Source organism: Streptomyces sp. 2A115 (genome assembly GCF_052245575.1).
Taxonomy (GTDB): domain Bacteria; phylum Actinomycetota; class Actinomycetes; order Streptomycetales; family Streptomycetaceae; genus Streptomyces.
In genome coordinates, this window is record NZ_JBQQCG010000011.1 from 1 (window position 1) to 56,937 (window position 56,937).

A 56,937-nucleotide genomic window follows, 5' to 3' on the forward strand; every position below is an offset into this window, starting at 1 on the left:
TCGGGGGGACGGCCCCCCGAAGCGGGGTCTGGGGGGGAGCCCCAGAAGGATGGGACGGTAGGGGCGGCGGGGGCGAAGAACTACTCGCCCGGCCACTCCGGCGTGCGCTTCTGGTTGAAGGCCGCGACTCCCTCCGCTCGGTCGCCGGAGAAGGCGACCGAGCGCCAGGCCGCGTCCTCGACCTCCAGGCCCGCGCGGAGGTCGAGGCCGTGGCCCAGGCGGAGGGCGCGTTTGGCGGCACGGAGGCCGACGGGGGAGTTCGCGGCGATCCGGGTGGCAAGGGCGAGTGCCTCGGCACGGTCCCGGCCCTCCGGGACCAGCTCGTCGACCAGGCCCAACTCCCTTGCCTCCGCGGCCTCCACGCGTCGCGCCGAGAAGATCAGTTCGGCGGCGCGGGCCGCACCGACCCGGCGCGGCAGCAGCTGCGTACCGCCGCCGCCGGGGATGACGCCGACGGACACCTCGGGCAGGCCCACCACGGCCGTACGGTCCGCCACGATCAGGTCGCAGGACAGGGCGAGCTCGAAGCCGCCGCCCAGCGCGAAGCCGTGCACGGCGGCGACGGTGGGCATCGGCAGCTCCAGAACGCCGGTGTACGCGGCGCGTGCGACCGGACGCTGGCGGACCAGCTCGGCGTCCGTGAGGGAGTTGCGCTCCTTGAGGTCGGCGCCGACGCAGAAGGCGCGCTCGTGGGTCGAGGTGAGCACGACCGCGCGTACGTCCTGGTCGCCGGCCAGCGTCTCGCAGGCGGCGGCGATCGAGCGGGCCATCTGCGTCGACACGGCGTTCATGGCCTTGGGCCGGTCGAGGGCGAGCTCCGCGACGTGAGCATGGCGCCGTACCGCTACGTACTCCCCGAACCGCTGTTCCGCGCCCTCCGCGCCCTGCTCCGGCATGACACCCTCCCGGTTAACGTGGGTTAACTTCCGTCGCCTCGATCATTCCAGCAGGGCACCTCCGGGGGAAGGTCCGCCCCCGGGTTGTCCCCGGTGCGCCACTGTTCGCCGCTTCGATGTCCCAAACCGCCGCAAACCTACCTAACCTGGAGTGATGGGCGGTGACGATGTGCGGCTGAGGGCCGTGGTGGCGCTGGCGCAGGGTATGGCCGCCGCGCACACCTCGCGGGAGTCGTGGGGGGCGGCTGCGGACGGCGCCTGCCGGGCGCTGTCCGGGAGCTTCGGGGCGCTGTCCGTGTGGGAGCGGGGGCGCGGGCGGCTGCGCGTGCTGGCGAACGTGGGCGAGCGGGCGGCGGACGAGGAGGAGTTCCCGGACGGCGAGGCGTACCCCGTGCACCAGTTCCCGGAGATCACCGAGTTCCTGCACGAGCGCTGGGTGGGCGGCGGTGGGCCCAGCGCCTGGGTCGAGACGGCGGAGGGGCCGGCCGGGGGGCGCCGCGCCGGGTACTGCCATCAGCGGGTCGCCGCGCTGCGCAGGCGCGGCCGCGGCTGCTGTGTGGTCGCGCCGATCGTGCTGCACGGCCGAGCGTGGGGCGAGCTGTACGTGGCCCGCGCGGCCGGAGCTCCCGTCTTCGACCGGGCCGACGCCGACTTCGCGACCGTCCTCGCCTCGGTCGTCGCGGCCGGGATCGCCCAGACCGAACGCCTGGAGGAGGCCCGCCGTCTCGCCTTCACCGACGCGCTCACCGGCCTCGCGAACCGCCGTGCCGTGGACATGCGCCTGGACGAGGCCATCGAGCGCCATCGCGCCCGGGGTGCGGTCGTGAGCCTCGTCGTGTGCGACCTGAACGGTCTCAAGTACGTCAACGACACCCAGGGTCACGCGGTCGGCGACCGGCTTCTGGAGCGGTTCGGTTCGGTGCTGTCCCTCTGCGGGGCGATGCTGCCCGGCGCGCTGGCCGCACGGCTCGGCGGTGACGAGTTCTGCCTGCTGGCCGTGGGGCCCCCGGCGGACGACGTGGTCCAGGTCGCCGACGAACTCTGCCGAAGGGCGGCGGAGTTGGAGCTGGGCGAGGGCGTCGCGTGCGGGGTGGCGTCGACGGAGGACCCGATCGGCGCCGTACGGTCGCCGCGCCGCCTGTTCCGCCTGGCGGACGCGGCGCAGTACCAGGCGAAGGCCGTGCGCTCCCCGAAGCCGGTGGTGGCGGGCCGGGAGGGCCCGGACGACCCGGTCGTCCGCCTCGCCGACCGGCCCCCGGCGGCTCCCTCGCCGACGGGTGAGCGGCGCCGCCTGCGTGGACACCGGCCGTAGCGCAACCGGTGCCTTGGAGGGCGGGGTCGGGGCGTAAGGAGTCCCTGCCGTGATCGGTCGTGACATTCCGAGATTCAGACCCTACGATCCTGAATATGGATATGCACACTGTGGTGGTGGGGACGACCGGTGTCACCGCGTCCGACGTTCTCGCCGTGGCGCGCGGCGGCGCCCGGGTCGAGCTCTCCGGCGAGGCGGTGGCGGCGCTCGCCGCGGCCAGGGAGATCGTGGACGCGCTGGCGGCCAAGCCGGAACCCGTGTACGGGGTCTCCACCGGATTCGGAGCCCTCGCGACCCGGCACATCAGCCCGGAACTACGCGCCCAGCTGCAGCGCAACATCGTCCGCTCGCACGCCGCCGGGATGGGCCCGCGCGTCGAGCGCGAAGTCGTCCGCGCCCTGATGTTCCTGCGCCTGAAGACCGTCTGCTCCGGCCGCACCGGCGTACGCCCGTCCGTCGCGCAGACCATGGCCGACATCCTGAACGCCGGCATCACCCCGGTCGTCCACGAGTTCGGCTCCCTCGGCTGCTCCGGCGACCTGGCACCGCTGTCCCACTGCGCCCTGACGCTGATGGGCGAGGGGGAGGCCGAAGGGCCCGACGGCACCGTCCGCCCCGCCGGGGAACTCCTCGCCGAGCACGGCATCACGCCCGTCGAACTGCGCGAGAAGGAGGGGCTGGCCCTCCTCAACGGCACCGACGGCATGCTCGGCATGCTGGTCATGGCCCTCGCCGACCTGGAGACGCTGTACAAGTCGGCAGACATCACGGCCGCCCTGTCCCTCGAAGCGCTCCTCGGGACGGACCGGGTCCTCGCCCCCGAACTGCACGCCATCCGCCCCCACCCGGGCCAGGGCGCCAGCGCCGCCAACATGCTCGCCGTACTGAAGGGCTCCGAACTCACCGGGCACCACCAGGACGACGCCCCGCGGGTCCAGGACGCGTACTCCGTGCGCTGCGCCCCCCAGGTCGCGGGCGCCGGGCGCGACACCATGACCCACGCCCGCCTGGTCGCCGACCGTGAGCTCGCCTCCGCCGTCGACAACCCCGTCGTCCTCCCCGACGGCCGCGTCGAGTCCAACGGCAACTTCCACGGCGCCCCGGTCGCGTACGTTCTCGACTTCCTCGCCATCGCCGCCGCCGATCTCGGCTCCATCGCCGAGCGCCGCACGGACCGCCTCCTCGACAAGAACCGCAGCCACGGCCTGCCGCCGTTCCTCGCGGACGACCCGGGCGTCGACTCGGGCCTGATGATCGCCCAGTACACGCAGGCGGCCCTGGTGAGCGAGATGAAGCGGCTCGCCGTCCCCGCCTCGGCCGACTCCATCCCGTCCTCCGCGATGCAGGAGGACCACGTTTCCATGGGCTGGTCGGCCGCCCGCAAGCTCCGTACGGCCGTCGACAACCTGACCCGCATCGTCGCCATCGAGCTGTACGCCGCCACGCGCGCCGTCGAGCTGCGGGCCGGTCTCACGCCGGCCCCGGCCTCGCAGGCCGCGATCGCCGCCGTCCGCGCCGCCGGAGTGGCGGGCCCCGGCCCGGACCGCTTCCTCTCCCCCGACCTGGCGGCCGCTGACGCCTTCGTGCGCGGCGGCCATCTGGTCGCGGCGGTCGAGCCCGTGACGGGCCCGCTGGCGTAAGGGTTTCAGGGGTCCGTTGGAGCGTGTGAGCGGGGGGCACGTCGGCTGACGGCGCCCCCGCCGGTATCTGTGCTAGGGTTCCTAACGAAACGTTTTTGGTACCCATTAACTTTGTGCGCCTGAAAGGAATCCTCTCTCAGGCGCGTTTTGTTTTTCCGGTCATTTCCGGATGGGAGCCACCTATCTTAGGGAATGACATGGCAACTGGCACCGTGAAGTGGTTCAACGCGGAAAAGGGCTTCGGCTTCATCGAGCAGGACGGCGGCGGCGCCGACGTCTTCGCCCACTACTCCAACATCGCCACCTCTGGCTTCCGTGAGCTCCAGGAAGGCCAGAAGGTCTCCTTCGACGTCACGCAGGGCCAGAAGGGCCCGCAGGCGGAGAACATCGTCCCCGCCTAATTCCGGGACGCGTAACACGCGAGCCGGGGCCCGCACCTTCGGGTGCGGGCCCCGGCTTGTGCTGTCCGTGTGTCCTTGAGCACGGGGAACCGTGAGGCCCAGGAAGGAATTCCAGATCCAGCATGACTCGATTTGAACGTCCTGAACGACCCGCCGGCAAACGACCGGCGAATTCTCGGGGATCCCGTGGCTCTCGTGGCACGCGCGGCGGAGCCCCGGCGGCTTCCGTCAACGGCGGCAGCAGGAACGTACGCAAGAAACCGACCCAACAGTCCACCGCGCCGCGCGAGTTCACCCTGCCGCAGACGCTGACGCCCGCGCTGCCCGCCGTCGAGTCCTTCGACGCGCTGGACATGCCGGCCGCGCTGGGCAAGACCCTCACCGCGCAGGGGGTCATCGAGCCGTTCCCGATCCAGGGCGCGACGCTCCCCAACTCCCTTGCCGGGCGCGACATTCTCGGCCGGGGCCGGACCGGCTCGGGCAAGACCCTCGCCTTCGGCCTCGCGCTGCTCGCCCGCACGGCCGGCCGTCGCGCCGAGCCCAAGGCGCCGCTCGCGCTCGTCCTGGTGCCCACGCGTGAACTCGCGCAGCAGGTGACCGACGCGCTCACGCCGTACGCCACAGCCGTGAACCTGCGCCTCGCGACCGTCGTCGGCGGGATGTCGATCGGCAAGCAGGCGGGCCTGCTGCGACGCGGTGCCGAGGTGCTCGTGGCCACGCCCGGGCGGCTCAAGGACCTCATAGACCGCGGCGACTGCACGCTCGCCCGGGTCGGGATCACCGTCCTCGACGAGGCCGACCAGATGGCCGACATGGGGTTCATGCCCCAGGTCACCGCGCTGCTCAACCAGGTCGAGCCGGACGGACAGCGGATGCTGTTCTCGGCGACGCTGGACAAGAACATCGACAAGCTCGTACGGATGTACCTCACGGACCCCGTCGTGCACTCCGTCGACCCCTCGGCGGGAGCGGTGACGACGATGGAGCACCACGTGCTGCACGTCGCCGACGAGACCGACAAGAAGGCCGTCGCGCTGCGGATCGCGGCCCGCGACGGGCGCGTCATCCTCTTCGTTGACACCAAGCGCTCGGCCGACCGCTTCGCCAAGCGCCTGCTGGCCAACGGCGTGCTCGCCTCGGCGCTGCACGGCGGCCGCTCGCAGCCGCAGCGCAACCGCACGCTCGACCAGTTCAAGACCGGCCAGGTCACCGCGCTCGTCGCCACGAACGTCGCGGCCCGCGGCATCCACGTCGACGACCTCGACCTCGTCGTGAACATCGACCCGCCGACCGACCACAAGGACTACCTCCACCGCGGCGGACGCACCGCGCGCGCGGGCGAGTCCGGCAGCGTCGTCACGCTCGTCCTGCCCGAGCAGAAGCGCGAGATGACCCGTCTGATGGCGGACGCGGGCATCAGCCCGAACACCGTCCGCATCAAGTCCAGCGACGAGGAACTCGTACGGATCACCGGCGCGCGGGAGCCGTCCGGTGTTCCGGTCGCCATTCCCGTACCCGAGCCGGTGGCTGCCCAGCCGAAGTCGCAGTCGCAGTCGCGGTCGCGACGGGGTGGCGGGCGTGGGGCGGCGGGTGCCGGGGCCGGTGCCAGGTCCGGTGGCGGCGCCGGCAGCGGAGGCACTCGCTCCGGTTCCGGTGCGGGCGCGCGCGGCCGTGGTGGCGCGGGTGCGCGCTCCGGCGGCACCGGCAACCGTGGCACGCGCGGAGGTCAGGGCGGCCAGGGTGGCCAGGGCGGCGGCCGCAGGGCGGCCTAGGAGACGCGACTCGGCGAACAGCGCGCTTCGGAAGGCGCCGAGGGGCATCCTTGGCGCCATGGTCCTTACCGGTCGGACCGGACAGGACAGGACCGCACGTCCGGCGAGGAGTTGTAGAAACTCTGGCCAGGGGAGAGGGCCCGGGGGAGAGCAAGTAGCGCTGATCGCCAAGTTCTGAGCGGTGTTACGGAGCGCGGTGCGCGCCGCACGCGCCCGGCCCACCTCCAGGAGGGACTCCGTGGCCTCGGTGCCGCCGCGTGGTGGCGACACCGCCGGCACCACCGTGTGGTGGCCGACCGTCAGCTGCGCGACGGTGTGCGCCCTGCTCGCGTCCGCCGCCCGGGTGCCGTCCTTCCCGCCGCGGCTGACACCGGTGACCTCATGCCCCCGGCCGCCGGCCTCGGCGGCTACCGGGCTGCTGAGCATCCCGGTGGCTCCGATCAGTACGATCCGTATGTCATGCCGGGAATGCTCAGTAGGCAGTCGTACGTTCCCGGCGCACCGAATACACCACGAACCCCGCTCCCATGCTCAGGAACAGCGTCCCGCCGACCACGTACGGGGTCGTGTCGAAGCTTCCCGTGTCTGCCAGTTCGGTCTGTTCGGTGGTCGCTGATGTTTCGGACGAGGTCTCGGACGAGCTCTCCGGCGAAGTCCCGGTCTTGGCCCGCAGGACCGTGGACGTCGATGTGTGTGCTCTGTCCTCCGCGGGCTTGTCCCCCGTCGCCTTGGCGGACGGGACGAACCACAGGGCACCCAGGAGGGTTCCCGCGGCGGTGGCGGTCAGCAGCGATCGACGAGCGGCGTACACGGAATATCTATCCCCTTGTGGCGCTGGTGAATTGGCCGTGTGAGCCGATGCTAATGAAAGGCGCGGGTCGTGGGAAAGTCACCGTGGCCATGGGCCGTACGCTCCGACGTATGAGCACTTCTGAGACATCACGTTTTGTGCGGTTGCGTGTCGAATTGGTCGTTGAGGTCGAGGACGAGAACGCCCTGACCAAGGCCGCGTTGGACCGGATCGCCGAGGATCCCGAGATTCCGAGCGGCGAGCGGGCGCACGCCGAGAGCGCAGTGACGGAAGACACTGCCGAGGCCCTCGCGTATCTGGTGGATCCGTTCGACCTGGTCAGCGAGGTGCCCGGAGTCGATCTCGCGCAGGCCTCGTGGAGCAGCGAGCAGATCGACTACGACCCCGATTCGCCGGATTGGGACCTCGACGAGGATGATGACGCCGGAGACGGGGGAGAAAAGACCGGCTGACGCCGCTTGGGACAATCGTGACCCCGGGTGGCAACCACCGCCCGGGTTCTGTCGTCTCAGGGGTGACAGTGACCGACACCCGCACCAGTCGTATCGATGAGGTCGATGGGACCCGGCGTGGAGCGACGTGGAGCGACGTGGTGTGCCCCACACCTGTGACGGGTGTGGAACGGGACGACCCGGTCGTAGCGTTTACAGGTGTTACGGGGACTCCCAGGGTTTGGGGATTCGGCAACGATGGAGAAGCGTGTGATGACGGACAGTAAGCGGCGCAGGGGCCTCACGGTCGCGTCCGCACTGCTCGGCGGGGTGCTGGTGCTCTCTGCGTGCAGCAGCGGGGGGGACGACGGCGCCAAGGGCGGCGAGGGTGGTGACGGCAGCAGCTCGCAGGCCAAGGTCGACGAGGCGGCCGCCAAGAAGACCTCCGAGGCCCTGATCAAGATCACGCCGAAGGACGGGTCCGACAACGCCTCCATCAACAACGACGCGGCCGTCACCGTGTCCAAGGGCACGCTGACCGACGTGACCATGAAGACGGCGTCCGGCACGGCCGTGGCCGGCCAGATATCCGCGGACAAGACGAGCTGGAAGCCCTCCGCCCAGCTCGAGCGCGCCACCACCTACAAGGTCGCCGTGACGGCCAAGGACTCCGACGGCCGCACGGCCCACGAGAACGCGTCGTTCACGACGGTCTCCCCGTCGAACAGCTTCATCGGCAACTTCACACCCGAGGACGGTTCCACCGTCGGCGTCGGCATGCCGGTGTCGATCAACTTCGACAAGGCGATCACCAACAAGGCCGACGTGCAGAAGGGGATCACCGTCTCCTCCACCAGCGGTCAGGAGGTCGTCGGCCACTGGTTCAACGCCAACCGGATCGACTTCCGCCCCGAGGACTACTGGCAGGGCGGCTCCACCGTCACCCTCAAGCTGAACCTCGACGGTGTCGAGGGCGCGAACGGCGTGTACGGCGTGCAGCAGAAGACGGTCACTTTCAAGATCGGCCGCAACCAGGTCTCGATCGTCGACGCCGAGACCAAGACCATGAAGGTCACCCAGGACGGCAAGACGATCAAGACCATCCCGATCTCCGCCGGCTCGCCCGAGAACAAGACGTATCAGGGCAAGATGGTGATGTCGGAGAAGTTCACGGAGACGCGCATGAACGGCGCGACCGTGGGCTTCACGGACGATGACGGCAAGGGCGAGTACGACATCAAGGACGTGCCGCACGCCATCCGCCTGTCGAGCTCCGGCACGTTCATCCACGGCAACTACTGGGGTGACGACTCCATCTTCGGCAGCGTCAACACCAGCCACGGATGCGTCGGTCTGAACGACACCAAGGGTGCCAACGACCCGGACACCGAGGGTGCCTGGTTCTACAACAACTCGATCATCGGTGACGTCGTGGACGTGCGGAACACCGGCGACAAGACCATCGCCCCGGACAACGGCCTCAACGGCTGGAACATGGACTGGGCCTCCTGGAAGGCCGGTTCGGAGGTCTGACCCGAACCCCATGTCCTCCTGAAGTCCCGAAGGCGGTTGCTCTGCGAGCAACCGCCTTCGGCGTTGTTGTCACAGGGTGGCGTTCACGGGATGGCGTCGTTCTCGCAGGGTTCTGCGGACGCGCACGACCTTCTCATCGTTCTCTTATGCCGCCCTTATGCCGCGATCACGCGCCGTCCCTACGTTTCGCCCATGTTCTTCACTTACCTCAGGCGCGAACTGCGCCGCCGCAGAAAAGCGGCGCTTGTCGTCGCCTCCGGACTCGCCCTCGGCATCGCGCTGGTCATCGTGGTCAGTTCCGTGTCGTCGGGCATGGAGAAGGCGCAGGGAAAGGTCCTCCAGTCGCTGTACGGGCTGGGTACGGACATGACGGTCACCAAGGCGGCCCCCGCGGAGTCGAGCACGGATGAACCCCCGCGCTTCCGGTTCGACGCCAGCGGCAGTGACTCGGACGAGGAGCAGAGCAGCGACCGCGTCATAGTGCAGGGCTTCCAGACACTGGCCGCGAGCACGGTCGCCAAGGTCGGCACGCAGAAGGGCGTTTCGGACACCGTCGGTGGACTCGGCCTCCAGGTCATCAAGGTCAGCGGCCAGTTCCAGCAGGGCGAGTTCCAGCAGGACCAGAACGGCGGCGACAACCAGCAGGAAGGCGGGCCCGGAGCCGAGCAGGCGCCACCGCAGGGCCGCGTCGAGGGCGGCGGCGCCGACTTCGACGTCAACAACTACTCCGTCTACGGGACCGACGTCACCAAGCCCGCCCTCGGCCCGCTGACCTCCTCGAAGATCACCAGCGGACGTACCTTCGAGTCCTCCGAGACCAATGCCGAGGTCGTGGTCGCCGACGCGTCGTACGCCAAGGAGAAGAAGCTCGCACTCGGCGACACCGTCACCGTCAAGGGCGTCAAGTTCAAGGTCATCGGCATCGCGACGCCCGACAGCGGCGACGCGGCGGCCAACCTCTACATCCCGCTCAAGCAGGCCCAGACACTCAGCGACTCCAAGGACAAGGTCACCACGATCTACGTCCAGGCGTCCGACTCGCAGCAGATCAGCGCCGTCAAGTCGACCATCCAGAAGAACATCTCGGGTACCACCGTCACCACCTCCGCCGACCTGGCCGACACGGTCTCCGGCTCCCTTTCGACCGCCTCCGACCTCGCCTCGAACGTGGGCAAGTGGCTGTCGATCGCGGTGCTCATAGCCGCGTTCCTGGTCGCCGGACTGCTCACCTCCTCGGCCGTCTCCCGCCGCGTACGGGAGTTCGGCACCCTCAAGGCGCTCGGCTGGAAGTCGGGACGTGTGACCCGGCAGGTCGTCGGCGAGGCCGTCGTCAACGGTCTCGTCGGCGGCGCCCTCGGCATCGCGCTCGGCCTCACGGGCGCGTACGTCGTCACCGCGATCAGCCCGACGCTCCAGGCCGAGGTCGGCTCCACGGGCGGGGGAGCGGGCGGCCCCGGCGGAGGCTTGGGCGGCCCCGGTCGACAGGCCGCCACCAAGGCGCTGGACGTGGCGCTGACCGCGCCCGTCGCCCTCAGCACGATCACCGTGGCGGTCGGCCTCGCCGTCGCCGGCGGCCTGATCGCGGGCGCCTTCGGCGGCTGGCGCGCGTCCAGGCTGCGGCCGGCGGACGCCCTGCGGCGAGTGGAGTAAGCCGCGCCCCTCCCAGAGGCGCGGGGAACTGCGCGATAGGCCACGAATGACCCGCAGATCACGAACGACCCGCAGCTTTCGGCGCCCCCGCGGAGCGACCCGCGCCAACCCCCTTACATATCCCAGGAGTTGCACCATGTACGAACTCAGAGGCGTCACCAAGCGCTACAAGCGGGGCAAGGAGACCGTCGACGCCCTCGACGGGGTCGACCTGACCATCGGGGACGGCGACCGCCTGGTCATCCAGGGCCCCACCGGCGGCGGCAAGTCCACGCTCCTCCAAATGCTCGGCGGACTCGACCGGCCGACGTCCGGCAGTGTCGACCTCGACGGCACCGATCTCGCGAAACTGTCCGAGAGCAAGCTCACCACCGTACGCAGCGAGAACATCGGCTTCGTCTTCCAGAGCTTCAACCTCATCCCCACGCTCACCGCCCAGGAGAACGTGGAGACCGCCCTCGTACCCCTGAAACTGAAGGTCAAGGAGCGGCGTGAACGGGCCGCGGCGGCGCTGGAGTCCGTGGGGCTCGCCGAGCGGCTCGCGCATCTGCCCGCCGAGCTGTCCGGCGGTCAGCAGCAGCGCGTCGCCATCGCCCGCGCGCTGGTGAAGCAGCCGAAGGTGCTGCTCGCCGACGAACCGACCGGAAACCTCGACGAGTCCATGCGCGACGAGATCATGGACGTACTCGAAGCCATGTGGAAGGAGCACGGCCTCACCTTCATCATGGTCACCCACGACTCGGCGATCGCGAAGAAGGCCCCCAGGCTCGCCACGATCCGCAAGGGAAAGATCACGGTCAAGGAGAACGCGAACGCGAACGCGAAGTGACCTGGCGCGCCGACGTGCCGACGTGCCGATCCGGCGGCCTCGGTTCGCTGAGCGCTGATACACGCGAATGGCCCGTCGGAAGTGCAGCTTCCGCGGGCCGTCCGTGTTTGTGTGGGGGCATGACCGCGCACACCGTTGAGTACATCCGGTACCGCATCCCCGAGCAGCAGTCGGCGGACTTCCTGGCCGCCTACACCCGGGCCGCCACCCAGCTCGCGGCGGCCCCGCAGTGCGTCGACTACGAACTGGCGCGCTGCGAGGAGGACTTCGAGCACTTCGTGCTTCGCATCACGTGGACCTCCACCGAGGACCACGTCGAGGGCTTCCGCAAGTCGGACCTGTTCGACGACTTCCTGGCCGAGATCCGTCCGTACGTCGGTTCCATCGAGGAGATGCGCCACTACAAGCCGACGACGGTACGGGGCACCGGGGCGTCCGTGCCCACGCTGTACGCGTGGGCGGGTGGCGCCGAGGCCTTCGCCCGGCTCACCGAGGTCTTCTACGACAAGGTGCTCAAGGACGACGTCCTCGCGCCGGTCTTCGCGGGCCTCGCGCCCGAGCACGCGTCCCATGTCGCGATGTGGCTCGGCGAGGTCTTCGGCGGGCCCGCGGCCTACTCCGAGACGCAGGGCGGGCACGGGCACATGGTCGCCAAGCACATCGGCAGGAACATCACGGAGACGCAGCGGCGCCGCTGGGTCAACCTCCTCCAGGACGCGGCGGACGAGGCCGGTCTGCCGACCGACGCCGAGTTCCGCTCCGCGTTCGTGGCGTATGCGGAGTGGGGGACGCGGTTGGCCGTGTACTTCTCCGGGCCGGATGCGGTGTCTCCCGCGGAGCAGCCGGTGCCGAAGTGGAACTGGGGGGCGGCCCCGCCGTATCAGCCGTAGGGCCGGGCTGTTCCGTAGGGCTGGGCCGGGCTTTTCGCCCCCCGGCGACAACCGCCTACTGCGCCGCCGAGCCCGCCCGGGTCGCATCCGTGCCCCAGCTCGCCAGGAGTCGTAGCGCCTCGGCCGACGGAGAACCCGGTTCCGCGTGATACGTGACCATCGACTGCTCCTCGTCGTCGACGAGCTTGAACGACTCGAAGGAGAGGGTCAGTTCACCGACCAGTGGGTGGTGAAGACGCTTGACGCCGTGGTTCTTCTCCTTGACGTCGTGCGTGGCCCACAGCCGCCGGAACTCCTCGCTCTTCACGGACAGCTCACCGACGAGGGCGGACAGGCGCGGATCGTCGGGATGGCAGCCCGCGTCCATGCGCAGGAAACTCACGATGTCGGACGCCTTCTGGTCCCATTCCACGAACAGCTCGCGGTACTCGGGCTTGAGGAACACCATCCGCGCCCAGTTCCGCTCCTGAGGCGGCACCTCCGACCAGTCACCGAAGACGGCCGCGGCCATCCGGTTCCAGATGAGGATCTCCGAACGCCGCCCCACGACGTACGCGGGCACGTTCTCGATGGTGTCGACCAGCTGCCGCAAGGCCACCCGCACCTGCTGCGGCCGAGCCGACGGCTTCTTCTTGTGCTGCTTCGGCTTCGCGAGATGCGTGAGATGCGCGTGCTCGGCGCCGGTCAGCCGCAGGGCGCGCGCGATCGCGTCGAGCACATCCGCCGACACGTTCCGCCCGTTGCCCTGCTCGAGGCGCGTGTAGTACGCCACGGACACCCCGGCCAGCTGCGCCAGCTCCTCGCGCCGCAGTCCGGGCACCCGGCGGTGCCGCCCGAAGTCCGGCAGCCCCACGTCCTCCGGCTTCAGCCGGGCACGACGGGTGCGCAAGAACTCGCTGAGCTCGGCTCGCCGGTCCAGCGGGTGCCCGCCTTCCTCCGAGGGATTCCGTCCCCTGGAGGTGTCCTGTTCCCCCGCGGGCTCCTGAGAGGGCTGTTCGTTCATTCGTCCAGTATTCACGGTCGTACGCACACGAGCCTGCCCTTGCCAGTAGTAGGACCAGCCGACGTACGCAGAAGCGTGACCTGGGTGACTGTTGCGCCGTAGGGCAAGCTGGACGCACACCCGGCCCGAAGGCAGGCCGGGCGCAGCACCATTCCCTAGGAGCACCCCGGCATGACCACTGTCGCCGCATACGCCGCCCCCGCCGCCAAGGCTCCGCTGGAGCGCACCACCATCGAGCGTCGCCCGGTCGGTGAGCACGACGTCCTCATCGACATCAAGTTCGCGGGCATCTGCCACTCCGACATCCACCAGGCCCGCGAGGGCTGGGGCAAGGCCATGTTCCCGATGGTCCCCGGCCACGAGATCGCCGGCATCGTCACCGAGGTCGGCTCCGGCGTCACCAAGTTCGCCGTCGGCGACCGCGTGGGCGTCGGCTGCATGGTCGACTCCTGCCGCGAGTGCGAGAACTGCAAGGCGGGCCTCGAGCAGTACTGCACCAAGGGCAACGTCGGCACGTACAACGCCCTCGACAAGAACGGCGAGCCCACCTACGGCGGCTACTCCACGCACATCGTCGTCGACGAGAACTACACCGTCCGCATACCCGAGGGCATCGCCCTCGACGAGGCCGCGCCGCTCCTCTGCGCCGGCATCACCACGTACTCCCCGCTCAAGCACTGGAACGCCGGCCCCGGCAAGAAGGTCGCCATCCTCGGCATGGGCGGCCTCGGCCACATGGGCGTCAAGATCGCGCACGCCCTCGGCGCGGAGGTCACGGTGCTCTCGCAGTCGCTCCGCAAGAAGGACGACGGGCTGAAGCTGGGCGCCTCGCACTACTACGCGACCAGCGACCCGAAGACCTTCGAGGAGCTGCGCGGCACGTTCGACCTGATCCTCTCCACGGTCTCGGCCCCGCTCGACCTGGACGCCTACCTGTCCCTCCTCAAGACGGACGGCGCCTTCGTGAACGTGGGCGCGCCCGAGGAGCCCGTCGCGCTCAACCTGTTCTCCGTCATCGGCGGCCGCAAGACCCTCGCCGGCTCCGGCATCGGCGGCATCCAGGAGACCCAGGAGATGCTGGACTTCTGCGCCGAGCACGGCTTCGGCTCCGAGATCGAGCTGATCAGCGCGTCCGAGATCAACGACGCGTACGAGCGGGTGCTGGCGAGTGACGTCCGCTACCGGTTCGTGATCGACACCGCGACGATCTAGCTCCGCTGGTTGGGCGGATTTCGTCCGCGGGTTCGTTGTGGCTGGGCGCGCCCACGCGGCGGAGCCGCATGTCGACACAGCCCCGCGCCCCTAGAGGGCGGGGCTAGCGCCCCCGTCCTCCCGGGGCCGCCAGGAGCCATAGCAAGTACGGGCCGCCCACCAAGGCCGTGAGTGCCCCCACGGGGATTTCCAGTGGGGGCATCAGCGTGCGGGCTGCGAGGTCCGCCGCGACCAGGATCACCGCTCCGGTCAAAGCCGAGGCGACCAGCGGGAGTTGAGGCGTGCGGGTGATGCGGCGGGCCAGCTGGGGCGCGGTGAGGGCGACGAAGCCGATCGGGCCCGCCGCGCCGGTGGCGGTCGCCGCGAGGACCACGCCCAGGACGGTCAGGCCGAGTTGTGTCCGGTGCACGCGGACGCCGAGCGCGGCGGCCGTGTCGGAGTCCAGACCGAGCGGCCGCAGGGCCCGGCTCGCCCAGGCCAGGGCGGGCAGGGAGAGGAGCAGGACCCAGCCGAGCGGGCCCGCCTGCTCCCAGCCGCGGCCGTTCAGGCTGCCGGTCAGCCACAGTTTGACCTGCTCGGCGGCGGCCAGCTCGCTCTCGGTGAGATAGAGCTGGACGACGGCGGAGAGGGCGACACCGATCCCGACCCCGGTCAGCACGAACCGGCTCGGCTGCATGCCGTGCCGCCAGGCCAGCACGTACACGAGCGCGGCGGCCGCGAGACCGCCGGTGACGGCGATCACCGGGAGCGCGCCGGGGGAGGCGATCGTCCCGGTGGCGAGGGCCAGTACCGTCGCGGCGGCCGCGCCATGCCCGACGCCGATGACGTCCGGGCTGGCGAGCGGGTTGCGCGTCACGGTCTGCACGAGCGCTCCGGAGAGCCCCAGCGCCGCCCCGACCATCGCGCCGAGCACGATCCGCGGGACGCGCAACTCGCCGACGATCAGGTCGTACGGGCCTCCGTGGCCGCGCAGGACCCGCCAGACCTCCCCCGGCGAGACGTACGCCTGCCCGACACACGCCGAGAGCACCATGACGCCCGCGAGGAGCAGGAGGAGGACGCCCGCGACCGCCGCCGAGCGCCGGTGCAGGAGAAGGGAGAGGGAGGGGGAGCGGCGCCGGAGCCGGAGCGCGAGCCGGAGTACGGAGAGTCCGGCCGAGCGGGGGTACGTCGGTGGGGGCGTAGTGGGCACAGGTGACACGGGTGACACAAGCGGCGTGGGTGACTTGGGGGATGTGGGTGACCCCGGTGGCCCAGGTGGCGCGGTCGGGGATGTCTCCGTCACGAGGCCGCCCCCTTCCGGCGCACGAGCACGACCAGGACCGGCACGCCGACGAGCGCGGTCATGACTCCGGCCGGGACCTCCGCCGGTGCCCGGACCACTCGCCCCGCAACGTCCGCCGCGAGCAGCAGGCCGGCGCCGAGGAGGGCGGAGAGCGGGAGGGCCCAGCGGTGGCCGCCCGACACCAGGCGGCGGGCCAGGTGCGGTACGGCGAGGCCGATGAAGGCGATCGGTCCGGCGGCGGCCACCGCGGCGGCGGTGAGGACGGTCGCGCCGAGTGCCGCACAGACCCGTACGAGCTGGACCTTGTGGCCCAGGGCGCGTGCGGTGTCGTCGCCGAGGGCGAGCGCGTCCAGGCCGCGTGCGCAGCCGAGCACCAGCAGCGCACCGGCGACGAGGAAGGGCAGCATCTGCCCGACCGTCCCCGCGTCGCGCCCGCTCAACGCGCCCACCTGCCAGAATCGGAACTGGTCGAGGGTCGCCGAACTCGACGTCAGCACCACGGTCGTGCCGCCCGCCACCATCGCGGACAGCGCGGTCCCGGCCAGGGCCAGCTTGACCGGCGAGGCCCCGCCCCGGCCGCGCGAGGCGACCGCGTACACCAGGCAGGCGGCGGCGACGGCACCCACGAAGGCGTACCAGACGTACCCGCCGAACCCGTTCGCCAGCCCGCCGGAGATGGCGAACACCACTCCGGCCGCGGCCCCCTGGCTCAACCCGAGGATCCCGGGATCGGCCAGCGGGTTGCGGCTGACGGCCTGCAACGCGGCTCCGGCGAGCCCGAGCGCGGCCCCCGCGGCGAGCCCGACCTCGGTCCGCGGCAGCCGCAGCGACCGTACGACCAGCGCGTCTCGTGAGCCGCCGCCGTCCAGCAGCGCGTCGAGCACGGCGGACAGGGGCACCTGGCGGGTGCCGACGGCGAGGCTGAGGGCGACGGCGGTGAGCGTGAGGAGGAGGGCGGCGGCCAACCAGGCGGTACGTACGGTTGCCGTACGTGCGCTGCTGGTACGTACCGCGGCAGTGCGTGCGCTGCTGCCGCCTACCGTCGTGCGCGCTGTCACGTACTTGGTTCGCTTGCCTGGTCGCCCACCTGCCTGCCTGCCTACTTGCCGAGTGACTCGGTGAGCTGCTTCACGACCAGGTCGGCCGCCGTGGGGCCCGCGTTGAGGTACCAGGGGTCGTCGTCGACCTTGACGGCGTGCTCGGCCTCGACCGCCTTCATCGACTTCCACAGTGGCCCGGCGAGCACGCTCCCGGCGTCGGTCTTGTCCTCCGCCCCCTGCACGGAGTAGAAGATCCAGTCCCCGTCCGCGGCATCGATGCTCTCCGCCCCGATGTCCTGCGAAATCGCCGTGAACCGCTGGGACTTGGGCCGCCCGAGCCCCATGTCGACGGCGATCGACCCGGTGAAGGAGGAGACACCGAACATCCGGGTCCGGTCGGGAGTGAACCGCACCATGGAGACGGCGGTGTTCTTCCCGTCGACGCCCTTCCCGTCGATCTCCTTGCCCGCCGCGGCGGCTTCCTCGGCGTGGTCGTCGAGAAGCCCCTGCGCCTGCTCGCCCTTGCCGACGGCGTCGCCGACGAGCAGCAGGTCACGCTTCCAGTTGATGCCGTTGCCCGCGCTGATCACGGTCGGGGCGATCTTCGACAGCTTGGGGTAGAGCTCGCCGAGCGAGTCGTTGGCGAGGATGAGGTCGGGCTTGGCGGTGGCGAGCGTCTCGAGGTTGGGCGCGGCCCGGGTGCCCGAGTCGGTCATCTCCGCGAGCCGCTTCTTGTACTGGGGGAAGGCGTCGCCGAGGTAGTCGGGTACGAGACCGGCGTTGTCGGCGCGGGTGGTGGCGGCCGGTACGACTCCGAGGGTGAGGAGGTCGTCGAGCTGCCCGGTGCTGAGCACGGCTATCCGCTTCGGCGCCGCTTCGATCTCCGTCCTGCCCTTGAAATGGCTGACGGTACGGGGGAACTCGCCGTCTGCGGACGTCGTACCCATGCCGTCGGCGAGGGCGCTGGGGGCGGCGGAGGGGCCTTCGGAGGCTCCGGCGACGGGGTTGCGGCCGCTCTTGCCGGCGCCGCCGTTGTTCTCACCGCTGCTGGAACTCTCCGACGACGAGCATCCGGCGACCAGACCGCCGACGACCGACATGGCCAGGACGGCCTTCAAGCCCAGTGCGCGCACAGTTTTGCTCCGTTGTTCAGATCGCTCGGATCACGCGGATCAGGCGGATCACTCATACCCCCTAGGCAAGGCTTACCTTACCTTGCGTGTTCGGGGCGGCTTGGCGGGCTGCCGACCTGCCGCATCCGCGCTTACTTTGGAAGGGGCAGGAATTGAGGCACGGAAAGGCCATTGAAGGTCACTCACGGTGAGCCAAGGAGGTCCGCACGATGACCGTCGAGCTGAACCACACGATCGTCGCCGCCCATGACAAGAAGGCATCGGCCCACTTCCTCGCCGACATCCTGGGCCTGGAGGTGAGCCCGCCGTTCGGCCCGTTCATCCCGGTCCAGATCCCCAACGGCGTGACCCTCGACTACATGGACACCTCCGGGCCCATCCCGCCGCAGCACTACGCCTTCCTGGTCTCGGAGTCCGACTTCGACGCGATCTTCGCCCGGGTCCGCGCAGCCGGGCTCACGTACTGGGCGGACCCGTACCACCGCCGCGTCAACGAGATCAACACGAACGACGGGGGTCGTGGCACGTACTTCGACGACCCGAACGGGCACAACTTGGAGATTCTTACGCGGCCTTATGGGAGTGGGGGCAGCGGTGGAGACGGAGACGGGGTGTAGGCACGGCCCGCACTCCCTCAGCTCGTATGCAGGGTGCCGAACCTCAGCTCGTGTGCAGGGTGCCGAACCTCAGCTCGTGTGCAGAGTGCCGAACGTGTACAGGACACCCTCGACGCGCCCACGCCCGCGCGGCCCCAAGCGGCCGAGGACCTTGATGTGGACCGTGGACGATCCGGGCTCCGCCGCGACCCCGGCGGTCGCCGAAGACCCGGGGGATGAGCTCAGCCGATGCGGGCGCAGAGGTCTTCGCTCGTGGCGTGCGCCATCGTCAGGGTCTTGAATCCGGTGGCGCTGATGTCCAGCGCGTACACGCCGTCGATGATGTAGAGGCCGCGGGTCAGGGCGCCTCCGTTCTCACCGAAGCCCACCAGTACGGGGCCGTGCACGGACCAGAACTGGGAACCGTCGGTGCGGTGGTCGACGATGGCCCGGCCACTGGCGTCCGCGTCGTAGTAGGCGCCGGTGTCGGTGTTCGTGATCCGTACGACCAGGTCGCCCTTGTACGCGACCCGCTTCGCGGAGCCGTCGGAGTTGGTGTCGAGCACACGCCGGACCACCTTGTCGATGATGGGTTCGCCATGGACCGGGAAGTCGCACCGGGAGCCGGAGGGGACGTCCCACGGCGTCGAGGGTGCCGGTTCCCAGCCCTTGCCTTCGTCCGCGACGGCATTGGCAGCGGCGCCGGCATTGGCACTGGCAGTGCCAGCGGCAGCGGTGTCCCTGTCCGCGGAGGCTGACGCGGAGGCGGATGAGGCGGGCACCGCGCCGAGGAGCACAGCGGCAAGTGCGGACAGAGCAACGACGGTTCGTCGCATGGTTTCTCCCTGCTGCGGTGAGGCTTGAAGACGATCCGGACCTCAGCCTCACCCCGGCCGCTGACCAGATTCTCACCGCGTCCACCGCGTCCACCGCGTCCACCGCATTCACCGCGTCCACCGCATCCACTGCGGCCGGGGAACGACCCGGCTAGGCTCGCGCCCGCCATGGAGTTCCAGTTACTCGGTCCCTTCGAGGCCCGCCACGAGGGCCGGCCCGTCCAGGTGGGCAGCCGTCGCCAGGAGCGATGCCTGCTGTCGATCCTCCTGCTGAACGCCGGCCAGGTCGTGACGACCGCACGCCTCATCGATCTCCTGTGGAACGGTGCCGCGCCCCCCTCGGCACGCGGCACCGTCCACACGTACATCGGCAGGCTGCGCGCCCGCCTCACACCGCACGGGCTGAACGTCGAGACCCGGCACGACGGCTATGCCGTCCATCCCGGCCCTCATGTGATCGACGCGCAGGAGTTCCTCACTCTGGTCCGACAGGCGGCCGCCGCGGGCGATCCAGGGGAGCGGGTACGCCGATACGACCAGGCGCTGGGGTTGTGGCGTGGCCCGCTGCTCGCCGACGTGGTCGACGACCAACTCCGCGACCGGCTCGGCGGCCGGCTGGGCGAGCTGCGTCTTTCCGCGCTGGAGCAGCGGGCCGAGGCCCAGCTCACCATGGGTCTGCACGAACGGGTCGTGGCAGACCTGACTCCACTGGCCCAGGAATTTCCGGGGCGTGAACGAATCGTCGTCGCCCAGATGATCGCCCTGTACCGCAGCGGCCGCCAGGCCGATGCCCTGCAGCTCTACCGGCACACACGTCAGACGCTGGTGACCGAGCTGGGCATTGAGCCGGGCACCGAACTGACGACGCTGCACGACCGGATCCTCCAGGGTGATCCCCGGCTGGACCGGCCACCCGCGCCCCTGTACGCCGTGCGGGTCGGAGAGGAGTGGCTGCCGTGGAGCACGAGTGGGCACCCGGCGCTGGAGTTCTGCAACACGTACGCGGGCTGGGGAGGCTCCGGACTGCCGGGCTCGGACTGGCTGCGGGGATACTCGACGCTCGCTGTGTGGGCCGGTTACCTGGACCTGGCGGAGGACCAACGGGTCGCCCGGCTGCTCCAGCAGGCGCGAGAGCACCCCGACGACGCCACCGCCGCCCTGGACGAGGCCCGCGAGTTCCGTACGAACCTGTACGCCTGCCTGACCGATCCGCACGACGCCCGCGCCTTCAAGGCGGTGGCAGACCTCGCGCAGGACGCCGCCAAGGTGTCCGTGTTCACCCGGGGCGAGGACGGCCTGGCGCACTGGCGCCTGTCTCCCGCCGCGGGCTTGCGACTACCCATACTCGCCACTGCCCGAAGCGCCGCGGAACTGCTCGCGGATCCGCGGCGCTTCACTGTCCGCACCTGCCCCAGCGAGGACTGCGGCTGGCTGTTCCTCGACCGGAGCGGCCAACGAAGATGGTGCAGCTTGGCGACCTGCGGCAGCAGACGACAGCAGTCCGTTTGCGCGTAGCGCCGCCGGCGTTGGGGCAGGGACGACCTGCCCACCCCGCCGGGCGGACGGTCGCGAGATCGCGTGTCAAAACCCGCGAGTGGCATCAGCTGTCAGTCTGCCGGGGATCGGAGATCGGACCGGGCCCCGGGGATGGGGGACCGGGCTGGGGAGCAGCCGCCTCGTGATCAGCCTTCGGCGGGTGCCACGCCGATCGGGCAGGAGACGCCCGTCCCCCCGATCCCGCAGTATCCCGCCGGATTCTTGTCGAGGTACTGCTGGTGATACCCCTCCGCCGGATAAAACGTCCGCCCCTCCGCGGGGAGTATCTCCGTGCTGATCGTGCCGTAGCGCGAGCCCGTCAGCACCTTCTGGTACGCGGCGCGGGACGCCTCGGCGGTGGCTGCCTGGGCGGGAGTGTGGGTGTAGATGGCCGAGCGGTACTGGGTGCCCACGTCGTTGCCCTGGCGGAAGCCCTGGGTGGGGTTGTGGGACTCCCAGAAGAGCTTCAGGAGCTGCTCGTACGAGATCACGGCGGGGTCGTAGACCACGCGGACCGCTTCGGTGTGTCCGGTCAGGCCCGAGCAGACCTCCTCGTATGCGGGGTGCTCGGTGAAGCCGCCCTGGTAGCCGACCAGTGTCGTGTAGACGCCCGCCGGGAGCTGCCAGAACTTGCGCTCGGCGCCCCAGAAGCAGCCCATGCCGAAATCGGCGATCTCCAGGCCCTCGGGGTAGGGGCCGAGGAGCGGGTTGCCGAGAACGGTGTGCCGCTCCGGGACCGAGAACGTCGGCTCGGGGCGGCCGCGCAGGGCCTGCTCGGCGGTGGGCAGCTGCGGCGTACGGCTGTGCAGGAACATGCGGTCTCCTCGGCGCTGGGGTCCGGTGACCAGAACGTTCGAGCCCCGGCCGGCATTCCGGACGCTGTTGGTTCCGGCATTCCGGGCGGGGCTCTCAGTGGGACATCAGTGGCACAGCGTCAGTGGGACAGCGTCGCGGGGCTCCCTCCGTTCGCCTCGTACCCCGCCACCGCCAGTGCCCGGTACACCGCGTAGTCCGCTGCCGGGTCCGGTGTCAGGGTCCACGGCAGGGCGCCCACATGGCCGTCGACATGGACGAGCTGGTTCATCGCCTCGGCCCAGCGCTCGCCGCGGACGAGGAAGAAGATCAGCAGGTGGCGGACGTGGGCCAGCATCGGGTCGTCGGGACGGGCCGCGTGGACCGCGAAGAGCGCGCCGTGGACCGCCTTGGTGACGACCTCGCTCTGGTAGAAGCTCTGGACGAGGTTGACCTCGGGGAGGTGCTCGAAGACCGCGAAGAGGGGCATCGCGGCCAGCAGGGACCCCTGGGGGGCCCGGGCTGCCGCCGCCTCCGCGAACGAGTACGCCATCTCCCGCGAGCCGTGCCACTTCTCGCACCAGTAGTGCAGCGCCGCCAGCTGCGCCCCCATGTGGGCGGGCGCGCGGTCCAGGATCTTCAGCCAGAGCTTCTCGAACTCCGGCTGGGAGTAGGCGAGTCCGCGGGCCACGGAGAGCTCGATGATGTACGGGATCGGGTCACCGGGAGAGAGCAGGGCGGCTTCGCCGCAGGCGGCCCGCGCCTCCTCCATGATGATCCGGAACTCGTCCGTCCCCGGCGTCGACGTACGCCACGCCTGCTGCACCAGGAACTCCGCGTGCACGGCGGCGCCGCCCGCGTCCTTGGGCTTCTCGGTCCGCCACACCCGCAGCCACTGCCCACCGGGGTTCTCGCTCACCCCGCCGGGCCGCTGCTGCAGCTCCAGCGACGCGGCGCCCGCGAAGGCCTGCACGCGCTGCCAGCGCCGCTCGCCTTCCACCTCGGTGCCGGCGAGGAGCTGGGACGCCGCCCGGTAGTCCTGGCCGCGCTGCACCAGGTCAAGGACCTCCAGAAGGTCCTGGTCGGGGCCGGGCATGCGGATGTCCAGCTCCTCCTGGCGCAGGAAGCCGTAGTTCGCCGGGTCGGCGGCGTCCGGGTCGCCGGGGGCGACCTGCTGGATACCACCGGCACGCCTGCGCATCATGATCGGCCCGATGACGAAGCCCAGCATGACCAGCGCCATCAGGACCCAGAGAATCTCCATACCCCAAGCGAACCAGACTGGTCCGACAATTGGCCAACCTGCTGTGGACAAACCCCGGGACGAAGGCCGTGACACTGCCCGGATCGAGGCCCGGATCGAGGCCCGGATCGAAGCCCGGGGCGAAGGCCGTGACACTGCCCGGACCGAAGCCCGGGACATGTGCCCACCGGCGTCCGCCGTCACCAGACCCCGCGAGCGCATTACCCTCGGTGCCCATGAGCGACAGGCACATCAGCCAGCACTTCGAAACCGTGGCGATCCACGCGGGCAACACCGCCGATCCCCTCACCGGCGCGGTCGTCCCGCCGATCTACCAGGTCTCGACCTACAAGCAGGACGGCGTCGGCGGACTGCGCGGCGGCTACGAATACAGCCGCAGCGCCAACCCCACCAGGACGGCCCTGGAGGAGAACCTCGCCGCCCTGGAGGGCGGTCGCCGTGGGCTCGCGTTCGCGTCGGGACTGGCGGCCGAGGACTGCCTGTTGCGTACGCTGCTCAGTCCGGGCGACCACGTGGTCATCCCCAATGACGCGTACGGCGGTACGTTCCGCCTCTTCGCGAAGGTCGTGTCGCGGTGGGGTGTCGAGTGGTCCGTCGCCGACACCAGCGACCTCGCGGCGGTACGGGCCGCCGTCACCCCGAAGACCAAGGCGGTCTGGGTGGAGACCCCCTCCAACCCCCTCCTGGGTATCAGCGACATCGCCGCGCTGTCGCAGGTCGCGCGTGAGGCCGGCGCCAAGCTGGTCGTCGACAACACCTTCGCCAGCCCGTACCTCCAGCAGCCGCTCTCGCTCGGCGCGGACGTCGTCGTCCACTCGCTGACCAAGTACATGGGCGGCCACTCGGACGTCGTCGGCGGCGCGCTCGTCGTCGGTGACCAGGCGCTCGGCGAGGAGCTGGCGTACCACCAGAACGCGATGGGCGCGGTCGCCGGGCCCATGGACTCCTGGCTGGTGCTGCGCGGCATCAAGACGCTCGCCGTCCGCATGGACCGGCACAGCGAGAACGCCACCAAGGTCGCCGAGATGCTCACCCGTCACGCGCGCGTGACGCGCGTCCTGTACCCGGGCCTCCCGGAGCACCCCGGCCACGAGGTCGCCGCCAAGCAGATGAAGGCGTTCGGCGGGATGGTCTCCTTCCAGGTGGAGGGCGGCGAGGAGGCGGCCGTCGAGGTCTGCAACCGCGCCAAGGTGTTCACGCTGGGCGAGTCCCTGGGCGGCGTCGAGTCCCTGATCGAGCACCCGGGGCGCATGACGCACGCGTCCGTGGCCGGTTCGGCGCTCGAGGTGCCCGCCGATCTCGTACGCCTCTCCGTAGGCATCGAAAACGTCGACGATCTCCTCCAGGACCTCGCACAGGCCCTGGGCTGAGCGCTCCACCGGAAGACTCCACCGGAAGAACGGTGATGCTGTATCGACGTGCGGCTCCGCCGCGGGCGCGGGCCTGTGGGGGCTGGTCCCGCCCTGCGGCGGAGCCGCACATGGCACAGCCCCGCGCCCGCTTACGGGGCGCGGTACCGCACCGAACTCGACCAAGGCCGCCCAGACGGCGAAAAGCTCTACCAGAGCCCTACCAGCCCGTGAGCGGTGGAGTCGTCTCCGACGGCGGCTCCACCCACGGTTGGGCGACCGACGCCCACACCACGAAGGCCACGAGCGCCGCGAGCAGCAGCAGCCACATCAGCCGCCGGGCCGCCCTCCTGCGGCGCAGCATCCGTCCGCCCCGCCGCACCACGTCCGTGTACAGATCGGGTGGTACGGGTGGCTGCGGTGTCTCCAGGATCCGGCGGACGTCCGCTTCCTTGCGGCTCATCCCGCTCATGACGGCGCCACCTTCACGATCGCCGGAGCGGGCTCCCGCGGCGGATGCAGCAGCGTCGCCGTGGCGCGGGCACAGATCGCCCGTACGCGCTCCGCGGGCAGCCCCAGCAGGGCCGCCGCCTGCTCCTCGGCCACGCCCTCGTACATGCGCAGGACGAGGATCAGCCTTTCCTGGGGAGTGAGCCGGTCCAGTACGCCGCCGGATTTCGGGCGGCCCCTGGGGTGCGCCCAGCCGAGGCCGCCGTACTGGTGCCAGGCTCCGCGCGCGAAGCGCACGGCCAGATGCTGCCGGGTCCGGTCGTACGGGTCCTCGCCGCGCAGGCGGTCCCAGGAGGCGTACGTGTGGGCGAGGGCCATCGTGAGCAGGCGTCGCGCGCGCGGGTTGTCGTCCGGGGGCTCCGCTGTGAGCAGTGTGGCGGCATGCAGCAGCCGCCCTGCCGCGCCCGCGACGAACGCCTCGAACTCCCGGGCCCGGCGGGCGCTGTGGGACGCCTGCCGCTCTCGCACCGCGCCTCCCGACTGGGGAAAACAGGGCCCCTGGGGGCGTACGGCGAGGACAGCCGCGTACCACAAGGCCCGGTCTCATCTGAGACCTGGCGTGGGCCCCTGGTCAAGAGGGCGGCATGACGCGGTGCCCGTCGGCCGCGGCGGCGGTGTGACGCGGTGTGGGGCGTTTGACGAGGCGCGGGGCGTTGACGAGGTGTGGTGCGGGGCGCTCAGGAGGACGCCGGTGCTTCCACGGGCGGTGACGCGGCCATCCGGGCGGAGAGGGCGACGTTGAAGCGCGTCAGGAGTGTGCAGAACGCCTCGCGCTCCTCGGGTGCCCAGTCCTCGGTCAGCTCAGCCATCAACTGGCGCCTGGAGGACCGTACTTCCTCCAGGCGGGAGAGCCCGCGTGGCGACAGCTGGAGCACCACGGCTCGTCCGTCCTCCGGGTGCGAGGTGCGCTTGACGAGCCCGGTGTCGACGAGGGGGGCCACCTGCCGGGTGACCGTCGAGGAGTCGATGCCCATGCTTGCGGCGAGTGCCTTGACGCCCATCGGCCCCTCCTTGTCGAGGCGGTTGAGCAGCAGGTACGCGGCTCGGTCCATGGAGTTGCGCACCTGGCCGACCCCGCCGAGCCGGGTCTGTTCGGCACGGCGGGCGAACACCGCCACCTCGTGCTGGAGCGCTTCGAGAAGACCGGTGTCACCGACGGTCGTCATGTCCATCGACATTTCAGGTGTTGTGGGCATGGCCGGGGGCTCTATTCATGCGTGGTGGCAGGGTTGGGGGACAGAGTACGCGGACGGGGGGCGGGCCGTACCGGCGCTGCGCAAACCAGTCTCGGACCTTGGTCACGGCCGGTGTGGCGCCGGGTGAGCTGCGAGACTGATGGTCATGAGCTACAGCACGGCTGACTCCTTGCCGCGGGTGACCCTCGACGACGTGCGCGGCGCGCAGAAGATGCTCACGGGTGTGGCGCGGATGACCGCCATGGAGGGCAGCAGACACCTGTCCGGGCTGGTGGGCGCGCCGGTTCACTTCAAGTGCGAGAACCTGCAGCGGACGGGTTCGTTCAAGCTGCGCGGCGCGTACGTGCGTATCGCGGGGCTGCTTCCCGAGGAGCGGGCCGCGGGTGTGGTCGCCGCGAGCGCCGGGAACCACGCGCAGGGCGTCGCCCTGGCCTCCACGCTGCTCGGCGTGCGCTCCACGGTGTTCATGCCCACCGGCGCCCCGCTGCCGAAGATCGCGGCGACGCGGCACTACGGTGCCGAGGTGCGCATGCACGGCACGGTGGTGGACGAGACGCTGGCCGCGGCGCAGGAGTACGCGGCCGAGACGGGCGCCGTGTTCATCCACCCCTTCGACCACCACGACATCATCGCCGGGCAGGGCACGGTCGGTCTGGAGATCCTGGAGCAGTGCCCCGAGGTGCGCACGATCGTCGTCGGGATCGGCGGGGGCGGTCTCGCCGCGGGGATAGCGGTCGCGGTGAAGGCGCTCCGGCCGGATGTACGGATCGTGGGGGTGCAGGCGGCGGGCGCGGCCGCGTATCCGCCCTCGCTGGCGGCCGGGCGCCCCTTGTCGATCGAGAACCCGGCGACGATGGCCGACGGAATCAAGGTCGGGCGGCCCGGTGACGTGCCGTTCGGGATCATCGGCGACCTGGTGGACGAGGTCCGTACGGTCTCCGAGGACGCGCTGTCCAGCGCGCTGCTGCTCTGTCTGGAGCGGGCCAAGCTGGTTGTCGAGCCGGCCGGTGCGAGCCCCGTCGCGGCGCTCCTGAGTGAGCCGAAGGCCTTCGAGGGGCCGGTCGTGGCGGTGCTGTCCGGCGGCAACGTGGACCCGCTGCTGATGCAGCGCATCCTGCGGCACGGTATGGCGGCGGGGGGCCGCTACCTGGCCGTCACGCTGCGGTTGACGGACCGGCCGGGCGCCCTGGCGACGCTTCTGGGGGTGTTGTCAGTGGTGGACGCTAACGTCCTCGATGTGAGCCACGTACGGACCGATCCACGGCTCGGGCTCACTGAAGTGGAGGTCGAACTGCACCTGGAGACGAAGGGGCCGGAGCACTGCGCCGAGGTCAACCTGGCGCTGCGGCAGGCGGGTTACACCGTCATCGACTGAGGTCAGGGCCCTTGTCGTCCGGGGCGGAAAAATCTGTTGAGAAACGCGATACATCGCGTTATGGTGTGTGTCTCGTCAGATGATTGCTGCTGGTCCGCACTGTTTCGTGCTGCTCACCGGCCGTGCAAACCCGGCAAAAGCTAGTCCCACTTCGTAGAATCCCCAACCGATTTTTGGGAGAACTCACATGCCAGGCGCCATCTATGCCGAAGGCCTGGTGAAGACCTTCGGCGATGTAAGGGCTCTGGACGGCGTCGATCTCGATGTCCCCGAGGGCACGGTCCTCGGCCTGCTCGGGCCCAACGGCGCGGGCAAGACCACCGCCGTCCGCTGCCTGACCACACTGCTCCGGCCCGACAGCGGCAAGCTGGTCGTCGCGGGCATCGACGTGCTCAAGCACCCGAACGAGGTGCGGCGCTCGATCGGTCTGTCCGGCCAGTTCGCAGCGGTCGACGAGTACCTGACGGGCCGTGAGAACCTGCACATGGTCGGCCAGCTCTACCAGATGCGGGCGAAGGAGGCGAAAGTGCGCGCGGTCGAGCTGCTCGAGCAGTTCAACCTCACGGACGCCGCCGACCGCCCCGCGAAGACGTACTCCGGCGGTATGCGCCGTCGGCTGGACCTCGCGGCGGCGCTCGTCGTCTCGCCGCCGGTCATGTTCATGGACGAGCCGACGACCGGTCTCGACCCGCGCAACCGCCAGCAGCTGTGGGAGGTCATCAAGACCCTGGTCTCCGGCGGTACGACGCTGCTGCTGACCACCCAGTACCTCGAAGAGGCCGACCACCTCGCGCACGACATCTGCGTCGTCGACCACGGCCGCGTCATAGCCCGGGGTACCGCGGACCAGCTCAAGGCGCAGACCGGCGGGGAACGCGTCGAGGTCGTCGTGCACGAGCGGGAGCACATGGTGACCGCGGCCGAGGTGCTGCGCGGCTTCGGCAAGGGCGAGACCACCGTCGAGGAGCACACCCGCAAGCTCACCGTGCCCGTCACCGGCGGCGCGAAGCTCCTCGCGGAGGTCATCCGTGAGCTGGACACCCGGGGCATCGAGATCGACGACATCGGCCTGCGCCGCCCCACCCTCGACGACGTCTTCCTGTCACTGACGGGACGCCTCGCGGAGGAGAAGGACGAAGAGAACGGCGCCGACGGCGTCGTCGAGGACGCAAAGCCGCACAAGCGCAAGAAGGAGGCCGCCAAGTGAGCGCCGTCACCGAAGCCGGGCGGAGAGTGGCCCCAGGTGGTTTCCTGGGCCAGTCCGTCCGGGACTCCCTGGTCGTCGCCAAGCGCAACCTGATCCGGATGACCCGCATCCCCGAGATGGTGATCTTCGGGCTCATCCAGCCGATCATGTTCGTGGTGATGTTCTCGTACGTGTTCGGCGGCTCCATGAACATCGGGGGCAGCACCGACTCGGGTACGTACCGGGAATTCCTGATGGCCGGAATCTTCGCGCAGACCGTCACCTTCGCCACCGCGGGCGCCGGAGCCGGCATCGCCGACGACATGCACAAGGGCCTCATCGACCGTTTCCGCTCCCTGCCGATGGCACGCGGCGCGGTCCTGACCGGGCGCACGCTCGCCGACCTGGTGCAGACGGCGCTCACGCTGTTCGTGCTGGCCGTCGTCGCCCTGCTGGTCGGCTGGCGTACGCACACCAGCGCGGGCGAGGTGCTCGGAGCCTTCGGGCTGCTGCTCCTGGCCGGGTACGCGTTCACCTGGATCGGTGCGCTGATCGGCCTGTCCGTGCGCACGCCCGAGGCGGCGACCTCCGGCGGACTGATCTGGCTGTTCCCGGTCACGTTCGTCTCGAACGCGTTCGTGGACTCCAGCAGGATGACCCCCTGGCTGCAGCACGTCGCCGACTGGAACCCCTTCAGCGCCACGGTGCAGGCCTGCCGCGAGCTCTTCGGCAACCCGGGAGTCTCACCGTCGGATGCCTGGCCCATGCAGCACCCGGTCTGGGCCTCACTGATCTACTCGGTCCTGATCATCGTCATATTCCGGACGCTGGCAGTGCGCAAGTACCGCTCGGCAACGGCCTGAGGCAGTCCCTGAGGCAGTCCCTGAAGCAGTCCCTGAAGCAGTCCTTGAGGCAGTCCCTGAGGCAGACATGGCGAAGCCCCCGGCGCGCGGTGAGCGCCGGGGGCGGCCGGCCAAGCAGGGCGCCCGTCGGACGGGTTCAGGCCGCGTACGGCTTGGCTTCGAGGACCTTCACGGAGGCGAGCTTGCCGTTCGGCAGCTCGTACTGGGCATCGTCGCCGATCTTCTTGCCGTTCACGCCGGAGCCCAGCGGGGACTGCGGCGAGTATGTCTCGATGTCCGAGCTCGCGTACTCGCGAGAGGCGAGCAGGAACGTCATCGTGTCGTCCTCGTCGCCGTCGAAGGCGATGGTCACGACCATGCCGGGCGCGACCGCACCGTCGGCCGTCGGGGCCTCGCCCACCTTGGCGTTCTCCAGGAGCTGGGTCAGCTGGCGCACACGGAGCTCCTGCTTGCCCTGCTCCTCCTTGGCCGCGTGGTACCCGCCGTTCTCACGGAGGTCGCCCTCCTCGCGCGCGGCCGCGATCTTGGCGGCGATCTCCGTGCGCGCGGGACCAGACAGGTACTCCAGCTCGGCCTTCAGCTGGTTGTACGCCTCCTGGGTCAGCCAGGTGACGTTCTCGCTGGTCTGGGTCACAGGTGCTCCTCGTAGGTACTGGGAATACAAAGCATCGCCCTACCCAGAAGAATGTTCCTTCACAGGTGGGCGAAACCACGAGCCTAACAATTCACGAGCTGAAGGGGGAGGACATAAGCCATCAGAAATACGTTAACGCAGGTCAGCGACCAGACGTCGAGGGTGACGCCCGCCACCGGCGGACGCGGGCTCAGTCGGCGTGGCAGCCGAGGAGTTCGGCGGTCGTGCCGCGGCTCGTCGTGCGGAGCGTGAGGACCTTGTCGATGCGGGTGGCGTCCTGGTCGAAGCGGAAGTCCCTGCGGCCCACCTCGGCGCCGTCCTCGGCCTGTGAGCGGATCGTGCAGTAGCCGCGCGCGCCCTCGTCCTTGCGCACTTCCAGGTGGACCTTCACCGCGGTGTCCGAGGGCTCGAAGGTGATGACCTCGGCGCTGATCTTGTTGCCGCCGACGTAGTAGTAAGCGAAATAGCCGACCAGTGCGATCAGGGCCACTCCCAGCACGGCACCGATGATCTTGAGTTTGCGGTCGGCGCGCTCGTCCGCGGAGCGGCCGTACCGGCCCTCGGGCAGCTGCACCGTACTCATGATCATCCTTTCCGTGGCGGGTGTGCCGGGCCGGGACCGGAATTTTTCGCCCGCCGGTTCGGTCACTATAGAAGCGCCGATCGCGCCGTCCGACACAGGGGCGCCGACTTACTGAGGATTGAGTCTTGACTGACCAGCTACGACTGATGGCCGTCCACGCCCACCCCGACGACGAGTCGTCGAAGGGCGCGGCCACCATGGCGAAGTACGTGTCCGAGGGGGTGGACGTGCTGGTGGTGACCTGCACGGGCGGGGAGCGCGGCTCCATCCTCAATCCAAAACTTCAGGGCGACAAGTACGTCGAGGAGCACATCCACGAGGTACGCAAGAAGGAGATGGACGAGGCCCGCGAGATCCTCGGCATCAAGCAGGAGTGGCTCGGCTTCGTGGACTCGGGCCTGCCCGAGGGTGACCCGCTGCCGCCCCTCCCCGAGGGTTGCTTCGGCCTGGAGGACGTCGACAAGGCGGCGGGCGAGCTGGTCCGCAAGATCCGCTCCTTCCGTCCCCAGGTGATCACCACCTACGACGAGAACGGCGGATACCCGCACCCCGACCACATCATGACCCACAAGATCTCGATGGTGGCGTTCGAGGGCGCGGCGGACACCGAGAAGTACCCGGAGTCCGAGTTCGGCCCGGCCTACCAGCCGCGGAAGCTCTACTACAACCAGGGCTTCAACCGCCCGCGCACCGAGGCGCTGCACGAGGCCCTGCTGTCGCGCGGCCTGGAGTCGCCGTACGGGGACTGGCTGAAGCGCTGGGACGAGTTCCAGCGCACCGAGCGCACGCTGACGACACACGTCCCGTGCGCCGACTTCTTCGAGATCCGCGACAAGGCCCTCATCGCCCACGCCACGCAGATCGACCCCGACGGCGGCTGGTTCACGGTCCCCATGGAGATCCAGAAGGAGGTCTGGCCCACGGAGGAGTACGAGCTGGCGAAGTCGCTCGTCGATACGTCCCTCCCCGAGGACGACCTCTTTGCGGGCATCCGAGACAATGCCTGACATGAGCGCAAGCGCAAGCCTGGCAATGACGCATCTCGTCCCCCTCGCCAAGGAGGTCGACGAGAACAAGGTCACCCCCGGTGTCCTCGGCTTCATCGTCTTCGCGGTGATGGCCCTGGCGGTGTGGGGCCTGATGAAGAGCATGAACCGGCACATGGGGAAGGTCGACTTCCAGGAGACTCCCGAGCAGGGTGCCTCCGACAAGGGGGCCGGTTCCGGTTCCGGGGGGAAGGCTTCGCCCGCGAAGGGCTGAGCCCGACGGCATGGTTTGACGGCACGGCACGGCACGGCACGGCTTGGCGGCGTGATGCCGTACGGCTCGACGGCTCGATCCCGTGACACCCCGGTGTCATGGGATCACCCCCGCCCAGCCGGAATCGCCGGGGACCCCCATGAGCGGGGAAACCCCATCGCCGCATGTGTCACAGCCCCGCGCCCCCTTACGGGGCGCGGTACCGCACCGAACTCAACCAAGGCCGCCTAGATCGCCACTCCCATGATCTCCCTGGCATGCCGATTGGGCACCATCCCAAGCCGCCACGCCTGCCAGCCCGCCTCCAGATCGGCCCCTCGCTCCAACAACAGCTGATACGCCTCGATGTAGTCGTCCAACTTCGCGTCCCGTACCCGATGGCTGGTGCGGGACAGCTGGCTCAGCTCCTCCTGGGCGACGGCCGTGCCCACCTCGATGCCGCCGGGTGAGGCATATGGCAGGAGCGTGCAGCGCAGGAAGCGGGCCCAGTCCTCGCCCCGGCGGTCGCCGTACGAGGCGAACAGGGACGCCGCCTCGTCGCACAGGGAGAGCGCCGGCTGCGTGCGGGCGTTGCCCGCGTCCACCACCGCCAGCTCCAGGCAGGTCCACGCCTCGCCGTGGGCGACGCCGATCCGCTGGAAGTCGGCGCGGGCGTCCACCAGGAGCTGGCGGGCGAAGCCCGAGTTCCGGAGCGAACCGGTCTGCGCGGCGCGTTGGTCGCGCGTGACGCGTGCCGAGTGGTGGCGGGCGCACGCCAAGCCGTACACGTCCCGTATCCGGGAGAACATCGTCCTCGACCGCTCCAGGTCACGGACCGACTGGTCCAGATTGCCCGTCTCCTCCAGGGCCTGGCCCAGGTAGTACACCGTCCACGCCTCGCCGCGCGCGTCCTCGTTGTCGCGGTGGCGGGAGGCCGCCTGGCGGAGGCCGTCCACGGCGGAGGACGGGTCGCCGTCGACCAGGCGGGCGCGGGCGAGCTGGGTGAGGGCCCAGGCCTCGCCCCGGGGGTCACGGGTGCGGCCGTACAGGTTGAGGGCCTCCCGGAGTTCGGACTCGGCTCGCGGCACGTCGCCCATGCGCAGGCCGAGTTGGCCGAGCTGGAAGTGGGCCCAGGCCTCGCCGTGCACGGACTCGCTCTGGCGGTGCAGGACGAGGGCGTTCGTCAGCAGGTCGAGCGCCTCACGCAGCCTCGCCCTGTCCCGTTCCACCGCAGCCAGCGCGTGCATCGTCCAGGCGCGGTCCGCCGCGAGCTCGGGGGAGGCCTGGAGATCCATGGCCTCCTGGAGCTTCGCCGCCGCGTCGACGAGGTTGCCCTGGTGGTGGAGGGTGATGCCCAGGGAGCAGAGCGCCCTCGCGGCGCCAGCGTCGTGGTGCGCCTCGAAGTAGAGGTCCACCACCGTGGCGAGTTGCGTACGCGCCTTGTCCAGCTCGCCGAGCTGGCGGGCCGCGATGCCCGTGCGCCACTGGACCGAGCGCACGAGCAGTCCCTGGTCGACGGCCTGCGTCAACTCGCTGATCTCGCCCAGGCGGTAGAGGTCGCCGCGCAGGAGGCAGTAGTCGCACAGGGCGCCGAGCAGATTCAGCACCGCCGCCTGGTTCACGCCCTCCGCGTGCCGCAGGGCCGCCGTGATGAAGCTCGACTCGTCGTCCAGCCAGCGCAGGGCCGCGTCCAGGGAGGTGAAGCCGTGCGGGCCGAACTGGTCGGCACGGGTGGACGTCTTGCCGTCGACCAGACGGATCACCGAGTCCGCCAGCTCGCCGTAGTTCACGATGAGACGTTCCTGCGCGGCCGTACGCTCGGACGGCTCCTCCTCGTCCAGCAGGCGGGCCTGCGCGAAGGCCCGTACGAGATCGTGCAGGCGGTAGCGGCTGCCGCGGACGTGGTCGATCAGGCCGGCGCGGGAGAGCGCCTCCAGGTGACGGGTCGCCTCCGGCTCGTCCGTCGCGAGCAGGGCGGCCGCCGCGGCCGCGCCCAGCGAGGCGCGGCCCGCCAGGGCCAGCCGCCGCAGCAGCCGCCTCGCCGTGCCCGACTGGTCCGAATAGCGCAGCCACAGCACCCGCTCCACCGGCTCGACCGGGCCGTACGCCGCCAGATCGGTGGCGAGTCGGCGGGGAGTGCGGGGGCCGAGGGAGGAGCCGGCGATGCGCAGCGCCAGCGGAAGGCCGCCGCACAACTCCCTTACGCGATCGGAGGATTCGGCGTCGTACGGGTCCGAGGGGTCCTGCGCGGCCGCGGTCAGGAGCTCCTCCGCGCCCGGTGCGGTGAGCGGCTCGACCGGGAGCTGGTGCACCCAGGCGGGGAGGTCGGCGGGCAGGTCGAGGGGTTTGCGGGCGGTGACCACGACGAGGCTGTCGGAGCGCTCGGGCACCAGGGTCCGTACCTGCTCCACATCGCTCGCGTCGTCCAGCACGATCGTCACCGGGAGGCCGGTCAGATGCTGGTGGTAGAGCTCGGCGAGCCGCCTGACCTGCTGGTCCTGCGAGGAGCGCTCGCGGAACAGGAGCTGCTCGCGGGGCGCTCCGAGCCGGTTGAGCAGGTGGAGCAGCGCGTCGCGGGTGGACAGCGGCGGCTCCTCCGGGCTGTCGCCGCGCAGGTCGACGACGCACGCGCCGCGGAACTGGTCCTTCAGCTCGTGCGCCGCGCGTATCGCGAGCGTGCTGCGGCCCGAGCCCGGCGCGCCGTGCAGGACGACCACCGTGGGCCTGGTCTCCGTGCTCGCGCGGGCCGAGTGCACCCACTGCGCGATCCGCAGCACCTCCTGCCGACGGCCCGCGAACGGCCCCATCGGCTCCGGTAGATGACCGAAGGACTGCTCCAGGACACTTCGCCTGCGGGCCGCCGCGCTCTTGTCCGTGCGCCGCAGCTGGGGTGCCCCCTTCTTCGCTCCGGTGGTCGCGGTCAGCACGCGCTGCTGGTCGAAGAACGGGCGGATGCCGCGCACCTCCAGCGCCGTCAGCCACGCCAGCCGCAGCTGCTCCGGGCCGCCCGGCTGGCCGAGGGCCCCGGCGTGGCGGCTCGCGGCCGGCAGGTGGGACGCCGTCACCTTCGCCACCGTGGTCGCGGCGCCCGCGACGCCGACGACCGCGCCGGCGCCCACCGCCGTGCCCGCGCCGGTGCCCAGCGCCAGGTCCGCGACGCAGGCCGCGACCGCGGCAACGGCCGCCACCAGCAAGGGAGTCCCGGCTCCATCGCGCGCGTACCGCTGGCCGAAGGTCAGCCGGCCCGCCTCCGCCTCGTCCAGCGCCTTGGTGTACGCCTCGTACTCTTCAGCGGCCGTCTGCGCCATGGCGTCCAGCGCGGCCCGTGCCCGCGACAGCAGCACGTTCCCGTCCGCGCGCCCGCCCGACCGCCGGACCTCCTCCTCCGCGGCCCGGGCCAACAGCCGCTCGGCCTCGGCCCGATGGCTGTCCCGCATATCGCGTCCCCCTCCGATGGCAACGGCTTTCCTGGTCGAGTGTCCTGCGGATGGGGTGGGAACGCGAGAGCGTAACTGGCATGTTCACGTCCACCACCGACCGCACCGAGCAGGCACGGACCCGTGATCCGTACCTGGATCCGTACCTGCTCGGACCCATCACCTACCCCCTGTACGGACCCGTGATCCGCGCCGCGTCCCGGTGATCCGCGCCGCCCTGCGGGTACTGCGGCAGGATGGACACCATGCCGAACCGACTGGCCCATGAGACGTCCCCCTACCTCCTCCAGCACGCCGACAACCCCGTCGACTGGTGGCCCTGGTCGGCCGAGGCCTTCGAGGAGGCGCGGAAGCGGGGCGTGCCCGTGCTGCTCAGCGTCGGCTACAGCAGCTGTCACTGGTGCCATGTCATGGCGCACGAGTCGTTCGAGGACGCGGAGACCGCCGCCTACCTCAACGCGCACTTCGTCAGCGTCAAGGTCGACCGCGAGGAGCGGCCCGACGTGGACGCCGTCTACATGGAGGCCGTGCAGGCGGCGACCGGGCAGGGCGGCTGGCCCATGACCGTCTTCCTCACCCCGGACGCCGAGCCCTTCTACTTCGGGACCTATTTCCCGCCCGCGCCCCGGCACGGCATGCCCTCCTTCCGGCAGGTCCTTGAGGGCGTGCGCGGCGCGTGGACCGACCGGCGGGACGAGGTCGCCGAGGTCGCCGGGAAGATCGTGCGGGATCTCGCCGGACGGGAGATCTCGTACGGGGACACGACCGTCCCCGGCGAGGAGGAGCTCGCGGGCGCCCTGCTCGGACTCACCCGGGAGTACGACGCCACGCGCGGCGGCTTCGGCGGGGCGCCCAAGTTCCCGCCGTCCATGGCCCTCGAGTTCCTGCTGCGGCATCACGCGCGGACCGGGTCCGAGGGCGCGCTGCAGATGGCCGCCGACACGTGCGAGCGGATGGCGCGCGGGGGGATCTACGACCAGCTCGGGGGCGGCTTCGCCCGCTACTCCGTGGACCGCGAGTGGGTCGTGCCCCACTTCGAGAAGATGCTGTACGACAACGCCCTGCTCTGCCGTGTGTACGCGCACCTGTGGCGGAGCACCGGCTCCGACCTCGCCCGCCGCGTCGCCCTGGAGACCGCCGACTTCATGGTCCGCGAACTCGGCACCGGCGAGGGCGGGTTCGCCTCCGCGCTCGACGCGGACAGTGACGACGGGACCGGGAAGCACGTCGAGGGCGCCTACTACGTGTGGACACCCCAGCAGCTCACCGAGATCCTCGGGGAGCAGGATGCCGAACTCGCCGCCCAGTACTTCGGAGTGACCGAGGAGGGCACCTTCGAGGAGGGTGCCTCCGTCCTCCAGCTCCCGCAGCAGGAGGGCGTGTTCGACGCCGCCCGAGTCTCCTCCGTACGCGAACGCCTCCTCGCGGCCCGGGCCGAGCGCCCTGCCCCGGGCCGTGACGACAAGGTCGTCGCCGCCTGGAACGGGCTCGCGATCGCCGCCCTGGCGGAGACCGGCGCGTACTTCGACCGTCCCGACCTGGTCGACGCCGCGCTCGGCGCCGCCGACCTCCTCGTTCGCCTCCACCTGGACGATCACGCTCGCCTGGCCCGTACCAGCAAGGACGGTCAAGTCGGCGCCAACGCGGGTGTGCTGGAGGACTACGCGGACGTTGCCGAGGGGTTCCTCGCGCTCGCCTCGGTGACCGGCGAGGGAGTATGGCTGGAATTCGCCGGATTCCTGCTCGATCACGTGCTCGTCCAGTTCGCTGACGAGGAGTCAGGAGTCCTGTTCGACACGGCCGCCGACGCCGAGAAGCTCATCCGCCGCCCCCAGGATCCGACCGACAGCGCGGCGCCCTCCGGCTGGACCGCGGCCGCCGGTGCCCTGCTGGGCTATGCGGCCCAGACCGGCGCCGAGCCCCATCGCACCGCCGCGGAACGGGCGTTGGGCGTCGTCAAGGCGCTCGGCCCGCGTGCCCCGCGCTTCATCGGCTGGGGTCTCGCCACCGCGGAGGCCCTGCTCGACGGTCCCCGTGAGGTGGCCGTGGTCGGACACCCGGACGACCCGGCGACCAGGGAGCTCCACCGCACCGCCCTCCTCGCCACCGCCCCCGGCGCGGTCGTGGCCGTGGGAGCGCCGGGAAGTGACGAACTCCCGTTGCTCGCCGACCGGCCGCTGGTGGACGATGAACCGACCGCGTATGTCTGCCGTAACTTCACTTGTGAAGCTCCGACGACCGAAGTCGACCGTCTCAAGGAGGCGTTGAGCGGCTGAGACGTCCGCGTTCTGGGAGTCATAGGGGTGAATTTCCCCGTATGTTCTGACACTGCCTACAAGTCCGTTGACCATTCTGAAACATGCCATTTATCAGAACAGTTTCCGGACTTCACAGTTCCCCCTTATTCTCTCCATCGGACGCGACAGGAGTGACCCACTGTCGCGACAGGGGGTTTTGGGGATCTGGGGGGATCTGTTGCTGACGTCTGTCTTCATCGCTGCCGTTTCGCTGGCCCTTTTCTGGATGGCGGCCTTCACCTTGTGGTGGCAGATGCACGCGTGGCGTACGCCCGAGGTGCTGGCCTCCACGCGGTTCACCAGTCCGGACGGGGGCGACCAGCTGTCCTTCTCGCTGCTCCTGCCGGCGAGACATGAACAGGCCGTTCTCGACCACACCATCCAGCGCCTGCTGGAGTCGAGCCACCAGGACTTCGAGATCATCGTGATCGTCGGGCACGACGACCCGGAGACCACCGAGGTGGCCTGCGAGGCCGCGGAGCGCGACCCGCGCGTCCGGGTCGTCGTCGACACCCACGAGAAGAAGAACAAGCCGAAGGCCATGAACACGGCGCTGCCGCACTGCCGCGGTGACGTCGTCGGAGTCTTCGACGCCGAGGACCAGGTCCACCCGGAGCTGCTCGCGCACGTCGACCACGCATTCCGGTCGACGGGCGCCGATGTCGTCCAGGGCGGCGTACAGCTCATCAACTTCCACTCCAGCTGGTACAGCCTGCGCAACTGCCTGGAGTACTTCTTCTGGTTCCGCTCCCGCCTCCACCTGCACGCGCAGAAGGGGTTCATACCCCTCGGCGGCAACACCGTCTTCGTCCGCACGGACGTGCTGAGGGCCGCCGACGGCTGGGACCCCAACTGCCTCGCCGAGGACTGCGACCTGGGCGTCCGGCTCTCCAGCATCGGCAAGAAGGTCGTCGTCGCGTACGACTCCGACATGGTGACCCGCGAGGAGACCCCGGGCTCCCTGATGTCGCTGCTCAAGCAGCGCACCCGGTGGAACCAGGGCTTCCTCCAGGTCTACCGGAAGAAGGACTGGAAGCAGCTGCCGGGCTTCGGGCAGCGGCTGCTGGCCCGCTACACGCTGATGACGCCGTACCTCCAGGCCATTTCGGGTGTGATCATCCCGCTCAACGTGGCCGTCGCGCTCTTCCTCGACGTACCGGTCGGCATCGCCTTCATCACCTTCCTGCCGGCCGTCACGGCGTTCGTCACCTTCGTCTTCGAGCTCGTCGGGCTGCACGACTTCGGCAAGCAGTACGGGCTCCGCGTTCGATTCGTCCACTACCTCAAGCTCATCGTCGGCGGCCCCTTCTACCAGGTGCTCCTCGCCGGTGCCGCCGTGCGTGCCGTGTGGCGCGAGCAACGGGGCCGAAACGACTGGGAGTTGACCAGTCACGTCGGCGCGCATCTCACCGATACCCAAGCCACCGAAGTCACCGAAGCCGCGGCCGTAGCGACTCGCGGGTCTCGAGAGGACGTTCCTGCGTGACCTCCACCCTTCCCGCGGTGACCACCCCAAAGGTCCCCGCGCAGCGGACTCCTGTCCCCAAAACCGGTCCGACTCCTCGAACGACCCCGTCTCGCGATCACGTGCGCACTTCGCGTGCCGACCTGATCCTGTGCGGCGTTCTCCTTGTGGTTGTCATGACCGTGCAAGGCTGGAACATCGCCGACTACCCCACGCTCAGCGACGACGAGGGCACCTACCTCGCCCAGGCCTGGGCCGTGCAGCAGGGCGAGGGGCTCGCCCACTACACGTACTGGTACGACCACCCGCCCCTCGGCTGGATACAAATAGCGTTGCTCACCTGGATACCGTCCCTGATCAGCCCCGAGTCGATGACGGTCGGCTCGATGCGGATCGCGATGCTGCTGATCAGCGCCATCAGCGCGGTCCTCGTCTACGTCCTGGCCCGCCGCCTCTGGCTGCCCCGCTGGGCGGCCGGGCTCGCGCTGGTGCTCTTCGGGCTCTCGCCGCTGTCGGTGGTCCTGCAGCGTGAGATCTTCCTCGACAACATCGCGGTGATGTGGACGCTGGTCGCGTTCGTCCTGGCCGCCTCGCCGAGTCGCCATCTCTGGCACCACTTCGGGGCGGGCGTCGCCGCCGCGGCGGCAGTCCTGACCAAAGAGACGATGATCTTCGTTCTGCCCGCCGTGCTGATCACCATGTGGCGGCACAGCCACAAGGACACCCGGAAGTTCGCGATCACCGGCGCCGTCACGGCCTGCGTGCTGATCGGCCTCTCGTATCCCCTCTTCGCCCTCCTCAAGGGCGAGTTCTTCCCGGGCGCCGACCACGTCTCGCTGTGGGACGGCCTCAAGTACCAGATGACCAGGCCCGGTTCGGGCTTCATCCTCGACCGGGGCTCGGGCTCGTACGGCGTCCTCCAGTCCTGGCTCTACTACGACCGCGTGCTGCCCCTCGGCGGCCTCGCCGGCGCGCTCCTGCTCCTGGTCACCTGGCGCTGGTCGGTGACCGCCCGGGCGCTCGCCGGACCCGCGTTCACCGTCGCCATCCTCGCGGTGGTCGCCCTGCGCCCCAACGGCTACCTGCCCGCGATGTACGTCATCCAGGCCCTGCCGTTCCTCGCACTGGTCCTCGCCGGAGGCGCCGCGAGCGTGGCGCACGGCGTGCTGCGCAGATGGCGCGACGGCGAGGAGAAGGAGTACGTCACCCGGGCCCGGTACACCTTCGCGGCGCTCCTCGTCGCGGCTTCGGCGGCATACGTCGTACCCCGCTGGTACGACGGCGCCCACACCGCCGTCACCACCGACGCCAACGCCCCCTACCGCGCCGCGTCCAAGTGGCTGGCCACCGAGGTCGACCGCCCCGAGGACGCGCGCGTCCTCGTCGACGACGCGCTCTGGCTCGACCTCGTACACGCCGGCTACCAGCCCGGGCTCGGCGTCATCTGGTTCTACAAGGCGGACCTCGACCCCGCGGTGACCAAGACGATGCCGGACGGCTGGAGGGACCTCGACTACGTCGTCGCCTCGCCGACAGTGCGGCGCGACGCGGTCGACCTGCCCAACGTCAAGCAGGCGATGGAGCATTCGACGCCGGTCGCGACCTTCGGCAAGGGCGAGGACCGGATCGAGATACGGCAGATCAAGGGCAGTACGGCGACCGCGACGGCGACCGGAGGCGACCGATGACGTACGAGTCCATCGTCCCGGGGGAGCTGAGCGACCCCGCGCTGCGCGCCACAGCCGTTCCTGAACCCGGTGCTGTCACCATCGTCGTCCCGACCTTCAACGAGTCCGCGAACATCCGTGAGTTGCTGCGCCGGATCACCGAGTCGGTGCCGGGGCGGCTGCCCTGCGAGGTCGTGTTCGTCGACGACTCCACCGACGACACCCCCGAGGTGATCCGTGAGGCCGCGCGGGACTGCCCGTTCCCGGTGACCGTGCTGCACCGCGAGACCCCGGTCGGCGGTCTCGGCGGAGCCGTCGTCGAGGGCATCCGGGCCGCGACCTCCGACTGGATCGTCGTCATGGACGGCGACCTCCAGCATCCGCCGTCCCTGGTACCGGAGTTGGTGGCGGCGGGCGAGCGCGCGCACGCCGGGCTCGTCGTCGCCTCCCGTTACATCAAGGGCGGCAGCCGCGCCGGACTCGCGGGCAGCTACCGCATCGCCGTCTCGCGCGGCGCGACCTGGCTGACGAAGGGCCTGTTCCCGCGCCGGCTGCGCGGCATCAGCGACCCGATGAGCGGCTTCTTCGCGATCCGCCGCAGTGTGGTCACCGCGGACGTACTGAAGCCGCTCGGCTACAAGATCCTCCTCGAAATGGCCGTACGCGCCCGCCCGCGCCAGGTAACCGAGGTGCCGTTCGTCTTCCAGGACCGGTTCGCCGGCGAGTCCAAGTCGACCGCGCAGGAGGGGATCCGCTTCCTGCGCCACCTCGCCGGGCTGCGCACCACGTCGCCCGTCGCGCGGATGGTGGTGTTCGGGCTGATCGGCGCGACCGGGTTCCTGCCGAACCTCGCCGCACTGTGGGCCCTGACCTCCGCCGGGATGCACTACCTGCCCGCCGAGATCGTCGCCAACCAGTTCGGGGTCGCCTGGAACTTCCTGCTCCTGGAGCACCTCTGCTTCCGGGACCGCCGCCAGCACCGGCACTGGTGGGACCGCGTCGGCCGGTTCGGGCTGATCGCCAACGCCGACCTGGTACTGCGTATACCGCTCATCGCGCTGTTCGTGGGGGAGTTCGGCATGACCGCGCTCGCCGCGACCGCGCTCGCCCTGGTGACCACCTTCGTCCTGCGCTTCGCGAGCACGGAGGCCCTGGTCTATCTGCCGCGGAAGGGAGGGCGCGCAGGACACACGACGGCCGTCGAGGCCGGCCGTCACACAGGGAGCCGCACAGCAAGGAGAACCAGCTGATGTTCAGAAGACCCGCCCTGATGTTCAGAAGACCCGCCCTGATGTTCAGAAGACCCACCGGACCCACTGGCCCAACAAGACTCAAACGTCCCACCCTCCCCAGACGCCACACCACCCTGCTGGCCGTCGGAGTTCTCACCTCGGGCCTGCTCCTCACCGCGCCGCAGCCCGCTTCCGCCGCCAACCTCGTGAAGAACCCCGGCTTCGAGACCGCCGGCACGGCCGACATGCCGTACTGCTGGGAGAAGTCCGGCTGGGGCGACAACGACTTCACCTTCTCCACCGTCGCCGACGCCCACTCCGGCTCCAAGGCCATGAAGGTCGAGCTGACCCGCCGCGCCGAGGGCGACCGCAAGGCGCTGATCACCGAGTCCGCCGAGTGCGCGCCGGTGGTCTCCGTCGGCAAGCAGTACGACCTCGGGCTCTGGTACAAGTCGACGACCCCGGACACCTCGCTCACCCTCTTCCGGCACGACGCGACCGCCGGCTGGCAGTACTGGACCGACCTCAAGACCCTGCCGATCAGCGCGGGTTGGTCGGAGGCGACGGTCCGTACGCCCGAGGTCCCGGCGGGCACCGACCGCATCAGCTGGGGTGTCTCCGTCTACGGCACCGGCTCCGTGACCACCGACGACTACACGATGGACGTCGTCGCCGACCCGGTCCCCGAGCCGGTCTGCACGGGCACGGCCGAGGAGTGCGCCAACGGCAGGTGGGACGTGCTGCCCACCGAGAATCCGGTCCGCTCCATGCACTCAGTCGTCCTCAACAACGGCAAGGTGCTGCTGATCGCGGGCTCCGGGAACAGCGAGGAGATGTTCAAGGCGGGCACGTTCACCTCGGCGGTCTACAACCCGGCGACTGGAACGTACAAGCAGATCCCCACGCCGAAGGACATGTTCTGCGCCGGCCATGTGCAGCTCCAGGACGGGCGCGTGCTCGTGATGAGCGGCAACAAGGGCTATCCGACCGCGGACGGCAAGATCGGCTACCAGGGCTACAAGGACTCGTACATCTTCGACCCGGTCACGGAGACGTACAGCAAGACGAACGACATGAACGACGGCCACTGGTACCCGTCGGCGACGATCCTCGGCAACGGTGACGTGATCTCCTTCGGCGGACTGAAGGAGGACTCCACGGGTTCCGTGACGGCCGAGCGCTGGTCGGACGCCGAACAGCAGTGGCTGCCGACGTGGAAGGTCAACCAGACCTGGTCGTACTGGGGCCTGTACCCGACGATGGTCCTGATGCAGGACGGGCGGCTCTTCTACACGGGCAGCCACACGTTCGGCAACAACATCCCCGGCACGGGCTCGGCGATCTACGACTACGACGCCAACACGATCACCCAGACGCCGGGACTGCAGAACAAGGACGAGCGCGACCAGTCGGCGAGCGTGCTGCTGCCCCCGGCCCAGGACCAGAAGGTCCTCACCATCGGCGGCGGCAACATCGACTCCAACCCGGACGGGAACCGCCTGACGGACATCATCGACCTCAAGGCGCCCAACCCCACGTACGTCGCCGGTCCACCGCTCCCGCAGGGCACGGTCGACCTGGGCAACGGCAAGATCCCGCAGACCGGCAACCAGGGCAAGATGTACGTCTCCGCCGTGCTGCTGCCCGACGGGAAGGTCCTGGAGACCGGCGGCGCCCTGCACAACCGCGCCAACCCGGTCTTCGAGTCGTCGATCTTCGACCCGACGACGGAGACCTTCGACCCGGTGGCCGCGGACCCGGAGGCGCGCGGCTACCACTCCTCCGCGTTCCTGCTGCCGGACGGCCGCGTGATGTCGACCGGCGACAACCCGGGCAACGGTTCCTGGAACCACAACGTGTCGATCTACACCCCGCCCTACCTCCTGAAGGGCGCCCGTCCGAAGATCACCTCCGTGATCGACAAGGAGTGGGTGTACGGAGACACGCAGCGCATCACGGTCGACCGTCCCATCGCGAAGGCCGAGCTGATCCGCCCGGCGGCGGTGACGCACTCGTCCGACCCGAACCAGCGCTTCGTGGACCTGCCCCTGTCCGTCGACGGCAACAACGTCGACCTGAACGTGACGAGCAACCCGAACGTCGCGCCGCCCGGCTGGTACATGCTCTTCGCCGTCGACGCGAACGGCGTCCCGTCGATCGCCGAGTGGGTCCACCTGGAGGGCCCGTCCGCCCTCGCAGCCACCGCCGCCGCCTCCGCTTCCGGGGACACGGCCTCGGCCCACGTCCACGACTTCGCGGACTCTCTGGAAGGCGCCGTCAAGCAGCCCGGCAAGAAGCGTGCTTCAGCCAAGGTCAGCCCGACGATCTCCGGCTGCGACCGCCACTACGGCTCCGCCAACGTCTGTGTCCCGACCAACTTCCCGGACGAGGTGAAGAACACGACGACCGCCCGCTGCACCTGGCTGAAGGCCAACGACTACGGCCCTCTGAAGGTGAACGGCAAGGATGATCCGCTGCGGCTGGACCGCAACGGGGATGGCAGGGCCTGTGGAAAGGGAGACGTGACGAGGCGCTGAGGACGGTGCTTCAAGCGCCGGTCACGGGTTTTGGCCCCGGTGCACAACAGTGCCCCTTCAGGGGCGCGGGGAACTGCGCGACAAGCCCCCACCGGACCCGCTGGTCACGACCCACCGAACTCCGCCAGGGCGCGCTCCACGATCGCTTCCAGCCGATCGTGGTGCGCGCCCCTCCAATACACCCGCCCACACTCCGCACACCGGGCAAAGACGTCGTACGACCGCTGCGTACCGCCTTCAAGCTGCTCGGCGACCTCCTCTTTGCTCGCCTCCGCGAGCAGCCCGTTGCACGCGGTGCACCGAGTCCACGGCCTCAGTTCAGGCCCGAACCGCCCGAGCACATCCCGGAGCTGATCATCGGGCCGCGTGCTGTAGACGAACGCTCCCGCCCAGAGCTCCCGCCGCCGCAACAGCCCCCGATCACGGCTGAGCATCACCCGCCGCTCGGCGGCCGACCGCGCGGCCAGCGCGGGATCGCCGATGTCCATGGACTCGTACGCGGCATCGACACCCAACAGCCGCAGCCGACGGGCAAGCGTGCCCAGATGAACGTCGAGCAGAAACCGCAGCGGAGCGCCCGGCACCCGCTGCGGCCGCTCGACGGCCCGCACCTCGACGGACTCGCCCGCCGCCGGGACATGCGACACGGGCACCTCCCGGCCGTCCACCACGAGCGCGCCGACCTCGGTCAGCGGCACGCCGAGGGACTCGACGACGTGACCGAGCGACGAGACACCGTCGGTGGCGACCGCGGTGGCGGCCGTACGCCGCCCCTGCGGGACGAACATCCGCAGCTCAGGGGCGAACTCGACGTGGATCTCCGGTCCGTTCACCGGGTCAGGATGCCATGACCGCAGCGCGGTGAGCCGGTGCTTCGGGGATGCCCCGGTGTCCCGGGCTCAGCGCTTCGGGAGGTCCCTGAAGGTGGCGAGGGTGCGGTCGACCAGGTCCAGTAGGTCGTCCTGGCAGTCGCGTTCGGCCCAGTAGATGGTCGCTTCCAGGAGCGCGCCCATCAGCCCCATCGCGTAGACCCGTACCTCCAGGTCGTTCTCGTCCCGCCCGGTGCGCTCCGCCATCGCCCGGCACATCAGGCGGCCCGTGACCGACATGCTCTCCATGGTCCGGGAGCGCACGGCCGGGACTCGCGCCATCAGCCCGATCCGCAGTTTCATCTCGCGCTCCGCGGACTCCGGATCGTCGGCGACCGCCATGGCCAGTCCCTGCTGGATCACCCACCGCAACGAGTCCAGCAGGCTCTCATCCGCAGGGCGTTCCCGCAGCAGGTCCTCGATCAGGGGGTCGTACTCGTCCGTCAGGACGATGTCCTCCTTGGTCGGGAAGTAGCGGAAGACAGTGCTGGGTGAGACCTCAGCGCGCTCCGCGATCTGCTCGACGGTCGTCGCGTCGTACCCCTGCTCCTCGATCAACGCGTAGGTGGCGTTCCTGATCGCGGTGCGAGTCTTGAGCTTCTTCCGCTCCCGCAGGCTCAGCCGGGCCTGCGGGGTGGCGGGGATACGCGCGGTGACCATGCCGCTCATTGTCGGTCATCGGCGCCGCACCAGAGCCGTGCTCGCCCTCGCGGCGACCATCAGGCCCGCCACGGCTGTTGAGTGACAGTGGCCGTTAAATGAGAGTAACTGTCAAAAGGTGGTCTGCGTCAATCCCTCGCGCGGTTCCAGGCATGCAAAGTGGCCGCGGCTTGGAAGCCACGGCCACTGGAAGCGGGAGGTCGGAAGGCCTACCCGTAGGCCACCATCGAGATCCCGACGTAGTGCGCGCAGAACGCCGCGAGCGTGAGGGAGTGGAAGACCTCGTGGAAGCCGAACCACCGCGGTGACGGGTTGGGGCGCTTGATTCCGTAGATCACGCCGCCCGCGCTGTAGAGGAGCCCGCCCACGACCACGAGGACCAGGACGGCGATGCCGCCGGCCCGCATGAAGTCCGGCAGGAAGAAGACGGCCGCCCAGCCCATCGCGATGTAGCAGGGGGTGTAGAGCCAGCGCGGGGCGCCGATCCAGAAGACGCGGAAGATGATGCCCGCGGCCGCCGCGCCCCAGATGCTCCACAGCAGCCACTGCCCCTTGGCGTCCGGCAGCAGCAGCATGGTCAGCGGCGTGTACGTGCCCGCGATGATGAGGAAGATGTTCGCGTGGTCGAGTCTGCGCAGGATGCCGTCCATGCGCGGGCTCCAGTTGCCCCGGTGGTAGATCCCGCTGGTGCCGAACAGCAGGCAGGCCGTGAGGACGAAGATCCCGCAGGCCACCCGGGCGCGAGTCGAGTCGGCGAGCGCGGTCAGGACGAGGCCGGAGATGAGAACGGCCGGGAACATCCCGGCGTGCAGCCAGCCACGGAGCTTCGGCTTGACCGGATGCGGCAGGGAGAGCGCTTCGGGCACACGGCCGACGGCCGGCGAGTCCGTGGGCGCGTCGGGGACGGACGCAGTCATGGCCAGCATCGTACCTACGGAACCGTAAGTTACATATCAATCCGCCCGGATGAAGGACACCGAGTGGCCAGGGTCTCACGCGGGGATGGCGGCGAAGAGGCCGAGGTGAGCGGTGGTGGGCGAGAAATAGTCATGGCAAGGGGCCGGTATTAAGTGGCGATGGTCACGCCCGCTCAGGTGTGAGGTCCTCTGGACATATGCGCGGACTCGTCGGATGATCAAATGAGTGCGGTCGGCACCGGATGAGCGCCAGGAAGATCGATATGTGCCAGAAAGATCGATCCCGTGAAGCATCCGGGCCGCGGCCCCCAAGGGGCATAGACAACTAAAACCCCTCATCTAGGAGCAATCGTGGCGCGCGACATCGCGGCTCCCTCCCCCGTTACCGTCCCCACCAACCATCAGGAACTGATCTCGTGGGTCAACGAGATCGTCGAACTGACGCAGCCGGACAATGTGGTCTGGTGTGACGGCTCAGAGGCGGAATACGAGCGACTGAGCGAGGAGCTCGTCCGCAAGGGCACCTTCAAGAAGCTCGACCCGATCAAGCGCCCCAACTCGTACTACGCGGCCTCCGACCCGACCGATGTCGCCCGGGTCGAGGACCGCACCTTCATCTGCTCCGAGAAGGAGGAGGACGCGGGCCCGACCAACCACTGGAAGGCCCCCGCCGAGATGCGGGAGATCTTCCAGGGCACGGACGGGCAGGGCGGTGTCTTCCGCGGCTCGATGAAGGGCCGGACGATGTACGTCGTCCCGTTCTGCATGGGCCCCCTCGGCTCGGACCTCTCCGCGATAGGCGTCGAGATCACCGACTCCGCGTACGTCGCCGTGTCCATGCGCACCATGACCCGCATGGGTCAGCCGGTGCTGGACGAGCTCGGCACCGACGGCTTCTTCGTGCGTGCTGTGCACACGCTCGGGGCGCCGCTGGCCGAGGGCGAGGCCGACGTGCCGTGGCCCTGCAACTCCACGAAGTACATCTCCCACTTCCCGGAGACCCGCGAGATCTGGTCGTACGGCTCCGGCTACGGCGGCAACGCGCTGCTCGGCAAGAAGTGCTACGCCCTGCGCATCGCGTCCGTCATGGCGCGCGACGAGGGCTGGCTGGCCGAGCACATGCTGATCCTCAAGCTCACGCCGCCGCAGGGCGAGTCGAAGTACGTCGTCGCAGCCTTCCCGAGCGCCTGCGGCAAGACCAACCTCGCCATGCTGGAGCCGACCGTCCGCGGCTGGACCGTCGAGACGATCGGCGACGACATCGCGTGGATGCGGTTCGGCGAGGACGGCCAGCTGTACGCGATCAACCCCGAGGCCGGTTTCTTCGGCGTCGCACCCGGCACCGGCGAGCACACGAACTCCAACGCCATCAAGACGCTGTGGGGCAACTCGGTCTTCACGAACGTCGCCCTGACCGACGACGGTGACGTCTGGTGGGAGGGCCTCACCGAGGAGACCCCGGCCCACCTCACCGACTGGCGAGGCAACGACTGGACCCCGGACTCCGAGACCCCGGCGGCCCACCCCAACTCCCGCTTCACCGTCCCCGCCTCCCAGTGCCCGATCATCGCGCCCGAGTGGGAGGACCCGAAGGGCGTGCCGATCTCGGCGATCCTCTTCGGCGGCCGCCGCGCCACGGCGGTCCCCCTGGTGACGGAGTCCTTCGACTGGAACCACGGCGTGTTCCTCGGCGCGAACGTGGCGTCGGAGAAGACCGCCGCCGCCGAGGGCAAGGTCGGCGAGCTGCGCCGCGACCCGTTCGCCATGCTGCCGTTCTGCGGCTACAACATGGGCGACTACATGGGCCACTGGGTCGACGTCGCCAAGGACAAGGACCCGGCGAAGCTCCCGAAGATCTACTACGTCAACTGGTTCCGCAAGAACGACGAGGGCAAGTTCGTCTGGCCCGGCTTCGGCGAGAACAGCCGCGTCCTGAAGTGGATCGTGGACCGCCTCGACGGCAAGGCCGAGGGCGTCGAGACGCCGATCGGCATCCTGCCGACCAAGGAGGCCTTCGACACCGAGGGGCTCAAACTGTCCGAGTCCGACCTGGACCTCCTGCTCACCGTCGACAAGGAGGTGTGGCGCGAGGAGGCGTCCCTCGTCCCCGAGCACCTCAACACCTTCGGCGAGCACACACCGAAGGAGCTGTGGGACGAGTACCGCGCGCTGGTGCAGCGCCTGGGCTGACGCTTGTCCCGTCCCCTGGGACTCAGCCCCCGACCCCGTAGGGGTGTGTTGCGGGTGCGGGTGGGTTGTGGCTGGTCGCGCGGTTCCCGGCGCCCCTTGGGGGCGGGGAACCGCCGGCGAGACGGTTATGCGCGGTCCTCCAGGTAGCGGGTGTGTGACTCCTGGCGGCGGGCCTCCACCTCCCGGAGGCTCGTCGTCAAGGACTCTGCCTCCTTGTGCAGCACGGTGAGCTGCCGCTCCAGATGCCGCTCCGGCGGCTCGGTGCCCGGCGTCAGCCGGGTCCACCACCGGGTCCGTACGAACGTGTCGACGGCCTCCGGGATGTCCTGCCGTACGGCCCGGGACAGCGCGTGCACGCCCTCCGGGTCGCGGGCGAGTACCTCGGCGACCCAGCCGGGGTCGAGCAGGGCGGCCAGGAGTTCGGTCAGTTCGGTGAGCCGGCCGGCCGCGGCCGGTGGCAGTTCGACGTCGGTCAGATAGACGCGCAGTTTCCCGAAGTCGTCCCGCAGTTCGTCCAGCTGGGCGGACGGGTCGGGGAAGTCCGGCAGTGGCGGACGCTCCGGCGGGGCGATCAGGGCGCCCGCGCCGTACAGTCCCGCGACGACGATGGGCCAGTACGCGCCCGCCAGGCCCGTGAAGGTCAGACCGAGGCCCGCGATGCCGAGCGCGCTCCCGGTGAGGTTCTTGCGGGACTCCAGGTAGCCCATGAACTTATTGGTAGCCACGGATCTCCTCGAAGGCGCCGTCGAGCGAGCCCTTCTGGGCGTCGAACAGGCGGCCGCCGGTCAGGTCGGCGATGTGTTCCAGCTCGCCGCGGTCGGAGTCGCCGAAGAGGATCGGGAAGACGGGGATCTCCTGCTGCCCGCGCGGCAGTCGGTCGTAGAAGTCTTCGAACTCCGCCGGGCTCGCGCCCGCCGTGTTCTCCCCGTCCGTCATCAGCACGATCGACGTGAACGTGTCGTCGTCGGCCCCGAGACGCTCGTACGCCTTCTCCAGCGAGGTGTAGATCGCCGTGTCGCCGGCCGCGGCGAGCGCCTTCGTGTCGCGGCGGATCGCGTCGAGGCCCGCCCGCGGGTCCTCGGGCCGCACCACATGCGTCCGTACGCTCTTGACCGCCGAGCCGAACGGCATCAGCGTGACCTCCTCGCGGTCCCGGAAGTCGCCGGTCAGATCGGTGAGCGCCGTCTTCAGCCGCTGCAGGCGGTCGCCCTCCATGGAGCCCGAGGTGTCGAGGACGTACACCGTCCGGGAGGGGCGGCGCAGCTTGTTCTCGTACGCGTCCAGTAGTCCGTCGGCGACGGACTTGGCGCCGGGGAACGGGAGTTCACGGCGACGGCTCGTGTCGAGGCCCGTCGCGGGCGGTACGGAGGCGACCACCGGACGGCGCAAAGTGTCGTCCGTGATCCGCCGCTGGACCTCCGGGGAGCGCAGGGCATCGGTGAGGCGGCGGACCGTCTCGCGGGTGCCCTGGTCGGTGGAGGAGAGGGAGGAGAGCGGGTAGTCGGCGGTGACCACGCCGTCGCGGGGGCGGATCACGGTGATGTCCTTCATGCCGAGCATGACGGACTCGTAGTTGAGCATGGCGTCGACGGTGCCGCGGCGGACGTACGCGCTCGTCAGCCAGCCCGAGGAGCCGGACGTCACCTGCTGCCCCTTGAAGAACTCCTTCAGCCGGGGTGTCGCCTGCTGGACGTCCGCGTCCGTGAGCGCGGACTGGGCGTCGGAGAGGCCCGAGGCCACCGAGATGAGGGTGGAGAAACCGGAGTTCGAGCGGGCGGGGTCGGTCATGCCGTACGTCAGGTTCCCGTCCGCCACCGCTTCCTCGATGTCCGCCCAGGTGACGTCCTCCGGCTTCCAGCCCAGCTTCCGTACGGTGGCGTTCTTCACTCCGATGGCCACCGGGCTGGACATGACCGGAGTCTCGGACACGATCTGCTTCGCGGCCTCCGGGCGCAGGCGCAGGTAGTCGTTGGACGAGAGCCAGATCGCGTCGTACGCACCCTTGGCCCGGCCCTTCCCGAGCAGGTCGACCGCGTCGAGGGTGCCCATGTAGGTGGGGCGGACCGTGATGCCGGTGTCCTTCTTGACCTGCGCCAACACCTCTCCCATATCGGCGAGTTCGCTGGAGGCGAGGACACGGAGGGTGCCCGGAACAGGCTTGTCGTCGTCGCCGGGCGTCCGCTCCTCGGAGGTGCAGGCCGACAGAGAACCCAGCAGGGCCACCACGGCGGTGGCCGCGACCACGCATGTCGTACGTCTCCTCATCCGAGCCCCCCTTCCAGCGCGCCCGCCGACCTCGACCGCTCCAGGAACACCGTGGCGTGCTGGAGTTCGGAGGTCAGGGACTCCACCGTGGCCGCCATGGACTCCGTGGCCTGGGCCTTGTACGTGTCGATGGCGTCCAGGGTCTGGTAGATCTGCTGGAAGGCCGAGCGCAGCGTCTCCGCACCCACCGCGGGGTCGGCGGCGATGCGCTGGATCTCGCCGCTCTGGGTGGCGAGCATCTCCGCGTTGCCGCGGATGAGGTCCTCCGTCGTGCCGCGCAGGGCGTTGACCTGCTCGACGACCTTCCGCTGGTTGTCGAGGGCGGAGGCCAGCATCACGGAGATGCGCAGCGCCGAGACCGTGGTGGTGGCCGCCCGGTCGACGCCCTTGATCAGCTCCTCGTTGTTGCGGCGGACCACGTCCATCGCCAGATAGCCCTGGGCGCACACCGCGAGCTGGGTGAGCAGGTCCTGGTGCTTCTGGCGTACCGGGAAGAGGACGTCGGCGCGGAGCGTGTCGGCTCCCGCGGGGTCCTTCGTCTCGGCGACCGCGATGTGCCGCTCGACCGCCGCGTCCAGGGCCTCCGCGAGGACGACGTACTCCTGGAGCTTGCCCATCGTGTCCCAGAGGCGGACGCGTTCGGTCTGCAACGCGGCGTTGTCGCGGCGCAGTTCGTCCTGGCCGCCGCGCAGCGAGCCGACGATCTTGTTCAACGTGCCTTGTGCGGAGGCGTACTTGGCGACGTGGTCGCGGAGCTTGTTGCCGCCGGGGAGCCGGGACAGCAGCTTGCGGGCCTTGCCGCCGGGCAGGTCGCGCGGGTCCAGGTCCTCGACCGTGCGCCGGAGTTCGACGAGGGACGAGGAGACGCGGGACTGGGCGTCCTCGCCGTTCGCGGGCAGGCTCCGGACCGTGCGCTCCAGCATGCGGTTCGACTGGGCGGCCGCGCCCCGCATCTCGCTGGAGCCGAGGGCCACGATCTCCCCGATCTTCCCGGCGAACTCGGGCGAGCGGGCGTCGAGCGCGGCCAGCCCGTCGACGTATTCGGCGGCCTTGCGCGCCATGTCCGTACGGACCGACTCGTCGACCGGCACGAGTCCGCCGGCCTTCTCGCGGGGCACGGGTGCGACGGCCTCGGGCGGCGTGAGAGTGAACTGCTGCTCTGTGTTCCCTGCGTTCTCTGTGTTGCTCACTTGCTTCATCCCCCTAGCCCCGGGCCCGGCGCGCCATCTCGTGCAGCACCTTGGAGGCGGGCACGGGCGCCTGCCGGACGCCGGTCAGCTTCTGGTTGAGATAAGAGGTGTGGGCGGCGGTGGCCGCGGTGAACTCCGCGGAGGCGCCCTGGGGCCGGAACCCGTGGCGCACCGCGAGCTTCCGCAACTCCTTGTCGGTGCTGAGGAGTTCACCGAGGCTCCGGCCCTCTTGGGTGAGGGGGACGACGGTGTGGTCGCTGTTCGCGGTGGTGTCCGGGTAGAGGACGGCCAGGTCGCCGACGTCCTGGCCCTGGGCGAGCAGCGCGGCGACCTGGGACTCGTACACGAGGACGAGCGGGTTGCCGACTCCGCTGACGAAGTCCCTGAACGTCGCGTCCGTACTGGTCTGCTGGGCGCCCTGGACGCTGATCAGTTTGCGCATCAGGGGTGCGGTGCGGTTCACGTCCTTGTCGTCCGCGGCGACGCGGCCGCCGTTCTCGACGTACGAGGCGGCGGCGAGATAGAGCGCGCCCGAGTTGGAACTGGTCGGGTCGGTGGTCGAGATGAAGAGCGTGCCCGTCAACTCGCCGTACCGGTCGGCGCCCTTGAGCTGCTGCCAGGTCTTGTTCCTGTCGGCGGCATCGAGATAGGCGGACATGTCGAGGGTGCCGTTGCCCTTTTCCCCGAGGGTCGCGAGGCCGGCCGTAGCCAGTACCCCGGCGGCGCTCCGGTGCGCGACGACCACGAGGGGCGAGTAGAAGGGGCGCGGCAGGGGCTGCCGTACGTCGTGCTTCGCGGCCAGCTCCTCGGCGGGGGCCTGGCTGGACGGGAACGCGAAGTCGTAGCCCTTGAGGTCGAGTCCCTCCATGGCCCAGGACCCGGAGGTCTCCGTCTCCACGGTGTAGCCCTTGGCAGCGAGGGCCTTCACCACATCAGGATCGGCGAAGAACTCCGCCTTCTCCGACCCGATCACTCCTCGCACGGTCTTCGTTGCCGTGCTCTTGTCCTGCTCTTCGCGGCCCGCGACGACGGCTGCTGCCACTCCGCCGATCAGGAACACCGCCAGGACGATGGCGACTATTCGTCTCACACTCGGAGCTTGCTCCCGGAACCCAACGTTCCCCGGCGTTCTGGGTGAACGCGGGGTGACCACCCGATCCCAGTACGCAACCGGAGCGGGACCTTCCTGTCCTGGGGTCCGCCGTCATCTTTCATGCGCGGCCGCCACGGCGAGCAAGCCTCGCGGTAGCGGTCCGCGGTCTGCGCGGTGACAAGTCGAACGACAGCCGGGCTCTGGGCGCCCCCTTCACGGAGCATCCAGAACCCGGCCGAAGCGAACGCCGTGTTGTGGCGCCCGGTCCGCGCGCCGCTTCGGGTGTACGCGGACCGGGGCCGATCGAGGGAGCGCTACGGCTCAGCGGGCGGCGAGCTCGCGTGGGTCCAGGGCCGCCGCGTGGGCGTCCATCTGCTCGGCGGCCAGGATCGCGGCCGCCGTGTCCGCGCGGGACGCCGCGACGACGAGGGCGCGGCCCGCGAGGGCGTGGGCCCGCTGGTGGAGCGCGGCGGGCTGCGGCTCGTGCCGGGCCGCGGGTATCGACGCGCGGACCGGCGGACGGCCGCCGCGCAGGCGTGTCAGCTGCTCGGAGAGCCGCTCCGCGGCGACGTCGAGCTCGGTGGACGGACCAAGGCCGCGCAACTCGTCGGTCACCGCGAGCAGCGCCGCGAGGTGCCCCGCGAGCTGGATGTCCAGCTCCTCCTCGCGCGACCGGTGGGGGAAGTCCGAGGGGGTGTCGGCCATCGCGTGGACCGACTTGGTGCGGATCGGCTCGTACATGGGATGGCCTCCTGTGCGCCGGCAGGAAACCATCCTAGCTTAGATTCAGTCTAAAGTTGAGTCGGTCGCAGAACTGGCCGATCCGTACACGCAGCGTGAGCGTCACGGCTGGCCGTAACCGTCCAGGAAGTTCCCGATCCTCGTCACCGCGTCCGTCAGATCCCGCTCCGTGGGCAGCGTGACGATCCGGAAGTGATCCGGCTCCGGCCAGTTGAACCCCGTTCCCTGCACCACCATGATCTTCTCGGCGCGCAGCAGGTCCAGCACCAGCCGTCGGTCATCCTTGATCTTGAAGACCTTCGGATCGAGGCGCGGGAAGAGGTAGAGCGCCCCCTTCGGCTTCACGCAGGACACGCCCGGAATCTGCGTCAGCAGTTCATGGGCCACGTCCCGCTGCTCGCGCAGCCGCCCGCCGGGAAGTACGAGGTCGTTGATCGTCTGGCGGCCGCTCAGTGCGGCGACCACGCCGTGCTGACCCGGCATGTTCGCGCACAGCCGCATGTTCGCGAGGATCGTCAGCCCCTCGATGTACGAGTCGGCGTGCGCGCGCGGCCCGGAGATCGACATCCAGCCCACCCGGTAACCGGCCACGCGGTACGCCTTCGACATGCCGTTGAAGGTGAGCGTGAGCAGGTCGGGGGCGACCTTGGCGGTCGGGGTGTGCGTGACCTCGTCGTAAAGGATCTTGTCGTAGATCTCGTCCGAGCAGACGAGGAGGTTGTGGCGGCGGGCGATGTCCGTCAGCCCGCGCACCATCGCCTCGTCGTACACCGCACCCGTCGGGTTGTTCGGGTTGATGATCACGATCGCCTTGGTGCGATCGGTGACCTTGCGCTCGATGTCGGCCAGATCGGGCATCCAGTCGGACTGCTCGTCGCAGCGATAGTGCACAGCCGTGCCGCCGGACAGGGAGACCGCGGCGGTCCACAGCGGATAGTCCGGCGCGGGGATCAGCACCTCGTCGCCGTCGTCGAGCAGGGCCTGCATGGACATCACGATCAGCTCGGACGCGCCGTTGCCGATGAAGACGTGCTCGACGTCCGTCTCTATGCCGAGGGTCTGGTTGTGCATGACCACGGCCCGCCGCGCCGCGAGCAGGCCTTTCGCGTCCCCGTAGCCGTGCGCCGACGAGACGTTGCGGAGGATGTCCTCCAGGATCTCGGGCGGGCACTCGAACCCGAACGCGGCCGGATTCCCCGTGTTCAGCTTGAGGATGCGATGCCCCGCCGCTTCAAGCCGCATCGCCTCCTCGAGCACCGGGCCCCGGATCTCGTAACAGACGTTGGCGAGCTTGGTCGACTGGATCACCTGCATGTCCGTGAGCTTACGGCCGAGTAACGCTTCCTGTGGCGTGTTTTCCACCACGTGAGACGAGTGGTTTGGGCTGTTATCGACGGTAGCTACACCTCGGACCCCTCTCATCCCTACAATGCGCCGCCATGTTCCGGATCCACAGCGTGAGAGCGGTGCCTACGGCGCGAATGCAGCGAATAACCCAAATGGCGTATACGTCATGAACAGCGCGAACCCGGAGAACGGCGACCCGCAGGGCCTGCGGAGCGTGTACCACCCGTACCCCGACACGGCCCCGCCGTACGACGAGTACGCGGACCCGGCGGCCGCGCACGGCTGGCAGAACGCGTACGACGAAACGGTCCGTCTAGAACTCGCCGCCGGTCCCACCGCCGGTCCCGCCGCCGACTCCACCGTTGGGGTCGCCGTCGACCCCGTCGTCCACGCCGCGGGCGATCCCGGGAGTGAGCCGGACCCGGGCCTCCGTCATGGAGAAGGCCGTCACGATCGGCTGATGCGCCGTCGCAGGGCCCGGCTGATGCGCCGCGGGGTGGTCGCCGCGGGCGCGGCCGGCGTTGTGCTCCTCGCTGTCGTGATCGCCGGACTCTTCGGTTCCGATTCCTCGGAGGAGGGGGACCGGCAGGTGCCGGAGGCCAAGCAGTCCTCCTCGTCCGCGGACCGGCCGGGCTCGACGGGCTCGTCGTCCGAGGCGTCCGATCCGTCCGCCTCGTCCGATCCGGGTGATACCTCGCCCGGAGCGTCGGACGGGTCCTCGCCCGACGCCTCGGCGAGTCCCTCGCCGGGCGAGGCGCGGCCCGGTGCCTCCGGTGGGGGCGAGACCGCGGCCCCCGCGAGCACGGCCCCTTCCGCCACCGGTGAGCCGGCGAAGGGCAACTCCGATGACAAACCCGGTCGCGGTCAGGGCGCGACGAAGGACCCCAAGTGACGGCCTGATACAACTCCTTGCTCACAGACCCCTCTGCGTTCACAATGCGCATGACAATACTGGCGGTGATCGGAAAGTCTCCGGTCACTCACGCCAGCAAGAGGGGACCCCCCACATGAAAAAACCTCTCGTTGCCGCGCTCATCGCCCTGGCAGTCGCCGGGGCCGGTGCGGCACCCGCGGTCGCGGCTCCGGCGCCCGCGGCCGAACCCGCCGACACGGACACGGTCACGTCCGTGGTCAACGACGTGGTCACGTCCGCCGCGGCGGAGATATCCAAGATCACCGCGCCCAGGGCCCAGGCCGTCGACTTCGCCGGCACCGTCTCGCTGAGCAACTGTT

General features: G+C 69.9%; 51 protein-coding genes (1 of these 51 only partly in view). 27 read left to right on the top strand and 24 right to left on the bottom strand.

What is annotated here, in order from left to right:
- Window positions 1-80 precede the first annotated feature (80 nt).
- On the bottom strand, window positions 81-896 hold the full coding sequence (locus tag ACTWQR_RS12245) for an enoyl-CoA hydratase/isomerase family protein (RefSeq protein WP_443227029.1): 816 nt from the start codon (window positions 894-896) through the stop codon (window positions 81-83).
- Between the two features lie 154 nt (window positions 897-1,050).
- Between ACTWQR_RS12245 and ACTWQR_RS12250 the strand changes: the two genes are divergently transcribed.
- From ACTWQR_RS12250 to ACTWQR_RS12265, 4 genes are all read left to right on the top strand, one after another.
- A complete protein-coding gene (locus ACTWQR_RS12250) occupies window positions 1,051-2,208 on the top strand; it encodes a diguanylate cyclase domain-containing protein (protein ID WP_443227030.1) in 1,158 nt (385 codons plus the stop codon).
- 101 nt (window positions 2,209-2,309) lie between these two features.
- Window positions 2,310-3,848, top strand: coding sequence for a histidine ammonia-lyase (hutH, locus tag ACTWQR_RS12255; RefSeq protein WP_443227178.1), 1,539 nt, complete (start codon window positions 2,310-2,312; stop codon window positions 3,846-3,848).
- A gap of 197 nt (window positions 3,849-4,045) precedes the next feature.
- Window positions 4,046-4,249, top strand: a complete 204-nt coding sequence (locus ACTWQR_RS12260; RefSeq protein WP_053661143.1) for a cold-shock protein — start codon at window positions 4,046-4,048, stop codon at window positions 4,247-4,249.
- A 122-nt stretch (window positions 4,250-4,371) separates the two neighbouring features.
- Complete coding sequence (locus ACTWQR_RS12265) at window positions 4,372-6,021, top strand: DEAD/DEAH box helicase (protein WP_443227031.1); 1,650 nt, start codon at window positions 4,372-4,374, stop codon at window positions 6,019-6,021.
- Between the two features lie 472 nt (window positions 6,022-6,493).
- Here ACTWQR_RS12265 and ACTWQR_RS12270 read toward each other — a convergent pair whose 3' ends face one another.
- Window positions 6,494-6,832, bottom strand: a complete 339-nt coding sequence (locus ACTWQR_RS12270) for a hypothetical protein (protein ID WP_443227032.1) — start codon at window positions 6,830-6,832, stop codon at window positions 6,494-6,496.
- Window positions 6,833-6,942: 110 nt separating this feature from the next.
- On the opposite strand from ACTWQR_RS12270, the gene ACTWQR_RS12275 reads away from it, so the two are divergent.
- The 5 genes from ACTWQR_RS12275 to ACTWQR_RS12295 all read left to right on the top strand — a co-directional run bounded on the left by ACTWQR_RS12275 (window position 6,943) and on the right by ACTWQR_RS12295 (window position 12,165).
- The gene (locus ACTWQR_RS12275) at window positions 6,943-7,284 is read left to right on the top strand and encodes a hypothetical protein (protein WP_443227033.1); all 342 of its coding nucleotides are present in this window, start codon (window positions 6,943-6,945) and stop codon (window positions 7,282-7,284) included.
- Window positions 7,285-7,521: 237 nt separating this feature from the next.
- Window positions 7,522-8,796 carry a L,D-transpeptidase gene (locus tag ACTWQR_RS12280; RefSeq protein WP_443227034.1) on the top strand — a complete coding sequence of 425 codons (1,275 nt, stop codon included), beginning with the start codon at window positions 7,522-7,524 and terminating at the stop codon, window positions 8,794-8,796.
- A gap of 192 nt (window positions 8,797-8,988) precedes the next feature.
- A complete protein-coding gene (locus tag ACTWQR_RS12285; RefSeq protein ID WP_443227035.1) occupies window positions 8,989-10,446 on the top strand; it encodes an ABC transporter permease in 1,458 nt (485 codons plus the stop codon).
- 136 nt (window positions 10,447-10,582) lie between these two features.
- Window positions 10,583-11,275, top strand: coding sequence for an ABC transporter ATP-binding protein (locus ACTWQR_RS12290; protein WP_443227036.1), 693 nt, complete (start codon window positions 10,583-10,585; stop codon window positions 11,273-11,275).
- A 119-nt stretch (window positions 11,276-11,394) separates the two neighbouring features.
- The gene (locus tag ACTWQR_RS12295) at window positions 11,395-12,165 is read left to right on the top strand and encodes a group II truncated hemoglobin (protein WP_443227037.1); all 771 of its coding nucleotides are present in this window, start codon (window positions 11,395-11,397) and stop codon (window positions 12,163-12,165) included.
- A 55-nt stretch (window positions 12,166-12,220) separates the two neighbouring features.
- Here ACTWQR_RS12295 and ACTWQR_RS12300 read toward each other — a convergent pair whose 3' ends face one another.
- Complete coding sequence (locus ACTWQR_RS12300; protein WP_443227038.1) at window positions 12,221-13,168, bottom strand: helix-turn-helix transcriptional regulator; 948 nt, start codon at window positions 13,166-13,168, stop codon at window positions 12,221-12,223.
- Window positions 13,169-13,339: 171 nt separating this feature from the next.
- On the opposite strand from ACTWQR_RS12300, the gene ACTWQR_RS12305 reads away from it, so the two are divergent.
- Window positions 13,340-14,380: an NAD(P)-dependent alcohol dehydrogenase gene (locus ACTWQR_RS12305; protein ID WP_443227039.1), complete on the top strand. Its 1,041-nt coding sequence runs from the start codon at window positions 13,340-13,342 to the stop codon at window positions 14,378-14,380.
- A gap of 103 nt (window positions 14,381-14,483) precedes the next feature.
- Here ACTWQR_RS12305 and ACTWQR_RS12310 read toward each other — a convergent pair whose 3' ends face one another.
- From ACTWQR_RS12310 to ACTWQR_RS12320, 3 genes are all read right to left on the bottom strand, one after another.
- A complete protein-coding gene (locus tag ACTWQR_RS12310) occupies window positions 14,484-15,572 on the bottom strand; it encodes a FecCD family ABC transporter permease (protein WP_443227040.1) in 1,089 nt (362 codons plus the stop codon).
- 89 nt (window positions 15,573-15,661) lie between these two features.
- The gene (locus tag ACTWQR_RS12315) at window positions 15,662-16,630 is read right to left on the bottom strand and encodes a FecCD family ABC transporter permease (protein WP_443227041.1); all 969 of its coding nucleotides are present in this window, start codon (window positions 16,628-16,630) and stop codon (window positions 15,662-15,664) included.
- A 134-nt stretch (window positions 16,631-16,764) separates the two neighbouring features.
- A complete protein-coding gene (locus ACTWQR_RS12320) occupies window positions 16,765-17,838 on the bottom strand; it encodes an ABC transporter substrate-binding protein (protein ID WP_443227042.1) in 1,074 nt (357 codons plus the stop codon).
- A gap of 209 nt (window positions 17,839-18,047) precedes the next feature.
- On the opposite strand from ACTWQR_RS12320, the gene ACTWQR_RS12325 reads away from it, so the two are divergent.
- Entirely contained in the window at window positions 18,048-18,455 is a 408-nt protein-coding gene (locus tag ACTWQR_RS12325; protein ID WP_443227043.1) for a VOC family protein, read from the top strand.
- Between the two features lie 221 nt (window positions 18,456-18,676).
- On the opposite strand, the gene ACTWQR_RS12330 is transcribed toward ACTWQR_RS12325, so the two are convergent.
- Window positions 18,677-19,270, bottom strand: a complete 594-nt coding sequence (locus ACTWQR_RS12330; RefSeq protein WP_443227044.1) for a hypothetical protein — start codon at window positions 19,268-19,270, stop codon at window positions 18,677-18,679.
- A 168-nt stretch (window positions 19,271-19,438) separates the two neighbouring features.
- On the opposite strand from ACTWQR_RS12330, the gene ACTWQR_RS12335 reads away from it, so the two are divergent.
- Window positions 19,439-20,785: a BTAD domain-containing putative transcriptional regulator gene (locus tag ACTWQR_RS12335; RefSeq protein WP_443227045.1), complete on the top strand. Its 1,347-nt coding sequence runs from the start codon at window positions 19,439-19,441 to the stop codon at window positions 20,783-20,785.
- A gap of 167 nt (window positions 20,786-20,952) precedes the next feature.
- On the opposite strand, the gene msrA is transcribed toward ACTWQR_RS12335, so the two are convergent.
- Complete coding sequence (msrA, locus tag ACTWQR_RS12340; RefSeq protein ID WP_443227046.1) at window positions 20,953-21,621, bottom strand: peptide-methionine (S)-S-oxide reductase MsrA; 669 nt, start codon at window positions 21,619-21,621, stop codon at window positions 20,953-20,955.
- Window positions 21,622-21,740: 119 nt separating this feature from the next.
- The gene (locus ACTWQR_RS12345; RefSeq protein WP_443227047.1) at window positions 21,741-22,862 is read right to left on the bottom strand and encodes a hypothetical protein; all 1,122 of its coding nucleotides are present in this window, start codon (window positions 22,860-22,862) and stop codon (window positions 21,741-21,743) included.
- A gap of 215 nt (window positions 22,863-23,077) precedes the next feature.
- On the opposite strand from ACTWQR_RS12345, the gene ACTWQR_RS12350 reads away from it, so the two are divergent.
- Window positions 23,078-24,232, top strand: a complete 1,155-nt coding sequence (locus tag ACTWQR_RS12350; RefSeq protein ID WP_443227048.1) for a cystathionine gamma-synthase — start codon at window positions 23,078-23,080, stop codon at window positions 24,230-24,232.
- Window positions 24,233-24,431: 199 nt separating this feature from the next.
- Here the strand turns inward: ACTWQR_RS12350 and ACTWQR_RS12355 are convergent, their stop codons facing one another.
- From ACTWQR_RS12355 to ACTWQR_RS12365, 3 genes are all read right to left on the bottom strand, one after another.
- On the bottom strand, window positions 24,432-24,674 hold the full coding sequence (locus ACTWQR_RS12355; protein WP_443227179.1) for a hypothetical protein: 243 nt from the start codon (window positions 24,672-24,674) through the stop codon (window positions 24,432-24,434).
- Between the two features lie 5 nt (window positions 24,675-24,679).
- Window positions 24,680-25,189, bottom strand: coding sequence for a sigma factor-like helix-turn-helix DNA-binding protein (locus ACTWQR_RS12360; protein ID WP_443227049.1), 510 nt, complete (start codon window positions 25,187-25,189; stop codon window positions 24,680-24,682).
- A gap of 209 nt (window positions 25,190-25,398) precedes the next feature.
- A complete protein-coding gene (locus ACTWQR_RS12365) occupies window positions 25,399-25,899 on the bottom strand; it encodes a MarR family winged helix-turn-helix transcriptional regulator (protein ID WP_443227180.1) in 501 nt (166 codons plus the stop codon).
- A gap of 163 nt (window positions 25,900-26,062) precedes the next feature.
- Here ACTWQR_RS12365 and ilvA point away from each other — a divergent pair, with 163 nt between their 5' ends.
- From ilvA to ACTWQR_RS12380, 3 genes are all read left to right on the top strand, one after another.
- The gene (gene ilvA / locus ACTWQR_RS12370; RefSeq protein ID WP_443227050.1) at window positions 26,063-27,292 is read left to right on the top strand and encodes a threonine ammonia-lyase; all 1,230 of its coding nucleotides are present in this window, start codon (window positions 26,063-26,065) and stop codon (window positions 27,290-27,292) included.
- 187 nt (window positions 27,293-27,479) lie between these two features.
- The gene (locus ACTWQR_RS12375) at window positions 27,480-28,499 is read left to right on the top strand and encodes an ATP-binding cassette domain-containing protein (RefSeq protein ID WP_443227051.1); all 1,020 of its coding nucleotides are present in this window, start codon (window positions 27,480-27,482) and stop codon (window positions 28,497-28,499) included.
- Window positions 28,496-29,341: an ABC transporter permease gene (locus ACTWQR_RS12380; protein ID WP_443227052.1), complete on the top strand. Its 846-nt coding sequence runs from the start codon at window positions 28,496-28,498 to the stop codon at window positions 29,339-29,341. Before ACTWQR_RS12375 ends, ACTWQR_RS12380 begins: the two co-directional genes overlap by 4 nt.
- Window positions 29,342-29,477: 136 nt before the next feature.
- On the opposite strand, the gene greA is transcribed toward ACTWQR_RS12380, so the two are convergent.
- Both greA and ACTWQR_RS12390 read right to left on the bottom strand, forming a co-directional pair.
- Window positions 29,478-29,975, bottom strand: a complete 498-nt coding sequence (greA, locus tag ACTWQR_RS12385; RefSeq protein WP_443227053.1) for a transcription elongation factor GreA — start codon at window positions 29,973-29,975, stop codon at window positions 29,478-29,480.
- Window positions 29,976-30,165: 190 nt separating this feature from the next.
- Complete coding sequence (locus ACTWQR_RS12390) at window positions 30,166-30,558, bottom strand: DUF4307 domain-containing protein (protein WP_443227054.1); 393 nt, start codon at window positions 30,556-30,558, stop codon at window positions 30,166-30,168.
- Between the two features lie 125 nt (window positions 30,559-30,683).
- Here ACTWQR_RS12390 and mca point away from each other — a divergent pair, with 125 nt between their 5' ends.
- The gene (mca, locus tag ACTWQR_RS12395; RefSeq protein WP_443227055.1) at window positions 30,684-31,565 is read left to right on the top strand and encodes a mycothiol conjugate amidase Mca; all 882 of its coding nucleotides are present in this window, start codon (window positions 30,684-30,686) and stop codon (window positions 31,563-31,565) included.
- Window positions 31,558-31,818, top strand: coding sequence for a hypothetical protein (locus ACTWQR_RS12400; protein ID WP_443227056.1), 261 nt, complete (start codon window positions 31,558-31,560; stop codon window positions 31,816-31,818). Before mca ends, ACTWQR_RS12400 begins: the two co-directional genes overlap by 8 nt.
- Before the next feature lie 227 nt (window positions 31,819-32,045).
- Here ACTWQR_RS12400 and ACTWQR_RS12405 read toward each other — a convergent pair whose 3' ends face one another.
- Entirely contained in the window at window positions 32,046-35,234 is a 3,189-nt protein-coding gene (locus tag ACTWQR_RS12405; RefSeq protein ID WP_443227057.1) for a tetratricopeptide repeat protein, read from the bottom strand.
- Between the two features lie 80 nt (window positions 35,235-35,314).
- On the opposite strand from ACTWQR_RS12405, the gene ACTWQR_RS12410 reads away from it, so the two are divergent.
- The 6 genes from ACTWQR_RS12410 (at window position 35,315) to ACTWQR_RS12435 (ending at window position 44,432) form a co-directional block, all read left to right on the top strand.
- Window positions 35,315-35,440: a hypothetical protein gene (locus ACTWQR_RS12410; protein ID WP_443227058.1), complete on the top strand. Its 126-nt coding sequence runs from the start codon at window positions 35,315-35,317 to the stop codon at window positions 35,438-35,440.
- A gap of 39 nt (window positions 35,441-35,479) precedes the next feature.
- Window positions 35,480-37,510, top strand: a complete 2,031-nt coding sequence (locus ACTWQR_RS12415) for a thioredoxin domain-containing protein (RefSeq protein WP_443227059.1) — start codon at window positions 35,480-35,482, stop codon at window positions 37,508-37,510.
- A gap of 199 nt (window positions 37,511-37,709) precedes the next feature.
- Complete coding sequence (locus ACTWQR_RS12420; protein ID WP_443227060.1) at window positions 37,710-39,017, top strand: glycosyltransferase; 1,308 nt, start codon at window positions 37,710-37,712, stop codon at window positions 39,015-39,017.
- A complete protein-coding gene (locus ACTWQR_RS12425) occupies window positions 39,014-40,684 on the top strand; it encodes an ArnT family glycosyltransferase (protein ID WP_443227061.1) in 1,671 nt (556 codons plus the stop codon). The genes ACTWQR_RS12420 and ACTWQR_RS12425 overlap by 4 nt, the downstream gene beginning before the upstream one ends.
- The gene (locus ACTWQR_RS12430; RefSeq protein ID WP_443227062.1) at window positions 40,681-41,913 is read left to right on the top strand and encodes a glycosyltransferase; all 1,233 of its coding nucleotides are present in this window, start codon (window positions 40,681-40,683) and stop codon (window positions 41,911-41,913) included. Before ACTWQR_RS12425 ends, ACTWQR_RS12430 begins: the two co-directional genes overlap by 4 nt.
- A 41-nt stretch (window positions 41,914-41,954) precedes the next feature.
- Window positions 41,955-44,432, top strand: a complete 2,478-nt coding sequence (locus ACTWQR_RS12435; protein ID WP_443227181.1) for a galactose oxidase-like domain-containing protein — start codon at window positions 41,955-41,957, stop codon at window positions 44,430-44,432.
- A gap of 104 nt (window positions 44,433-44,536) precedes the next feature.
- On the opposite strand, the gene ACTWQR_RS12440 is transcribed toward ACTWQR_RS12435, so the two are convergent.
- From ACTWQR_RS12440 to trhA, 3 genes are all read right to left on the bottom strand, one after another.
- Window positions 44,537-45,265, bottom strand: a complete 729-nt coding sequence (locus tag ACTWQR_RS12440; RefSeq protein ID WP_443227063.1) for a Mut7-C RNAse domain-containing protein — start codon at window positions 45,263-45,265, stop codon at window positions 44,537-44,539.
- A gap of 66 nt (window positions 45,266-45,331) precedes the next feature.
- Window positions 45,332-45,961, bottom strand: coding sequence for a TetR/AcrR family transcriptional regulator (locus tag ACTWQR_RS12445; protein ID WP_443227064.1), 630 nt, complete (start codon window positions 45,959-45,961; stop codon window positions 45,332-45,334).
- A gap of 209 nt (window positions 45,962-46,170) precedes the next feature.
- Window positions 46,171-46,878, bottom strand: a complete 708-nt coding sequence (trhA, locus tag ACTWQR_RS12450; RefSeq protein WP_443227065.1) for a PAQR family membrane homeostasis protein TrhA — start codon at window positions 46,876-46,878, stop codon at window positions 46,171-46,173.
- 351 nt (window positions 46,879-47,229) lie between these two features.
- Between trhA and ACTWQR_RS12455 the strand changes: the two genes are divergently transcribed.
- Window positions 47,230-49,068 (top strand): phosphoenolpyruvate carboxykinase (GTP), encoded by a 1,839-nt coding sequence (locus ACTWQR_RS12455; RefSeq protein ID WP_443227066.1) that lies wholly within the window; start codon window positions 47,230-47,232, stop codon window positions 49,066-49,068.
- Window positions 49,069-49,193: 125 nt separating this feature from the next.
- Here ACTWQR_RS12455 and ACTWQR_RS12460 read toward each other — a convergent pair whose 3' ends face one another.
- The 6 genes from ACTWQR_RS12460 to ACTWQR_RS12485 form a co-directional block, all read right to left on the bottom strand.
- On the bottom strand, window positions 49,194-49,775 hold the full coding sequence (locus tag ACTWQR_RS12460; protein ID WP_443227182.1) for a hypothetical protein: 582 nt from the start codon (window positions 49,773-49,775) through the stop codon (window positions 49,194-49,196).
- 4 nt (window positions 49,776-49,779) lie between these two features.
- On the bottom strand, window positions 49,780-51,333 hold the full coding sequence (locus ACTWQR_RS12465; RefSeq protein ID WP_443227067.1) for a substrate-binding and vWA domain-containing protein: 1,554 nt from the start codon (window positions 51,331-51,333) through the stop codon (window positions 49,780-49,782).
- Window positions 51,330-52,523: a toxic anion resistance protein gene (locus ACTWQR_RS12470; protein WP_443227068.1), complete on the bottom strand. Its 1,194-nt coding sequence runs from the start codon at window positions 52,521-52,523 to the stop codon at window positions 51,330-51,332. Before ACTWQR_RS12470 ends, ACTWQR_RS12465 begins: the two co-directional genes overlap by 4 nt.
- Window positions 52,524-52,536: 13 nt before the next feature.
- Complete coding sequence (locus ACTWQR_RS12475) at window positions 52,537-53,613, bottom strand: hypothetical protein (RefSeq protein ID WP_443227069.1); 1,077 nt, start codon at window positions 53,611-53,613, stop codon at window positions 52,537-52,539.
- 324 nt (window positions 53,614-53,937) lie between these two features.
- Window positions 53,938-54,357: an SCO4983 family protein gene (locus tag ACTWQR_RS12480; protein ID WP_443227070.1), complete on the bottom strand. Its 420-nt coding sequence runs from the start codon at window positions 54,355-54,357 to the stop codon at window positions 53,938-53,940.
- A 102-nt stretch (window positions 54,358-54,459) separates the two neighbouring features.
- On the bottom strand, window positions 54,460-55,671 hold the full coding sequence (locus ACTWQR_RS12485) for a pyridoxal phosphate-dependent aminotransferase (protein WP_443227071.1): 1,212 nt from the start codon (window positions 55,669-55,671) through the stop codon (window positions 54,460-54,462).
- A 199-nt stretch (window positions 55,672-55,870) separates the two neighbouring features.
- Between ACTWQR_RS12485 and ACTWQR_RS12490 the strand changes: the two genes are divergently transcribed.
- Window positions 55,871-56,596, top strand: a complete 726-nt coding sequence (locus ACTWQR_RS12490) for a hypothetical protein (protein ID WP_443227072.1) — start codon at window positions 55,871-55,873, stop codon at window positions 56,594-56,596.
- Window positions 56,597-56,711: 115 nt separating this feature from the next.
- On the top strand, window positions 56,712-56,937 hold the 5' portion of the coding sequence (locus ACTWQR_RS12495; protein ID WP_443227073.1) for a S1 family peptidase. Its footprint extends 692 nt past the window's final position; only the first 226 of its 918 coding nucleotides appear in the window; the start codon lies at window positions 56,712-56,714; the stop codon falls past the right edge of the window.

Coding starts and splice junctions, on each gene's coding strand:
- ACTWQR_RS12490 (WP_443227072.1), top strand. CDS start 55,871: ATGAACAGCGCGAACCCGGAGAACGGCGACCCGCAGGGCCTGCGGAGC.
- ACTWQR_RS12290 (WP_443227036.1), top strand. CDS start 10,583: ATGTACGAACTCAGAGGCGTCACCAAGCGCTACAAGCGGGGCAAGGAG.
- ACTWQR_RS12350 (WP_443227048.1), top strand. CDS start 23,078: ATGAGCGACAGGCACATCAGCCAGCACTTCGAAACCGTGGCGATCCAC.
- ACTWQR_RS12410 (WP_443227058.1), top strand. CDS start 35,315: ATGTTCACGTCCACCACCGACCGCACCGAGCAGGCACGGACCCGTGAT.
- ACTWQR_RS12405 (WP_443227057.1), bottom strand. CDS start 35,234: ATGCGGGACAGCCATCGGGCCGAGGCCGAGCGGCTGTTGGCCCGGGCC.
- ACTWQR_RS12260 (WP_053661143.1), top strand. CDS start 4,046: ATGGCAACTGGCACCGTGAAGTGGTTCAACGCGGAAAAGGGCTTCGGC.
- ACTWQR_RS12265 (WP_443227031.1), top strand. CDS start 4,372: ATGACTCGATTTGAACGTCCTGAACGACCCGCCGGCAAACGACCGGCG.
- ACTWQR_RS12250 (WP_443227030.1), top strand. CDS start 1,051: ATGGGCGGTGACGATGTGCGGCTGAGGGCCGTGGTGGCGCTGGCGCAG.
- ACTWQR_RS12430 (WP_443227062.1), top strand. CDS start 40,681: ATGACGTACGAGTCCATCGTCCCGGGGGAGCTGAGCGACCCCGCGCTG.
- ACTWQR_RS12415 (WP_443227059.1), top strand. CDS start 35,480: ATGCCGAACCGACTGGCCCATGAGACGTCCCCCTACCTCCTCCAGCAC.
- ACTWQR_RS12375 (WP_443227051.1), top strand. CDS start 27,480: ATGCCAGGCGCCATCTATGCCGAAGGCCTGGTGAAGACCTTCGGCGAT.
- ACTWQR_RS12465 (WP_443227067.1), bottom strand. CDS start 51,333: ATGAGGAGACGTACGACATGCGTGGTCGCGGCCACCGCCGTGGTGGCC.
- ACTWQR_RS12295 (WP_443227037.1), top strand. CDS start 11,395: ATGACCGCGCACACCGTTGAGTACATCCGGTACCGCATCCCCGAGCAG.
- ACTWQR_RS12245 (WP_443227029.1), bottom strand. CDS start 896: ATGCCGGAGCAGGGCGCGGAGGGCGCGGAACAGCGGTTCGGGGAGTAC.
- ACTWQR_RS12390 (WP_443227054.1), bottom strand. CDS start 30,558: ATGAGTACGGTGCAGCTGCCCGAGGGCCGGTACGGCCGCTCCGCGGAC.
- ACTWQR_RS12365 (WP_443227180.1), bottom strand. CDS start 25,899: ATGTCGATGGACATGACGACCGTCGGTGACACCGGTCTTCTCGAAGCG.
- trhA (WP_443227065.1), bottom strand. CDS start 46,878: ATGACTGCGTCCGTCCCCGACGCGCCCACGGACTCGCCGGCCGTCGGC.
- ACTWQR_RS12330 (WP_443227044.1), bottom strand. CDS start 19,270: ATGCGACGAACCGTCGTTGCTCTGTCCGCACTTGCCGCTGTGCTCCTC.
- ACTWQR_RS12300 (WP_443227038.1), bottom strand. CDS start 13,168: ATGAACGAACAGCCCTCTCAGGAGCCCGCGGGGGAACAGGACACCTCC.
- ACTWQR_RS12285 (WP_443227035.1), top strand. CDS start 8,989: ATGTTCTTCACTTACCTCAGGCGCGAACTGCGCCGCCGCAGAAAAGCG.
- msrA (WP_443227046.1), bottom strand. CDS start 21,621: ATGTTCCTGCACAGCCGTACGCCGCAGCTGCCCACCGCCGAGCAGGCC.
- ACTWQR_RS12345 (WP_443227047.1), bottom strand. CDS start 22,862: ATGGAGATTCTCTGGGTCCTGATGGCGCTGGTCATGCTGGGCTTCGTC.
- ACTWQR_RS12335 (WP_443227045.1), top strand. CDS start 19,439: ATGGAGTTCCAGTTACTCGGTCCCTTCGAGGCCCGCCACGAGGGCCGG.
- ACTWQR_RS12280 (WP_443227034.1), top strand. CDS start 7,522: ATGGAGAAGCGTGTGATGACGGACAGTAAGCGGCGCAGGGGCCTCACG.
- ACTWQR_RS12275 (WP_443227033.1), top strand. CDS start 6,943: ATGAGCACTTCTGAGACATCACGTTTTGTGCGGTTGCGTGTCGAATTG.
- ACTWQR_RS12400 (WP_443227056.1), top strand. CDS start 31,558: ATGCCTGACATGAGCGCAAGCGCAAGCCTGGCAATGACGCATCTCGTC.
- ACTWQR_RS12460 (WP_443227182.1), bottom strand. CDS start 49,775: ATGGGCTACCTGGAGTCCCGCAAGAACCTCACCGGGAGCGCGCTCGGC.
- ACTWQR_RS12485 (WP_443227071.1), bottom strand. CDS start 55,671: ATGCAGGTGATCCAGTCGACCAAGCTCGCCAACGTCTGTTACGAGATC.
- ACTWQR_RS12355 (WP_443227179.1), bottom strand. CDS start 24,674: ATGAGCCGCAAGGAAGCGGACGTCCGCCGGATCCTGGAGACACCGCAG.
- ilvA (WP_443227050.1), top strand. CDS start 26,063: ATGAGCTACAGCACGGCTGACTCCTTGCCGCGGGTGACCCTCGACGAC.
- ACTWQR_RS12435 (WP_443227181.1), top strand. CDS start 41,955: ATGTTCAGAAGACCCACCGGACCCACTGGCCCAACAAGACTCAAACGT.
- ACTWQR_RS12305 (WP_443227039.1), top strand. CDS start 13,340: ATGACCACTGTCGCCGCATACGCCGCCCCCGCCGCCAAGGCTCCGCTG.
- hutH (WP_443227178.1), top strand. CDS start 2,310: ATGCACACTGTGGTGGTGGGGACGACCGGTGTCACCGCGTCCGACGTT.
- ACTWQR_RS12480 (WP_443227070.1), bottom strand. CDS start 54,357: ATGTACGAGCCGATCCGCACCAAGTCGGTCCACGCGATGGCCGACACC.
- ACTWQR_RS12445 (WP_443227064.1), bottom strand. CDS start 45,961: ATGGTCACCGCGCGTATCCCCGCCACCCCGCAGGCCCGGCTGAGCCTG.
- ACTWQR_RS12325 (WP_443227043.1), top strand. CDS start 18,048: ATGACCGTCGAGCTGAACCACACGATCGTCGCCGCCCATGACAAGAAG.